The organism is Roseomonas sp. OT10, assembly GCF_020991085.1.
GTDB classification, from domain to species: domain Bacteria; phylum Pseudomonadota; class Alphaproteobacteria; order Acetobacterales; family Acetobacteraceae; genus Roseomonas; species Roseomonas cutis.
This window is the reverse complement of the sequence record NZ_CP087719.1, coordinates 897,601-952,268: the sequence shown is the minus strand read 5'-3', so window position 1 is coordinate 952,268 and position 54,668 is coordinate 897,601. Positions and strand designations below refer to the sequence as shown.

Sequence of the window (54,668 nt, the reverse complement as noted above, 5' to 3'; positions counted from 1 at the left end):
GCGAAGAGGGGTGATCATCACGACGTCTCCCGGCGCACCCGTGCGGGCGCTGATGCATGTTCGGTGGCCGCCCGCGAGGGACGGCACCCTCCCCTCAGCCCGTCGGCGCCGTTCCTGTCAAGCAGCCCGCAGCCCCGCGCACCGCCGCCGCGTTGTCCCGTCCTGCCGGCAGGGGAGGCACGCTTGGCCCGAGCGACGCATGCGGAAGGCCCGGCCGCGCCGCCCGGTGCCCCCGCCCTGCTGCTGGAGGTGCAGGCGCGCCTCTGCGCCCTCTACCGCTGCCCGATCGGCTACTTCCACGCGCTGGAGCCGCTGGACGAGCTGGTTTCCTCCCTGCTCTCCCACCGCACCCGCAACGCCGACAGCGCCCGCGCCTTCCGCAACCTCCGCGAGGGATTCGCGGACTGGGCGGCGGTGCGCGACGCGCCGGTGGCGGCGGTGGAGGCGGCGCTCGCCCCCTGCACCTGGCCGGAGGCGAAGGCCCCGGCATTGCAACGGACGCTGCGCGTCATCACGGAACGGCAGGGCCGGCTGAGCCTGGACCACCTGGCGGAGCTGTCGGTCCCCGAGGCGCGGGCCTGGCTGGAGGCCCTGCCGGGCGTCGGGCCCAAGACCAGCGCGGCGGTGCTGTCCTTCAGCGTGCTGCGCCGGCGCGCCCTGCCGGTGGACAGCCATCACCATCGCGTGGCGGCACGGCTGGGCCTGATCCCGCCGGGCCTGGCGGTGGGACCGGCGCACCGGGTGCTGGAGGCCATGCTGCCCCCGGAATGGGACGCGCAGCAGGTCTACGACAACCACGAGGTGCTGATGCTGCACGGGCAGCGCGTTTGCTTCTTCCGCAACCCCGCCTGCGGGCGGTGCACCCTGCTGGACCTGTGCCCGACCGGACGGGAGCGGCACCCGGCGGCGGCGCGCCCGGACCCGGCCGGCGGCGCGGCGGAACAGCCGCCCGCTTGATACGGACGGCGGGATGCGTTGATCCATGGCGGCGCGGGGTGCGCCCGTGGCCCGGGGGCAAGGCGCTGCCTCGCCCCCGTACCCCCACTCCGCCAGGACCCTGCGAGCCCTGGACCCGATCAGCGCTGCCGCGCAGATGACTGCGACGGGGTCACAGCGCCGAGGAGCCATGCTCCTCGGCGGGTACGGCCTCAGCCCTCGCTGACGCCTTCAAAGCTATTCTGGAGTCCCGCCTGTCCGCGCCCCGTCAGGGTTCAGCCCGCAGGCTGGCGGCAGCCGCCAACACCAGACTCCCAGCGGGGACCGGGGCCCGCTTGTGGCCCCGGCAGGGGAGGGTCTGGGAGGGGACAGCGTCCCCTCCCGGTCCGCCGCCCGAACACGACGGGTCAGGTCATCCCACCGTTGGTATGAGCCGGACGGTCCGGGAAGGCCGCCGGGACCGCGGGCCGCCGGGGTCGCCCGATCGGAGGACGCGGCGGCGTGGGCGGCTGGCCTTGTCTTGGCTCACCCTTCCTGCCGTGAGCCAAGCCCATGCACATCCTGGTCGTGCCTGTGGAGTTGGCCCTGCCGTACCTGCTGGTGATGGCCACGCCCGGGCCCAACCTTCTCCTCATTCTGCGCGCCAGCCTCGAACCCTCCGCCCGGGCGGCCGTGGCCGCGGCGCTCTGCATCGCCTGCGAGGCGTCGCTCGCCGCGGCCGTCGCCATCCTGGGCGGGACGCTGCTGCTCGGCCTGCAGGGCGTCGAGCTGGCGGGGCGGATCGTCTTCGCCGCGCTCCTGGCGCGGGCGGGGTGGCGGAGCCTGCGGCGCGCCGGCCAGATCCGGGCGGAGTCGCCGGGGCCGGCACGGACGGCCGGGCATTTCCGCCTCGGCCTGCTCAGCGCCATGTCCAACCCGCTCACCGTGCCCTTCTTCGCCGGCTTCTTCCTGGGGCGTATCCCGCCGGGGGACGCGGTGGCGGCGACGGTGGCCTGCGGCTCGGTCTTCCTGCTGGCCGGAAGCTGGTTCCTGCTGCTGGGGCGGGTCCTGTCCCTGCCCTGCTGGCGCGCCTTGTACCTCCGCGCCGGGCACCGCATGGAGACGGCGGTCGGCCTGGCCCTGCTGGGCTGCGTGGGGATGGCGCTCTGGCCTCTGCTGCGGGCCTGAGCACGGGCCGGGGCCGGCCTTCCGGTGAGGCGGGGGGCGTGCTACCGCGCCCCGGCCCTTCCCGAACCAGACGCAGGTCCCTGTCATGTCCGATCCGATCGCGCCCGCCGGTAACGTCCCCAATGGCGAGGCCGCCCCGCAGGGCCCGCTGGTGGTGAACCTGCAATACGTGAAGGACCTGTCCTTCGAGGTCCCCGGCGCGCCGGAGGTCTTCACCCAGCTCCGCGAGCAGCCGCGCATCGACATCGCGCTCGACGTCCAGGCGCGGCCGCTGCAGCAGAACGGCAACGTCTTCGAGGTGGCGCTGCAGATCCGCTGCGACGCCAAGTCGGGCGACACCACCGCCTTCATCGCCGAGCTGGTCTATTGCGGCATCTTCACCGTGAACGTGCCGCAGGAGAGCCTAGAGCCAGTGCTGCTGGTGGAATGCCCGCGCCTGCTCTTCCCCTTCGCGCGCAACGTGCTGGCCGATGCCACGCGCGAGGGCGGCTTCATGCCCGTGCTGCTGACGCCGATCGACTTCGTGGCGCTGTGGCAGTCCCGCCGGGCGCAGGCCGGCGTCATGCCGCCGGTGGCGAACGCCTGACGCGCCCCCGGGCGGAGGCGAGCGGCCTCCGCCCACGGATGGCGGGGCTTCGCCCCGCGGCCGGATCAGCCGACCAGGAAGCGGGCGCGCTGCCCATGGGCGCGGCGTTCCAGCAGGCCGAGCCCGCCGACCAGCATGGAGCAGGCGGCCAGCGCGCTGAGCGCGATCGGCAGGGCATCGAGTTGCTGCGTCGCCAGCCCGCCGAGCAGCCGGGCGGTCAGCGTCAGGATGGTGCCGAAGCCGAGGACAACGAGGAGAAGGGCGAAGCGGAACATGGTGGCCTCCCGGGGCCGGGGTGAAGGGCCGTGTCGCGGCCGAGGGGAAGGACACGCCCCGCTCGCGGCGCCGCGAGGTCCGCTTTGTGGCAGGAATGCGGCCGGTCCCGGGCCGGCCGCATGGCTCCCCTTCGCCGGCCTCGCCTCTCCCGCCCCCAGGGCCGGTGTCCGGGGATGCAGGCTTTCCGGCGTGCGGGGGCTGGCCGTCGCACGCTTCTTGCTGCCAGCCTGACCCGACCCGGCCGCGGCATCCGCCCCGTCCGGACAAGGCCCCGACCGCCGGAGAACCCGCGATGCGTCCCTTCCTTCCCCTGACCCTGCTACTGGCCGGGCTGTCCCTCGGCGCCGGGACCGCGACCCTGGCGCAGGGCACGGGCGGCGCCCAGCCGCCGCTGCGCACCGCCGTCGACGGGACCTTCGCCCCGCATGCCTTCCCCAAGCTCGATGGCGGGGTGCAGGGCTTCAACGTGGACCTGTTCCAGGAGGTGGCGCGCCGCATGGGGCGCGACGTGACCATCGACAGCGCCTCCTTCTCCGGCCTGGTGCCGGCGCTGAACGCCGGCCGGTACGACTTCCTCGCCGCGCCGGTGACGGTGACGAAGGAGCGCGCGGAGGCGCTGCTCTTCACCGAAGGCTACCTCTACACCGCCTTCCAGTTCGGCATCCGCCGCGGCAACGCGCCCATCACCTCGCTCGACGACCTGCGCGGCAAGGTGATCGCGGTGAACAAGGGCAGCGCCTACGACGCCTGGGCGCAGGCGAACGCGCAGCGGCTGGGCTTCACCTACCAGACCTTCGACACCAACCCCGACGCGGTGCAGGCGGTGGTCGCCAACCGGGCCTATGCCGTGCTCGCCGGCAACACCGTGGTCCGCTACGCCGCGCAGCAGGTGCGGCTGCTGGTGCCGGACTTCACCATCCGCGAGACCCGCGCCCACTGGGCCGCGCCCTTCCGCAAGGACAACGTGGAGCTGCGCAACGCGGTGGAGCGGGTGCTGGAGTGCATGAAGAAGGACGGCAGCCTGGCCGCCCTGTCGGAGAAGTGGTTCGGCACCAAGCCCGCCGCCGACGATGCCGAGAACGTCGCCTTCCCCGGCTACGGCGTGCCCGACCTGCCGGGCTACGACCCGACGCCGCACGAGGTGACCTGCGGCTAGGCCCGTTCCGCTTGAGCGGCTGGGAGAACTTCGCCTTCACCTTCCTGAACGGGGCGGTGATGGCGACCTACCTGCCCGCCATCGCCGCCGGCTTCGTGGTGACGGTGGAGCTGGCGGCGCTGGTGGTGACGTGCGGCTTGGCGCTGGGCCTGGCGCTGGCGGTGCTGCGCGCCCTGCTGACGGACCGGCGCGGCGGGCGCTGGATGGCGCTGCCCATCCTCTTCCTCGTCGACCTGTTCCGCGCCGTGCCGCCGCTGGTGCTGGTGGTGCTGTTCTTCTTCGGCCTGCCGGCGGCGGGGGCGGAGCTGTCCGGCTTCGCCGCCACCTGGCTGGCGCTGACGCTGGTCCTGATGGCCTTCGCCGAGGAGATCTTCTGGGCGGGCATCACCGCTGTCCCGCGCGGCCAGCCGGAGGCAGCGGCGGCGCTCGGCCTGCGCCCCGTCCCGGTGCTGTTCCTCGTGGTGCTGCCGCAGGCGGTGCGGATGGTCATCCCGCCGCTGACCAACCGCACCATCGCCATCACCAAGAACACCGCCCTGGGCAGCGTCGCCGGCGTGTCGGAGATCCTTGGCGCCTCGCAATCCGCCGTGGCCTTCGCCGCCAACCCCTCGCCGCTGATCCTCGGCGCGGCGGCCTATCTGCTGCTGTTCATCCCGGTCGTCTGCCTCGGCCGCTGGATCGAGGCGCGCTACGCGGTGCGCACGCGGTGACGGCCCCGGTCCGATGATGACCCTCGAGGATTTCCGCGCCGCCTTCCTGGACCTCGGCATCGTCCGGCAGGCGATGCCCATCCTGTGGATGGGGCTGCAGCAGACCCTGCTGCTTTCGCTGCTGGTGGTGCCGCTCGGCCTCCTCGCCGGGCTGGCGCTGGCGCTGCTGTCGCGGGCGGAAAGCCGCTGGGTGCGCTGGCCGCTCGCCGCCTGGGTGGACCTGTTCCGCGCCCTGCCGCCGCTGGTGCTGCTGGTGCTGGTCTATGCCGGCCTGCCCTTCGCCGGGCTGGAGGTCAGCGCCTGGGCGGCCGTCGCCATCGCCTTCCTGCTCAACACCGGCGCCTATTTCGGCGAGGTGCTGCGCGCCGGCCTGGATTCCGTGCCCAGAGGCCAGTCCGAGGCCGCCCGCGCCCTCGGCCTGCGCCCCTGGCAGGGCATGGCCCTGGTCGTGCTGCCGCAGGCAGCGCGCAACGTGCTGCCCGACCTGCTGGGCAACGTGCTGGAGGTGGTGAAGCTCACCTCCATCGCCTCGGTGGTGGCGCTGCCGGAGCTGCTGTTCCAGGCCCGGCAGGCCCAGAGCGTGACCTACAACGCCTCGCCCATCGTGGCGGCCGCCGTCGCGTACTTCCTGCTGCTCTGGCCGCTGGTGCGCGTGCTGTCGCGGCTGGAGAACAGGCGCGCCGGAGCGCGCTGAGCGCCACGCCGCCCGCGCCCCCTGTCATACGGACGGCGGGATGCGTTGATCCGTGGCGGCATAGGGTGCGCCCGTTCCCCGGGGGCAAGGCTCTGCCTCGCCCCCGTACCCCCACTCCGCCAGGACCCTGCGGGCCCTGGACCCGAGAGGCGCTGCCGCGGGACAGCCTGCGACGGGGTCGAGACGCCGAGGAGCATGGCTCCTCGGCGGGTACGGTGTCCGCCCGCGCTGACGCCTGTGATGCTTTTTCAGAGTCCCGCCTGTCCGTGTTCCGTCAGGGTTCAGCCCGCAGGCTGACGCCCACCGCTTAGAACCAACTCTCAGCGGGGACCGGGGCCCGCTTGTGGCCCCGGCAGGGGAGGGTCTGGGAGGGGACGGCGTCCCCTCCCAGTGCCGCCGCCCGACCACGACAGCACAACACGGGTCAGATCATCCCGACGCCGGTATCAGAGCAGCGCGGCGAAGGGCAGGACGGTGACGGCCTCGCCCGGTTCCACCGACTCCCGGTCCTCTGCCAGCTCGGCGAAGGCGTCCGCGCGGGTCAGGGAGGAGAGCAGCCCCGCCCCGTCGCGCGCCTCCTTGCGGGCCAGCGGCACCGTCCCGCCGGGGACCAGGGAGACGCGCAGGTATTCCCGCCGGCCGGGCTTCTTGCGGTGGGCGAAATCCGCCACGGCCGGGAAGCGCGGCAGCGGCGCGGGGGCGGCGCCCGCCAGCCGCAGGATCAGCGGCCGGGCCAGGTGCAGGAAGGTGACGATGGCGGCCACCGGGTTGCCCGGCAGGCCGAGGACGGGCGTGCCGCCGACCACCCCCATCGCCGCCGCCTTGCCCGGCTTGATGGCCAGCCGCCAGAAGGCCAGCGACCCCGCTGCCTCGATCGCGGCGCGGGTGTGGTCCTCCTCGCCGACGCTCACCCCGCCCGAGGTGATCAGCAGGTCGTGGGAGGCGGCCGCCGCGGCGATGGCGCCGGCCAGCTCCCCCGGCCGGTCGCGCAGGATGCCGAGATCCACCGCCTCCACCGGCAGCCCGTCCAGCAGGGCCAGCAGGGCGAAGCGGTTGCTGTCGAAGATGCGGGCGCCCCCCAGCGTCCTCCCGGGCGAGACCAACTCGTTGCCCGTGCTGAACACGCCCACCCGCGGGCGCGGCGTCACCGACAGGCCGGCGAGGCCCAGCGCGGCGGCCAGCCCGATCTCCGCCGGGCCGAGGCGGCGCCCCTTCGGCAGGGCGATGGCCCCGCGCGCCACGTCCTCCCCGGCCGGGCGGCAATTGGCGCCGCGCGGCAGGCCGGGGGGCAGGCGCAGCGTGCCGCCGTCCAGCGCCGCATCCTCCTGCATTATCACCGTGTCCGCCCCCACCGGCATGGGGGCGCCGGTCATCACCCGCAGCGCCTGCCCCCGCGCCAGGGCGGGGGCGGCCTGCCCGGCCACCGCCCGCCCGGCGAGGCGCAGCCAGGCGCCGTCGGGGCGCAGGTCGGCATGGGCGAAGGCATAGCCGTCCACGGCGCTGTTGAAGAAGGGCGGCAGGTGCTGCCCGGCGATGAGGTTGCGCGCCAGCACGCGGCCGCGCGCCGCGCGCAGCGCCACCCGCTCCTCCCCCGGCAACGGCAGGACGCCGGCGGCGACCCGGGCCGCGGCCTCCTCCACCCCCAGGACCGCCTCGCCCCCGGCGAAGCAGTCGTCCCTCAGTTGGGCCATGGCCGGGCATGCTCCAGCACGAGGTCGGCCACCCGCTCCACCGCGTCCAGCGGCACCCAGGGCGGGGCACCGGACGGGGGCGGCGCGTCGGCGGCGAGGGCGACGATGGCGGGGTCCTCCGGGTGCAGCCAGGGCTTGCCGTTGGCGGCGCGGTGGACCTCGATCTTCGGATGGCCGTCGCGCTTGAACCCTTCCACCAGCACCAGGTCGGCCGGCGACAGGCGGGCGAGCAGGAAGGCGAGGTCCGGCTCCGGCGCCCCGCGCAGCTCGGTCATCAGCGCCCAGCGCGTGGCGGAGGCGACCAGCACCTGCTCCGCCCCGGCCTCACGGTGGCGGTGGCTGTCCTTGCCGGGCTGGTCCAGGTCGAACCGGTGATGCGCGTGCTTGACGGTGGACACCGTGAACCCCCGCCCGCGCAGGCAGGGGATCAGCCGCGTCAGCAGCGTCGTCTTGCCCGCCCCGCTCCAGCCGGCCAGGCCGAGGACGCGCGGAGGGGGTGCTTGCCTCGTCAGGACCATCGCCCGCGCATATATGACCGGCAGGGCCGCCGCAAACCGGGCCATGCGGGCGCGGCGGCGCGGCGGCGCGGCGGTCCGGGACCTTCCGGGCGATCGGTCGGAGCGAGGCGGCATGAACGAGACCAACCTGCAGATCCGCCTGGCCCGCCGGCCGGAAGGGGCGCCGCAGCCGGGCGACTTCAGCCTCGTGGAGACGGCGCCGCCGGACATGGCTCCGGGCGAGGTGCTGGTGCGGCACCGCTACCTCTCGCTCGACCCCTACATGCGTGGGCGGATGGACGACGCGAAGTCCTACGCCGCCGCGGTCGGACTGGGCGAGGTGATGCAGGGGCAGAGCGTCGGGCAGGTCGTCGCCTCCACCGTGCCGGGCTTCGCCCCCGGCGACTGGGTGCTGGGCGGCCAGGGCTGGCAGCGCCTCTCCGCCGTGCCGGCGGGCGGGCTGCTGAAGCTGGACCCGGAGGCCGCGCCGCTGACCGCCTGGCTGGGCGTGCTGGGCATGCCGGGCACCACCGCCTGGGTCGGCACCACCCGCATCGCCGTGCCGAGGCCGGGCGAGACCTTCGTCGTCTCGGCGGCCTCCGGCGCGGTGGGCTCGGTCGCGGGCCAGATCGCGAAGCGGATGGGCGCGCGGGTGGTGGGCATCGCCGGCGGGCCGGAGAAATGCGCCTTCGTGACGGACACGCTGGGCTTCGACGACGGCGTGGACCATCGGGCGGAGGACTTCCCCGCCCGCCTGGCCGCCGCCTGCCCGGAGGGGATCGACGTCTATTTCGAGAATGTCGGCGGGGCGGTGCAGCACGCCGTCTGGCCGCTGCTGCGTGACTTCGGCCGCGTCGCCTTCTGCGGCATGGTGGCGGAGTACAACACTCGCCCGCCCGCGCCGGGGCCGAGCCTGATGCAGGTGGTGCGCAAGCGCCTGTCGCTGCGCGGCTTCATCGTGATGGACCACCCGGACGCCTTCGCCGAATGGCGGCGCACCGGGGCGCGCTGGCTGCGCGAGGGCGCGCTGCAGTACCGCGAGGATGTCGTCCAGGGGCTGGAGAAGGCGCCGGACGCCTTCCTCGGCCTGCTGGGCGGGAAGAACTTCGGCAAGCTGATCGTGGCGATCGACTGACGGAGGAAAGGCACCGCCGGGTGGACCGGCGGCGGAAAGGGATCATGGACAGCATCACCCGCAACGACCCGCTCGAACTCGACCGCCTCTCGGCGGAGGTGGAGGCGCTGAGCCCCGACTACGTCGCGATGAGCGACCGTATCTGGGGCCATGCCGAGCTGCGCTTCCTGGAGCACGAATCCGTCGAGGAGCAGATCGCGCAGATGGAGGCCGCCGGCTTCCGGGTGACGCGCGACGTCGCCGGCATCCCCACCGCCTTCGTGGCGGAGAGCGGCGAGGGCGGGCCGGTGATCGGCTTCCTGGGCGAGTTCGACGCGCTGGCCGGGCTGAGCCAGGAGGCGGGCGTGGCCGAGCCGCGCACCGCCACCCCGGGCGCCACCGGCCATGGCTGCGGCCACAACCTGCTGGGCGCGGGCGCGATGCTGGCCGCCGTCGCCGCGCGCGACGCCCTGCGCGCCAGCGGGGCGAAGGGCACGGTGCGCTACTACGGCTGCCCCGGCGAGGAGGGCGGCTCGGGCAAGACCTTCATGGCGCGGGAGGGGGTGTTCGACGACCTCGACGCCGCGATCTGCTGGCACCCCGGCGTGGTCAGCAGCGTGATGTCCAGCGCGTCGATGGCCAATTTCCAGGTCTATTTCCGCTTCCGCGGCCGCGCCTCGCACGCCGCCGGCTCGCCCTGGCTGGGGCGGTCCGCGCTGGACGCAGTCGAGCTGATGAACGTCGGCGTCAACTACCTGCGCGAGCACATGCCGCTGGATTGCCGCGTCCACTACGCCATCACCAACAGCGGCGGGAACTCGCCCAACGTGGTGCAGGCGGAAGCGGAGGTGCTCTACCTGATCCGCGGCCCGAAGGTGGCCCAGGCCCAGGCGCTGTTCGAGCGGGTGAAGGCCTGCGCCGAGGGCGCGGCCATCATGACCGGCACGCGCTGGGAGATGGAGGTGGACAAGGCCTGCTCCGAGACCGTGCCCAACACGGTGCTGGAGATGCGCATGCACCAGAACCTCCAGCACCTCGGCGCCCCCGCCTTCGACGCCGCCGACCGCGCCTTCGCCGAAGCCATCCGCGCGACGCTGAGCGAGGAGGACATCGCCAGCAGCACCGCCACCGTCGGCGCCGCGCCGGAGGTGGGGGCGCAGCCGCTGCACGAGGGCGTGCTGCCCTTCGACGGCACCACCCTGCCCGGCAGCGGCTCCACCGATGTCGGCGATGTCAGCCAGATCGTGCCGGTGGTGCAGTGCTGGGGGGCGACCTGGGCGATCGGCACGCCCTTCCACACCTGGCAGGCGGTGGCGCAGGGCAAGAGCCCGGCCGCCCACAAGGGCATGGTCCAGGCGGCCAAGGCGATGGCCGCCACGGCGCTGGACGCCTTCCGCGAGTCGGAGCTGCTGGAGCGCGCCAAGGCGGAGCTGAAGCATCGCACGGGCGGGCGGGCCTATGCCTGCCCGATCCCGAAGGACGTCGTCGCCCCGCCGCTGCGCGGCAAGCAGGCGTGACGCGGGCGGGGTAGGCGGCCGCGGCCCGTCCTGCAGCCGCGGCGTCCCTGGGCCCCGGGGGCCGGTTCAGGCCCCCGGAGACGCCCTCAGCGGCACATCAGCACCGGCAGCTCCGCGTTCTCCAGCACGTGCCGCGTCACGCCGCCCAGGATCAGCTGGCGCAGGCGGGAGTGGCTGTAGGCGCCCATGCAGAGCAGGTCGGCGCCGAAGTCGCGCGCGCCGCCCAGCAGGCCGGCGCCCACCTCCTTCGTCACCGGCTTGAACTCGCGCGCCTCGGCCGTGATGTTGTGCCAGCGCAGATAGGCGAGGATGCCGTTGAAGGCCGGGCCGCGCCGCTGGTAGTCGCCGGAATACAGCACCTGCACCGCCTCGGCATGGTGCAGCCAGGGCAGCGCCGCGGCAATGGCGGCGGCGCTCTCGGCCGAGCCGTTCCAGGCGCAGCAGACACGGATGCCGATGGTCTTCGGCGCCTCGCGCGGCGCGATCAGCACCGGGCGGCCGCTGTCGAACAGCACCGCGTGCAGCGCGTCGCTGCTGGACACGTCCTCGCCCGCCTCGGGGTGCGGCACCACGGCCATGTCGTAGAGCCGCGAGCGCTGGGCGACGAGATCCTCCTCGCGGCCCGCCACGCTCTCGAAGGACATGGTGGCCTGCGCCTCGGACTTGTTCGCGGTCTCGGCGTTGTCGGCGATGACCACGTCCTTGCCGTCGACGAAGCGGTCGAACAGCGCGCGGACGCGGGCGGCGCGGTCGCCGCTCTCGCGCTCCGTCGCCGCCATCATCTCCTCGATCATCGCGCCCGACAGGCCCTCGCCCGCCAGCGGCGCGACATCGCGCGCATCGACCCGGACGTGCAGGCAGTGGACGTGGCTGTGCCAGATGCGCGCGATCATCAGCGCGGTGGCGAGGGCCGCTTCCCCGGCGGAGGTGCCGGTGAGCGGCAACAGGATACGGCGATAGGCCATGGTCGGCTCCTTGTGCCCGACGATGGCAGGAGACTAGCACACAGGTGCGGCCAGGAGCGCAAGCGCGGCGGGACGCGGATCAGCCGAGGCGTCCAGGCATGCCCAGTCCACCGGCCCCGGATCGCGCTGAGCCGCCTGCTCCATGACCGCGGCATCGGCGTCCGAGGCATCGCCGCGGCGCTCCGCCAGCCGCGCGCGCAGCACCTCCGCCGGGGCCTGCAGCCAGATCCCCTGGAAGGGCACGCCGGAGTCGCGCGCCAGCGCGGCGAGCGCCGCCCGCGCCGCCGGTTCGCGGAAGGTGGCGTCGGCCATCACGGAATGCCCCAGCGCCAGCGACTCGCGCGCCAGCCGCAGCAGTTCCGCCTGCACCGCCGCGCCGGCCTCCGGCGTGTAGGCCTCGGGCGGCAGGCGGGTTTCCGGCGCGACGCCGGCGAGGCGCTTGCGGATCTCGTCGCTGCGCAGGTGCAGCGCGCCCGGGGCGGCGCCGATCCCCGGCGCCAGGGCGCGGGCGAGCCAGGTCTTGCCGGTGCCCTGCAACCCGCCCACGGCGACGAGGCGCGGTCGCACCGGGCGGAGATAGCCTTCCGAGGCATCGAGCCAGGGCAGCCCGTCCTGCCCGGTGCGGGCGCGGATATGCGCCCGCACCAGCGCGCGCAGCGAGAGCCACAGCGGCAGCCCGCCGACCAGCGCGGCATCGCCGTTGCGCGCGACGGTGCGTCCCAGCACGCGGTTCGCCGCGGCGCGGCCGGGGCCCCGGTCCAGCTCCATCAGCAGGAAGGCGAGGTCGTAGCCGGTGTCGATGGTCGCCATCGACTCGTCGAACTCCAACGCGTCGAAGGCGAGCGGCGCGCCGCGCCACAGCACGATGTTCCCCGGATGCAGGTCGCCATGGCAACGGCGCACGAAGTCCGCCGCGCCGCGCGCCGCGAGCCAGGGCGCATGCGCGTCGATCCAGCCGTGCTGCGCCGCCGCCAGCGCGCGCATCCGCGACTCCGGCAGGCCGGCCGAGAGGGCGGAGCGCAGGTCGCCCTCCACCCGCCCGTGCAGGGAGGCCGGCACGTCCACGCCCGATGCCACCGGCTGGGCCGCGTGCAGCGCCGCCACCATGTCGCCCAGCGCGTCGAGCAGCGCCGGGCCGCCGCCGCCGCCGGCCAGCACGCCGCCGAGGAAGCCGTCCTGCGGCAGGGGGGCCATCTCCAGCACCCAGTCCACCGGCTCGCCGGCGCCATCGAGGGCGAGCGTGCCGTCGGCGCCGCGGGTGACGGCATGGACGGTGCGGTAGACCTCCGGCGCGGCGGGGGTGTTGATCTCCAGCTCGCGGCGGCAGAAGCGCTCGCGCGCCGCCAGGGTGGTGAAGTCCAGGAAGCCGAGATCGACCGCCTTCTTCAGCTTCAGCACGCGGTCCGGCCCGACGAAGACGGCGGAGTTATGCGTCTCCACCGGCTGCGCCGCCCCGGTCAGCCGGGCGCAGAGCGCCGCGGCCTCCCGCTGGCCGGCGGGGATGCCGGGGAAGGCGGCGGCCGAGGCGCCCCCCGCAGGGCCCGCCGTCAAGGATAGAGGCGCTGGATGGCCCAGCCGTGCGGCCCGGCGGCCTCGCCCGGCGCGGGCCGCCGGTAGACCAGCCGGTCGTGCAGGCGGAAGGGCATGTTCTGCCAGAACTCGATGCGGTCCGGCAGCAGGCGGAAGCCCCCCCAGTGGGGCGGGCGGGGGATCGCCTCGCCGGGGAAGCGGGCCTGGGCCTCCTCCAGCCGGCGGACCAGCGCGGCCCGCTCCGGCAGGGGCCGCGACTGTTGCGAGGCCCAGGCGCCGAGGCGCGACAGGCGCGGGCGGGTGGCGAAGTAGGCGTCGGATTCCGCCGCCCCCTCATGCTCCACCCGGCCTTCGACCCGCACCTGGCGGCCCAGGGTCTTCCAGTGGAAGCAGAGCGCGGCGAAGGGGTTGGCGGTCAGCTCCGTCCCCTTCCGCCCGTCATAGTGCGAGTGGAAGACGAAGCCGCGCGCATCCAGCCCCTTCAGCAGCACGATGCGGGCGGCCGGGCGGCCCTCCGGCGTCGCGGTGGCCAGGCACATGGCATTGGGATCGCTGGGCTCGCTGACCGCGGCCTCGGCCATCCAGGCCTCGAAGAGCCGGATCGGCTCCTCCCGCCCGTCCAGGCCGGGGCCGGCGTCGGCGGGGTCGGGAATCGCCTTCGGGTGGCCGGGAGCGTCGGTGGTATCCAGGGGTGCCTCCCTCTTGCCGGGGCGGAAGGCATGTGCCACCCCTGCCCCGCCGCCGCAACGTATCCGCCGTTCCCCCAGGGAGACCCCGGGGGGAAGGGTGCAACGGGAGACCCCGAAGGGGGTTCCACGCCATGCCCGACAGCCATGCCCGCACCGAGAACGAACCCGCCACCGGCACCCTGATGGCCGGCAAGCGCGGCCTGGTCATGGGCGTGGCGAACGACCGCTCCATCGCCTGGGCCATCGCCCGCGCCGTCGCCGCCCAGGGGGCGGAGCTGGCCTTCACCTACCAGGGCGAGGCGCTGGAGAAGCGCGTCCGCCCGCTCGCCGCCAGCGTCGGCAGCGACATGGTGATGCCCTGCGACGTGGCCGACGACGCCTCGATGGACGCGGCCTTCGAGGCGGTGCGCGAGCGCTGGGGGCGGCTGGACTTCCTGGTCCATGCCATCGGCTTCGCCGACAAGAACTTCCTCCGCGGGCGGTACCTCGACACCCCGCGCGAGGCCTTCCTGCAGGCGCTCGACATCTCCTGCTACTCCTTCGTCGCGGTGGGGCGGCGGGCGGCGGCGCTGATGGACAAGGGCGGCTCGCTGCTGACCCTGACCTATCTGGGCGCGGAGCGGGTGATGCCGCACTACAACGTCATGGGCGTGGCCAAGGCGGCGCTGGAGGCCTCCGTGCGATACATGGCGGCCGACCTGGGCACGGATGGCGTGCGGGTGAACGCGATCAGCGCCGGGCCGATCAAGACGCTCGCCGCCAGCGGCATCGGCGACTTCCGCTACATCCTGAAGTGGAACCAGTACAACGCGCCGATGCGGCGCAACGTCGGGCTGGACGAGGTGGGCGGCGCCGGGCTGTACATGCTCTCCGACCTGTCGGGCGGCGTGACCGGCGAGGTCCACCACGTCGATTGCGGCTACCACGTCGTCGGCATGAAGCATCCCGACGCGCCCGACATCACCGTCGAGAAGCACTGAGCCGCGCCGCCCGGCGCGCGGACCCCTCATGTCCCACAACAGCTTCGGCCACCTCTTCCGCGTCACAACCTGGGGCGAGAGCCACGGCCCGGCCATCGGCTGCGTCGTGGACGGCTGCCCCCCCGGCATCGCGCTGTCCGAGGCGGACATCCAGCCCTGGCTGGACCGCCGTCGCCCCGGCCAGTCGAAGCTGGTGACCCAGCGCCAGGAGCCGGACGAGGTCCGCATCCTCTCCGGCGTGTTCGAGGGGCTGACCACGGGCACCCCGATCGCGCTGGAGATCGCCAACCAGGACCAGCGCTCGCGCGACTACGGCGAGATCGCCGAGCGCTTCCGCCCCGGCCATGCCGACCTCGCCTATCACCTGAAATACGGGGTGCGGGACTATCGCGGCGGCGGCCGCTCCTCGGCGCGGGAGACGGCGATGCGCGTCGCCGCCGGGGCGGTGGCGCGCAAGGTACTTGGCGAGGGCGTGACCATCCGCGGCGCCATGGTCTCGCTGGGCGCCGACGGCATCGACCGCGCCGCCTGGGACTGGGAGGAGGTCGGGCGCAACGACCTGTTCTGCCCCGACCCGACCAGCGTCGCGCGCTGGACGGACCGCCTCATGGCCATCCGCAAGGCCGGCAGCAGCATCGGCGCGGTGCTGGAGGTGGTGGCGGACGGCGTCCCCCCCGGCCTCGGCGCGCCGATCTACGGCAAGCTCGATGCGGACATCGCGGGCGCGCTGATGTCCGTCAACGCCGTCAAGGCGGTGGAGATCGGCGAGGGCTTCGCCGCCGCCGCCCTGTCGGGCGAGGAGAACGCGGACGAGATGCGCATGGAGCCGGACGGCACGGTGCGCTTCCTGTCCAACCACGCGGGCGGCATCCTGGGCGGCATCTCCACCGGCCAGCCGGTGGTGGCGCGCTTCGTGGTGAAGCCCACCTCCTCCATCCTCTCGCCCCGCCGCGCCGTGGACCGGCACGGGCAGGAGGTGGAGCTGGTGACCAAGGGCCGGCACGACCCCTGCGTCGGGCTGCGCGCCGTGCCGGTGGGCGAGGCGATGCTGGCCTGCGTCCTGGCCGACCACCTGCTGCGCCACCGCGCGCAGAACCCGCACGCCCCGGACCGCGCCCGCCTGCCGCGGAACTGATGGCGGCGCTCACGACAACGTTGCGTTGACCGAGCCTGACGCTCGGAATTAGGACAAGAAGCGTAACATACCGTCGAGAGGTCCACGGATGCCCGTCGCCGAGCCAGGGGTGGATGCGGCGGCGGTACGCGACTTCCTCGACCTCGTCGGCCGGCCGCTCTGGAACCGGCGCCTGCGCGACCTCGGCCAGGCCATCACCCCCCGCACCCTCGGCGCCCGTGCCGCGCAGCAGCGCCACATGGCCGAGCTGGCCCTGGCGCGCCTCGGCACCCCCGGTGCCCTGGCCGGCGCCACCGCGGCCGAGCGGCGCTTCGTCGCCCTGGCGCAGGAGGCGGTGACCCTGGCCCGCGCGCTGCCCCGCCCCGCCGGCGAGCGGCTGCGGGAGCGCCTCGCCGCCGGGCTGACGGGCCCGGCCTGCCTCATGCCGCTGCTCCACCTGCTGCGCGTCGCCGCGCTGCAACGCGCCCGCGGCTTCACGGTGCATCATGCCGGGCTGATCGACGGCGCGTCCTACGACCTGCTCTGCACCCGGGAGGGCGAGGCGCTGGAGATCGCCTGCGAGACCGTCTCGGCCGAGGATGGCCGGCACATGCCGCGCACCGACTGGTGCGCGCTGGTGGACCGGGTGAACCCCGACCTGCACACCTGGCTGTCCGCCCATCCCGGCCGCTACGTGCTGAAGGTGACGCTGCCCGAGGGGCTGCGCGAGGCGCAGCAGGTCGCGGAACTGCACCGGCGGATCATGGCCCTCCTGGCCGCGCAGCGCCGGCAGGATGCCGATCAGGCGGCGATCCTGAAGCTCGACCCGCTGTTGGTGGCCGGCGCCCAGGCCGCGTTGCCGGGCAGCCTGCGCGCGCAGTTCGGGCCGGAGGCGCATCTGGCCGTGGCGGGCGATCCTTCCGGCGGCAGCGTCTTCGTCATCGCCGCGCGCTCGGGGCGGGAGAACGACATCTCCGCCGCGGTCTGCCGCCGCCTGGCCGCCGCGGCCGCCGGCCGCCTCAGCGGGACGCGGCCGGCGCTGCTGGCCATCTTCCTGGACGACCTGGAGCGCGGCGAGTGGCGGGGCCTGCGCGAGCGGCTGGAGCTGGAGGGCGCGGTGCGCCGCTTCCTGACACGGCCGGAGGCGCGCCCGCTGGTCGCCGTCTCCTGCGCCTCGCGGGCGGAGATGCTGGACCTGCCCGTGCCGGACGCCGCGCCGGATGGCGAGCTGCGCTTCCGCAACCCGTCCCACCCCCAGGCGAGGCTGCCGGCGCTGCTGCCCGCCATCGCCTCCTCCGTGTAGGCGGGCGCCCAACCGGCACGGTACCCCGGCGTTACGGTGCGATGACTTTCGAAATCCTTGGCAATACGGGACACAGTACCATATGCTGCATAGCAGCAAAATTGGCGAGGAGGTTCCTCCCCCGATGACCGAGACGGAGCTGGAGCAGCGCCTTCTGGAACTCGAACGCCTCCTGAACGACCCGGAGACGCGGATGGACCCGGACCGCGTCTGGACCCTCCTGGACGAGGTGTCGCCCTGCGTGCCGCCGGAGATCCCCGCGTTGCCGGCTACGGTCGCGCTGCCGCCCTCCGCCTGACCGCCCGCCGCCCCTGCGCCGGGCGGCGGCTCAGCCGCGCATGGCGGCGATCAGGAACTCGCGGTTCCCCTCCGGCCCGGTGATCGGGCTTTCCGTCACCCCCAGCACCGTCCAGCCCGGCAGCGCCGACCACCAGCGCCGGATCGTCTCGCAGACCGCGCGATGGACGTTCGGGTCGCGCACCACGCCCCCCTTCCCCACCTGCCCCGGCCCTGCCTCGAACTGCGGCTTGATCAGGGCGGCCGCCCAGGCGCCCGGCTCCGCCAGCGCCAGCGCCGCCGGGAGGACGGTGCGCAGGCCGATGAAGGAGGCGTCGCAGACGACGGCGCCCACCGGCTCCGGCACCTGCGTCGCGTCCAGCCAGCGGGCGTTGGTGCGTTCCAGCACGACCACGCGCGGGTCCTGGCGCAGGCTCCAGGCGAGCTGCCCGTGGCCGACATCCACGGCGTAGACCTTCGCCGCGCCGGATTGCAGCAGCACGTCGGTGAAGCCGCCGGTCGAGGCGCCGACATCGACCGCCACGCGCGCCTTCGGGTCCAGCCCGAAATGCGCCAGGGCGTGGGCCAGCTTGATGCCGCCGCGCGAGACCCAGGGATGGTCCTGGCCGCGCACCTCCAGCGGCGTGTCCGGCTTCAGCACCTGGCCGGGCTTGTCCACCCGCGCCTCGCCCGAGAAGACCTTGCCCGCCAGGATCAGCGCCTGCGCGCGGGTGCGGCTCTCCGCCAGGCCGCGATCCACCAGCATCTGGTCGGCCCGCTGCTTCGCGGGCTTCGGGGCGGCGGCCGCGGCCGGGCCGGCTAGGGATTGCGGCACGGCATCCTCCCTCGGGTCGGATCGCAGCATGTCGGATCGCAGCATAGCGCCGGCCGCCCGGCGCGGGGGGCGATCCCCGGTGCCGGCCGGCCGCTCACGCGCGGGCGGGCCGCGCCCCGCTGTCCCGGCCCAGCGCATCGCGCGCCGCCTGGGCGATCTGGGCGGCGCTCAGCCCCGCCTCCTCGTACTGCCGCTTCGGGGCGTTGTGGTCGATGTAGCGGTCCGGCAGCGTCATCGGCCGGAAGCGCAGCCCGCTGTCCAGCAGCCCGGCCCAGGCGAGGTGGTGCGCCACCATGCTGCCGAAGCCGCCGGTCGCCCCTTCCTCCACGGTCAGCAGCACGGCGTGGTGCCGCGCGAGCTGCTCCACCAACGCGGTATCGAGCGGCTTGGCGAATCGGGCATCGGCCACGGTGCAGGACAGGCCCTGCGTCGCCAGCTCCTCGGCGGCCAGCAGGGCCTCGGCGAGCCGGGTGCCATAGGAGAGGATGGCCACCGCCGTCCCCTCGCGCAGGATGCGGCCCTTGCCGATCGGCAGCACCTCGCCCCGCGCCGGCAGGGCGAGGCCGGTGCCCTCGCCGCGCGGGTAGCGGAAGGCGATGGGGCCGGCATCGTGGGCGGCGGCGGTGGCGGTCATGTGGACCAGCTCCACCTCGTCGGCCGGCGCCATCAGCACCATGTTCGGCAGGCAGCCGAGATAGGCGATGTCGTAGGCGCCCGCATGCGTCGCGCCATCGGCGCCCACCAGACCGGCGCGGTCGAGCGCGAAGCGGACGGGCAGGTTCTGCAGCGCCACGTCGTGCATCACCTGGTCGTAGGCGCGCTGGAGGAAGGTCGAGTAGATCGCGCAGAAGGGCCGCATCCCTTCCGTCGCCATGCCGGCGGCGAAGGTGACGGCGTGCTGCTCGGCGATGCCCACGTCGAAGGTGCGGTCGGGGAAGCGCTTGCCGAAGGCATCGAGCCCCGTGCCGGAGGGCATGGCGGCGGTGACGGCCACGATGCGCGGGTCGTGCTCCGCCTCGGCGATCAGGGCGTTCGCGAAGACCTTGGTATAGGCGGGCGGGCCGGGCGGGGCCTTCTGCTGCTCGCCCGTGACGACGTTGAACTTCTGCACGCCGTGGTACTTGTCGGCCGAGGCCTCGGCGGGCGCGTAGCCCTTGCCCTTCTGCGTCACGACGTGGAGCAGGACGGGATGCGCCTCCTCCGCATCGCGCAGGTTGCGCAGCACGGGTAGCAGGTGGTCGAGGTCGTGCCCGTCGATGGGGCCGACGTAGTAGAAGCCCAGCTCCTCGAACAGCGTGCCGCCGGTCAGCATGCCGCGGGCATACTCGTCCGCGCGCTCCGCCGCCTTGGCCAGCGGCGCGGGGAAGCGCTTGGCGACCCGCGCCATCACCTCGCGCACGGAGAGGAAGGGGCGCGAGGAGATGGTGCGCGAGAGATAGGCGGAGAGCGCGCCCACGGGCGGGGCGATCGACATGTCGTTGTCGTTCAGCACGACGATCAGGCGGGACTTCATCGCGCCCGCGTTGTTCATCGCCTCATAGGCCATGCCGGCGCTCATCGCGCCGTCGCCGATGACGGCGATCACCTGGCGGTCGTCGCCCTTCAGGTCGCGCGCCACCGCCATGCCCAGCCCGGCCGAGATGGAGGTCGAGGAATGCGCCGCGCCGAAGGGGTCGTACTCGCTCTCCGACCGTCGGGTGAAGCCGGACAGCCCGCCCGGCTGGCGCAGGGTGCGGATGCGGTCGCGCCGGCCGGTGAGGATCTTGTGCGGATAGGCCTGGTGCCCGACATCCCAGATCAGCCGGTCGCGCGGCGTGTCGAAGACGGCGTGGAGGGCCACCGTCAGCTCCACCACGCCGAGGCTGGCGCCCAGATGCCCACCCGTGGTGCTGACCGCGTCGATCGTCTCCGCCCGCAGCTCGTCGGCGACCTGCCGCAGCTGCTCGCCCGAGAAGTTGCGCAGGTCGGAAGGCACCCGGACACGGTCGAGCAGCGGGGTGCGGGGTCGTGGCATCAGATCATTCTCCGACCGGACCGGGGGCAGCACCCCGGCCTCTGCTTCCTGGCCCGGCGATGCGGCGCCGGTCCGACGGGGCGGGACCAGGCCGCGGCGGACCCTCCACGGGGCGGGCCCCCGCTCCGGGCGCCACCGCCTTCCGGCCTCGGCTCAGGCGCGCCTCGCGATCACGAAATCCGCCAGGGCGCGCAGCAGCCCGGCCTCCCCGCCCATCCCGTCGAGATGCGCCTTGGCCTGCTCCACCAGCCGCTCCGCCTGGGCGGCGGCACGCCCGGCGCCCAGCAGCCCGACCAGCGTCGCCTTGCCCGCCCCGGCATCCTTGCCGGTGCGCTTGCCCGCCTCCGCCTCCGTCGCCGTGGCGTCCAGCAGGTCGTCGGCGATCTGGAAGGCGGCGCCGATGTCGTGGCCATAGGCGGCCAGCGCCACCCGCTGCGGATGCGGCGCCTTGCCCAGGATGGCCCCGGCCTCGGCCGAGAACTCGATCAGCTTGCCGGTCTTCAGCAGTTGCAGCCGGGCCACGGCGGCTTCGCCCAGCGGCTCCGTCGCCGCCTCGGCCAGCATGTCCAGCATCTGCCCGCCGCACATGCCGCGCGCCCCGGCCGCCTGGGCCAGGCGCAGGCAGAGCTCGGCCCGCACCGCCGGGTCGGAATGCGTGTCCGGCGCCGCCAGCACGGCGAAGGCCTGGGTCTGCAGGGCATCGCCGGCCAGGATCGCGGTCGCCTCGTCCCACTGCTTGTGCACCGTCGGCCGGCCGCGGCGCAGGTCGTCGTCGTCCATCGCCGGCAGGTCGTCATGCACCAGGGAATAGGCGTGCAGCATCTCGATCGCCGCGGCGACCCGCAGGGCGGAGGCGCGGGCGACCCGGAACTGCCGCGCGCCTTCCAGCACCAGGAAGCCGCGCAGCCGCTTGCCCCCGCCCATGGCGGCATGGCGCATGGCCGCCAGCAGCGGCGCCTCCGGCCCCTCCGCGGGCGGCAGCAGGGTGTCCAGCGCCTCCTCGATCTCCGCCTGCGCCTCGGCCAGGGCGGCCGCCAGGGCCTCGCTCATGCCCGTCCGGTCCATGCCCGTCCGGTCCGTGCCCGTCCGGTCCGTGCCCGTCCGGTCCGTGCCCCCCGGGCCTGTCTCCGCGTCGCTCACTCGTCCATCTCGCGCAGGGCGGGGCCGGCGGCGCCGGGGACGATGGCCTGCACCCGCTGCTCCGCCTCGCTCAGCTTGCGCTCGCAATGGGCGCGCAGCGCGGTGCCGCGGGTATAGGCGCCGATCGCCTCCTCCAGCGGGGCCTCGCCCCGTTCCAGCCCGCGCACGATGCCCTCCAGCTCGCGCAGCGCCTCCTCGAAGCTCAGGCTCTCCACGGGCGGGGCGTCGGTCGTCATGCTCTGCTCATCCGGCATGCCCCGGACCATACAGGCGACGGCGTGCCGGTCCAGAGGCGGGGTAGCAGCCTACCGGCGCCCCTCCGGCGGCGGGCCGGGCCGGGCGGCCGCCTCACGCCATCGTGCGGGCCGTGCGCAGGGGCCGGAATCGAGGGCCGCGCCGCCTCACGCCTCCATCAGGGCGCGGACATGGACGGCGGTGGAGCGGGCCAGGGCCTGGACGTCGTAGCCCCCCTCCAGCATCGAGACGACGCGGCCGCCGCAGACCCGCTGCGCCACGTTGCAGATGGCGCGCGTCACCCAGTCGAAATCCGCTTCCTGGAGGCGGAGCTGGGCGAGGGGGTCGCGGGCATGGGCGTCGAAGCCGGCCGAGACCAGGATCAGCCCGGGGGCGAAGGCCTCCAGCGCCGGCAGCACGATGTCGCGCCAGACGGCGCGGAACTCCTCGCCCTTGGTGCCGGGCACCAGCGGGGCGTTGACGATGTTGCCCGCCACCCCGCGCTCCCGGGCCGAGCCGGTGCCGGGGTAGAGCGGCATCTGGTGCGAGGAGGCGAAGAACAGGTCCGGCGCATCCCAGAACGCCGCCTGGGTGCCGTTGCCGTGGTGGACGTCGAAATCCACCACCGCGACGCGCGCGACGCCGTGCGCGGCCTGGGCATGGCGGGCGGCGACGGCGATGTTGGAGAACAGGCAGAAGCCCATGGCACGGTCCGGCTCGGCATGGTGGCCGGGCGGGCGGACGGCACAGAAGGCCCGGCGGAACTCGCCGCGCAGCACCGCGTCCACCGCGGCGATGCCGGCCCCGGCGGCGCGCAACGCCGCCTCGGCGCTGCCCGCGCTCATCAGCGTGTCGCCGTCCAGCGGCACGCGTTCCTCCCCTGTGGGGCGGATGGCGAGCACCGCCTCCACATGGGCGGCCGGATGGACGCGGCAGAGCTGCTCCACCGTCGCCAGCGGCGCCTCCTCCCGCACCAGGGTCGAGAAGGCCTGCGCCTCCAGCGCCTGCATCACCGCCCGCAGGCGCTCCGGGCATTCGGGGTGGTCCGGCCCCATGTCGTGCGACAGGCAGGCGCGATGGGTGAGGAGGAGCAGGCTCATGGCGCGGGTTTCGGCGCGGCCGCCGCCTCGGCCGAGGGCGCGTCCTCCCGCTTGCGCAGGGTGAAGCGGTAGAGGCCCTGGCCCTCGCTGAAGCCGACCAGCGCATGGCCCGTCTCCCGCGCATAGGCCTGGAAGTCCTTCACGCTGGCGGGGTCGGTGGCGAGCACCGTCAGGCGCGCCCCGGGCGGCAGGCCGCGCAGCGCCTTGTTGGCCTTGAGCACCGGCAGCGGGCAGGTCAGGCCCTGTACGTCGAGCACCGTCTCGCTCATCCCGCGCGCCTCTCCATGGCCTCCCGCGCGAGTCCATCACCCGGCCGGGGCGCTGTCCAGCGCCGGCCACGCCCCGCCCGGCGCCGGTCCTTTCCCGCCATGGGCCGATCGGGCACATCTGGCCGCGGATGGGAGGGGGCGCGGCATGCGGATCCGGCTGGGCATCGATCTGGGCGGCACCAAGACGGAGATCGTCGCCCTGGACGGGGCGGGGAAGGTCGTGCTGCGCCGCCGCCGGCCCACCCCCGGCCCCTATGCCGGCATCGTCGACGCCATGGCGGCGCTGGTGGAGGAGGCGGAGCGGGAGCTGGGCGCGCGGGGCACGGTCGGCGTCGGCATCCCCGGCAGCATCAGCCCCGCCACCGGGCTGGTCCGCAACGCCAACACCCAGGCCCTGAACGGGCAGGCGCTGGACCGCGACCTGGCGGCCGCGCTGGGGCGGGAGGTGCGGGTGATGAACGACGCCAACTGCCTGGCGATGAGCGAGGCGGCGGATGGCGCCGGCGCGGGCTTCCCGGTGGTCTTCGCGGTCATCCTGGGCACCGGCTGCGGCGGCGGCATCATCGTGCACGGCCGGCCGCTGGACGGGCTGAACCGCGTGGCGGGCGAATGGGGCCATACCCCCCTGCCCTGGATGCGGCCGGAGGAGCTGCCGGGCACCACCTGCTGGTGCGGCCGGCCCAACTGCCTGGAGACCTACCTCTCCGGCCCCGGCCTCGCCTGCGACACGGACGGGCCGGGCCACCGGGACGCCTCCCGGCTGGAGGACCGCGCCGCCACCGGCGACGCCGCCGCCCGCGCCGGGCTGGAACGCCATGCCGACCGGCTGGCCCGCGCCCTGGCGAGCCTGGTGAACGTGCTGGACCCGGACGTGATCGTGCTGGGCGGCGGCGTGTCCAACCTGCCCCGCCTCTACGAGCAGGTGCCCAGGCTGATGGCGCCCTGGATCTTCGGCGATGCCAAGGCGGTGAACCTGCGCCGGGCGCGGCACGGCGACAGCTCCGGCGTCTTCGGCGCCGCCCGGCTCTGGGACCACGGCTGACCCCGCCCGGCTCCCGCCCCGTGCTGCCCGGGCGCGGGACCGGGGACGCCGCCGGGGCGGCGCATCGGCGCGGCCGGCCACGCGCCAGGATGCTGGCGGGACTCCGGGCCGCCGGCCTATGACGCGGCGATGCCCGCGCTCTGCCGCGACTGCCTGGCCCGGACGGAGGGCGCCGCCCTGCGCTGCGCCGGCTGCGGCGGGCGGCGGCTGGTCGCGCATCCGGAGCTGTTCGACCTCACCGTCGCGCATATCGACTGCGACGCCTTCTTCGCCAGCGTCGAGAAGCGCGACCGGCCGGAGCTACGGGCGCGGCCGGTGATCGTCGGCGGCGGGAAGCGCGGCGTCGTCTCCGCCGCCTGCTACGTCGCGCGCACCCGCGGCGTGCGCTCCGCCATGCCGATGTTCAAGGCGCTGGCCGCCTGTCCCGACGCGGTGGTGGTGAAGCCGGATTTCGCGAAGTACGTCGCCGCCTCCCGCCAGGTGCGCGGGCTGATGGAATCCCTCACGCCCCTGGTCCAGCCGCTCTCCATCGACGAGGCGGTGCTGGACCTGCGCGGCACGGAGGCCCTGCACCGCGCCCCCGCCGCCGCCACCCTGGCGCGCTTCGCCCTGGCGGTGGAGCGGGAGGTGGGGGTGACGGTCTCCGTCGGCCTCGCCGCCAACCGGCTGCTCGCCAAGATCGCGGTGGAGCGCGACAAGCCGCGCGGCTTCGCCGTGATCGGAGCGGCGGAGGCGCCGGCGCTGCTGGCGGGGGAGCCGGTGACGCTGCTGCCCGGCGTCGGGCCGGCGCTGGCGCGCCGGCTGTCCGCCGCCGGCTTCGCCACGCTGGGGCAGTTGCAGGCGCTCTCCCCGCGCGAGGCACTGCGGCGGCTGGGCGAGGACGGGCCAGCCCTGGTCGCCCGCGCCCGGGGCGAGGATTCGCGGCCCGTGCAGCCGGGGCGCGACACCAAGTCGGTCAGCGCCGAGACCACCTTCGAGACGGACCTCGTGCGCGCCGATTCGCTGGAGCCGGCGCTGTGGCGGCTGTGCGAGAAGGTCGCCCGCCGCCTGGCGGAGAAGCGGCTGGCCGCGGGCGGGGTGGTGCTGAAGCTGAAGACGGCGAACTTCGCGCTGCGCACGCGCAACGCGCGCCTCGCCTCGCCCTCGCTGGTGCCGGAGACGCTCTTCGCCGCCGCCCGGCCGCTGCTGGCGCGGGAGGCGGACGGGACGGCCTTCCGCCTGATCGGCATCGGCGCGCAGCCGGTGGTGGATGCGGCGGAGGCCGATCGCGGCGACCTCGCCGATCCGGACGCGCCGAAGCGGGCGGCGCGCTGGCAGGCGATGGAGGCCCTGCGCGCCCGCTTCGGGGAGGATGCGGTGCGCGCAGGGCGGTCGATCAGGCGATCGGGTTAGGGTTCGCCGGCCCCGGCGGCGGCAGGACGGCGGCCACGGGCGGACGGCCCTTCAGCTCGTCGCGGATCTCCATCAGCAGCGTCTCCGTCAGGGTCGGCTCGGGCGGCCCCTTCGGCTCCTCCTTGGCCTTGGTCAGCCCGGCGCGGGCCAGGACCTTCAGCAGCCAGAAGATCGCCATGGCGACGATCAGGAACTTGATCACCGCGTTGATGAACTGGCCGATGGCGATCACCGCGGCGCCGCTGTCGCGCGTGGCCTGCAGGGACGGGGCGCGCTCGCCGCGCAGGACGATGAACAGGTTGGAGAAGTCGATTCCGCCGACCAGCAGGCCGATGACCGGGTTGATGATGTCCTCGACGAGGCTGCCGACGATGGTGGTGAAGGCCGCGCCGATCACCACGCCGACGGCGAGATCGAGGACGTTGCCGCGGGTGATGAACGCCTTGAACTCCCGGAGCCAGGCGGGCTCCCGCAGGGAAATGGGGGGCTGCATGGTGGTTCTCCTCGTCACTTTGACCGATTCGCCGGCCCATGCGGCCACACTGCACCGCATCGCGCCAGCATCCCGGCGTCCAGGGCCGGCGTCCAGGGCTGGAGGCCGGGCAGGGCGGCAACCTCGCGCGCGGCGCCACGTTGCCGTCGCAGCCGCCCGCCACCCCCGGCAGCGGCGGCAACAGCAGGAGTCCCGATGTTCCGCACCGCCACCGCCGCTGCCCTGGCCCTCGCGCTCGGCAGCTGGGCTGTGTCCGCCGAAGCGCAGACGATGCAGCCGACCGGCCGGGACAGCCATGTCTCCACCACCATGCCCGGCATGGGCGCCTCGCCCGCCGATCAGAGCAACAGCGCCTCCGCCCGCACCACCGGCGGCGGCATGGGCGCCACCCGGACCTCCCGCCCTGGCATGGGCGCCTCGCCCACCGACCAGAGCAACAGCGCCTCGGCACGCGCCACGCCGCGGGTGCGGGTCAACCGGAACGTGCCGGTCCATGGCGGGCCGGCGATCAACAGCAGCAACAGCGTCTCGGCCGCGGGCGGGCCGGGCACCGGTCCGGTCGCGACGCGCAGCCAGCGTCGCGGAACGCGCGCCACGGCCAGTGCCGATGGCGTGTACATGGGCGGCGGCGGCGTGTTCCAGCGCGGCCCGGATGGCCGCCTCCAGCCAGTCAACTGACGGACGGGGGCACGCTCGGCGAAGACGGGCCTCTCCGGGCCCGGCTTTGCCGTGCGGCACCGCAATGCAGCACCAGCCTCCATGCTGCCCCTTGTGGCAACACGGGCGGTATCGCCAGGATCATAGTCCAGAGACGGCGAATCGATTTGCCGCAGCGACATCCGGGCCATGGAACCGTCCGGAAGCCCGACCATCCGGGGACATGCAGCGCAGCAGGGGCGTGACGGTCATGATCCGCCGCCTTGCAGTTGCAGGAAGCCGGATCATACTGTCCCGGCAATAAGGCCGTCCTGTTTTTGGGAGAGACCACGATGAGTAAGCGTACCACCTACGGCAGCGCCACAGCGGCGGCCCTGGTTCTGGCTCTCGCCAGCTGGGGCGCGGCGGCGCAGCAGCCGACTCCGCCGATCCAGCCGCCGGGCGCGGACACGCGCGTGCCGACGGCGCTGCCCGGCGTCGGCGCCAGCCCGATGGACCAGAGCAACAGCGCCTCGGCGCGGAGCACGGGTCGTGGGCTCGGCACGGTGCCGACGACGCAGAACACGCCGGGCGCCAGCCCGATGGACCAGAGCCGCAGCGCCTCGGCCAGCGGCAACCCGCGCGTCCGGGTGAACCGCGGCGCGGGCGGCTTCGGCAGCGGCGGCCCGCAGGTCAATGACGGCAACAGCGTCTCCGCCACCGGCGGCCCCGGCACGGGCCAGTTCGTGCCGCGCTCCCGCCGCCGCGGCGTCGCGCCGGAGCCGGCGCCCGCAGCGGCCCCGGCCGCCCCCGCGCCGACCTACGGCAGCATGCCCGCCCATACGGGCAGCATGAACTCCGCCTTCATGGGCGGCGGCGGCGTCTTCGAGCGCGGCCCGGACGGCACGCTCCGCCCGGTGAACTGACACCGGACGGGCCGGCCCCGGCCGGCCCGGAACCGGCGATGCGGGACGCCGTCCCCGGCAGCAGCCGGGGGCGGCGTTTCCTTTTTCGCCGCCCCGTTTTCGCCGCCCCGTTTCACCCCCGCGATTCAGCGCGACAGCAGCACGTCCGGCAGCCAGGTGACGAGCACGGGGAAGACGGTGCAGATCGCCACCGTCAGCACCAGCATCAGGAAGAAGGGCAGCGAGGCCCAGGCGACGTCCGTCTGCTCCCGCCCCGTCATGGTCTGCATGACGAACAGGTTGAAGCCGACCGGCGGCGTGATTTCGGCGATCTCGACCAGCAGCACGATGAAGATGCCGAACCAGACCAAGTCGAAGCCGGCATGCTGGACCATCGGCACGACGATCGAGGTGGTGAGCACGATCATCGACACGCCGTCCAGCGCCGTGCCCAGGACCACGTAGACCACCGTCAGCAGGGCGATGATGCCGTAGGGGCCGAGGTCGAGCGCCGCCACCGCCTGGGCCAGCGCGGCCGGGATGCCCGTCAGCGCCATGGCCTTGGTGAGGAAGGCAGCGCCGGCCAGGATGAACATGATCATGCAGGAGAGCCGCGTCGCGCCGGCCAGGCTGTCGAGGAAGGAGCGCCAGCTCAACATCCCCGTCACCGCCGCCAGGACCAGGCTGCCCAGCACGCCGAAGGCCGCGGCCTCCGTCGCCGTCGCCCAGCCGACGAACATGGTGCCGATCACGGCGACGATCAGCAGCGCGCAGGGGATGAGCTGGGCGGAGGCGCGCAGCTTCTCGCCCAGCCCCATGCGCGGCTCCGGCGGCGGCTGCTTGGCCGGATTCAGCAGCGCCCAGACGATGATGTAGGCGCTGAACAGCCCCATCACGATGGCACCGGGGATCATGCCGGCGAGGAAGACGCGCACGATCGAGACCTCCGCCGCCACGGCGTAGACGACCATGATGATCGAGGGCGGGATCAGGATGCCCAGCGTGCCGGAGGTGGCGAGGCTGCCGATCGCCGTGTCCTCGTCATAGCCGCGCCGCCTCAGCTCCGGCAGCGCGATCTTGGAGACGGTGGCGCAGGTCGCGGCGGAGGAGCCGGAGACGCTGCCGAAGATGCCGCAGGCCAGGATGTTGACGTGCAGCAGCCGGCCGGGGATGCGCCGCACCCAGGGCGAGAGGCCGTTGAACAGCTCCTCGCTCAACTTCGTGCGGAACAGGATCTCGCCCATCCAGACGAACATCGGCAGAGCGGCGAGCGTCCAGGAGCCGGTGCTCTCCCACATCGCGGCGGCGAGGAAGGTGCCGGGCTGCGGATGGACCAGGGCGGTCGCGACCCAGCCCACCCCGGTCAGGGCGAGGGCGATCCACAGCCCGGCGCCCAGCAGCAGGCAGAGCAGGAAGAGCAGCAGCAGCGAGAGGGTCAGCAGGTCCAAGGCGCCTCACACCTCCGCGGAGAAGTCGCCGGCCGCCGCGCGTTCCGCGGCGGCGGCGACGTAGGAGGGGATGCGGCCGCGCAGCACGTCCACGAACTCCTCCAGGATGGCCAGCAGCAGGATGCCCGCGCCGAGCGGCATGGCGAGCTTGGGAATCCACAGGGGGATCGGCACCGTGCCCTGGGCGACCTCCTCGATCTCCCAGGAGAACATCGCGTCCAGCCCGGTGTGCCAGGCGATGGCGCCCACCAGCAGCGCCGCCAGCGCCAGCGCCACCAGCTCCGCGATCCGCCGCGGCCCGGGGGAGAGGCGCTCCAGCAACAGCCCCACGCGGATCAGCTCGCCGCGCCGGAAGGTATGGGCGAGGGCGAAGAAGGTGGTGGCGACGCAGAGATAGGCGGAGATGTCGTCGGCCGCCGGAAGCTGCCGCCCCAGCTCCCGCAGCGCGACCTGCCCCATCATCACCAGGAAGATGCCCAGGAGCGACAGCGCGGCGAGGCCGGCGCTGGCGCGGTAGAGCGCGTCCAGCGCGCGGCGGAGCACGCCTCAGCCGCCCTGGCGATAGGCGGCGATCAGGGCCTTGCCGTCCTCGCCCGAGCGGGTCAGCCATTCGTCGACCATCGTCTGGCTGACCTTGGCCATGCCGTCGAGCAGGGCCGGCGTCGGCTGGTTCACCGTCATGCCCTTGCCTGCCAGCGTCGCCTGGGCACTGGTGGCGGCCTCCTCGGACAGCGTCCAGCCATTCGCCTCGGCCGTCGCGGCGGCGGCGCGCACCGCCTGCTGCACCTCGGCCGGCAGCGCCTCGAAGGCGCGGCGGGACATGAAGACGGCGTTGCGCGTCAGGGTGAAGCCGACGGGGGTGAAGATCTTGGCGTAGTCCCAGGCGGAGCTGTCCACCCCGGTCGCGGCGCTGGTGACCATGGTGTTCACCACCCCCGTCGCGAAGGCCTGGGGAATCTCGGCCGCCTGCACCAGGGTGGGCGCGGCGCCGACCAGGGTGGCGAAGCGGTTGGTCATGACGTTGAAGGTGCGCATGCGGGTGCCGCGCAGCGCCTCGATCGTCTCGATCGGCGTGTTGCTGTAGAAGCCCGAGGGCGGCCAGGGCACCATGAACAGCAGCGACAGGCCCTGGCGCTGGAAGCGCGCCTCGATCTTGGGCTTCGCCAGCTCCATCAGCCGCTTCGCCTGGGCATAGTCGGCGACGAGCTGCGGGATGCCGTCCACCTCGAAGAACGGGTCCTCGTTGCCGTAGGCGGAGAGCAGGATCTCGCCCAGCTCCACCTGCCCCTGCTGCACGCCGCGCTTGATCTGCGGCATGGGCAGCAGCGCGCCGTTGGTGTGGAGCTGGATCGCGAGCTTCCCGCCCGAGGCCTGCTGCACCGCCTCGACGAAGGCGCGGATGTTGCGCGTGTGGAAGTTGCCGTCCGGATAGGGGGTGGCGAACTGCCACTTCGTCTGCGCCTGCGCCGCGCGCCCCAGCAGCGGGGCGGCAGCGAGGCCGGCCAAGGGGGCGGCCAAGGCGGCAGCCAGGGTACGACGGGTGACAGGCATGCGGCGGGTCCCTCTCCGGCAGGGGATGACGCGAACCCGCAAACTATCGGGGCCACGCCTTCCGCTCCGCAAGGGCCCTCGCGGGCCGGCCCGCCGCCAGCCGGCCGACGCCTGCCCCGCCGGGAGGCAGCGCCGCCGCCACGACAGGCAGGCTGCGCCGCGCCGGCCGACCGCCTCAGCCGCCGGTGGCGACGTAGGTCCGCAGCGATTCCGCCTCGTACTCCACCTCGCCGATGCGGGCCTTCACCAGGTCGCCGATGGAGACCATGCCAGCCAGCCGTTCCTCCACCATCACCGGCAGGTGGCGGATGCGCCGGTCCGTCATGGTCCCCAGCGCCTCCAGGACGGCGGTGCAGGGCGTGACGGTGGTGAGGTTGCGGGTCATCAGGGCCTCGGCCGTCATGCGGGGCAGCTCCTCGCCATGCGAGGCGAAGGCGCGGACGATGTCACGCTCGCTGACGATGCCCAGCACCTCGCCGCCGCTGCCGCGCACCAGGACGGCACCGATCCGGTACTGGGCCAGCGTCCGGGCGATGGACGCCGCATTGTCCCCCGGCGAGACCGAGACCACCTGGTCGCCCTTGCCCTTCAGAATCTCGGCAATCGTCATGGTACAGCCTCCCGTTGCGGTCGGCCCGGCGCCACGCTGTGCCGCAGCGGCGCCGGCACGCCGTTGTGGACGGAAGATGCTGCCACCGCTGATTGCAGCAGCGCAAGAAGAACGGGATGGCCGCCCCTCACCCCTGCGCGACCGGCGCCGGCCCCGCCGCGGGATCGGGCCCGGGCGTTCAGCCCACCGGGGCGGGGACGCGCGGCTGCGCCGCCGCCGTGCCGGCGAGCTGGGTGCGGACCAGCTCGGCGAAGCGGCCGCCGAGGGCCACCAGCTCGTCGAAGTTGCCGCGCTCGGCGATCAGCCCGGCCTCGAAGACCAGGATCTCGTCGGCGTCGCGCACGGTGGAGAGGCGGTGGGCGATGATGAAGGTGGTCCGCCCGGCCATCAACGCGGCCAGCGCCTTCTGCACCCGCGCCTCCGTCGCCGTGTCCAGCGCACTCGTCGCCTCGTCCAGGATCAGCACCGGCGGGTCCTTCAGCAGCGCGCGGGCGATGGAGAGGCGCTGCTTCTGCCCGCCGGAGAGCGTGCTGCCGCGCTCGCCGATCATCGTGTCGTAGCCGTTGGGCTGGCGCTGGATGAAGTCGTGCGCCTCCGCCATGCGGCAGGCGTGCTCGATCTGCTCCTGCGTCGCATCGGGGCGGCCGACCAGCAGGTTCTCGCGGATGGTGCGGTTGAACAGCATCGAATCCTGGAACACCACGCCGATGTTGCTGCGCAGGCTGTCCAGGCTGATGTCGCGCAGGTCGTGCCCGTCCAGCAGCACCCGCCCCTCCACCGGATCCCACAGGCGCTGGAGCAGCGACATGGCGGTGGACTTGCCCGCCCCCGTCTGGCCGACCAGCGCCAGGGTGCGGCCGGGCTCCGCGGTGAAGGAGACGTCCTTCAGGATGCGCGGGCCGCCGGGATAGCCGAAGGCCACGTTCTCGAACCGCACCTCGCCGCGCGCGCGGCCCAGCTCGATCGCCCCCGGCTTCTCCGGCACGGTGGAGCGGGCGTCCAGCACCTCGAACATCTCCTCCAGCGCCGGGCGCTGCAGCACGAGGCGGGAGGCGAAGCCGACCGCGCCCTCCATCCGGGCGATCAGCATGTTGGCGAAGCCCATGAAGGAGACGATCTCGCCCACCGTCGCCTGCCCGCGCATGTGCAGGACGGTGCCCAGCAGGAAGATGGCGATGACGCAGATGGTGGAGGCCCCGCGCGTCAGCACGGACACCACCGCCCACCAGTTCAGCACGGGGAACTGGTGGTCCAGCACCTGCCGGATGATGTCGCCGAACATCCGGCTCTCGGCATTCATCCGGGTGAAGGCCTGCACCACCACCACGTTGGACAGGGCATCCTGCACGTTGCCGGCGAGCTGCGTCTGCAGCCCTTCCACATGCTCCTGCGCCTCCTGGGTGTTGCGGATCACCCAGGTGGAGACGGCGACGAAGACCACCACCAGCACGATCAGCAGCAGCGACAGCCGCCAGTTCAGCATCACCGTCAGCGGCAGCAGCACCAGCGCGGAGATGAAGGTGACCAGGTGCTCGCGGAAGAAGGACAGCCAGACGGAGAAAAGGTGGTCGGTGCCGACCAGCATCACCTTGATCACCCGGCCCGACTGCGTGTCCCCGTGGAAGGAGAGCGGCAGGGCCAGGACATGCTGGAAGTAGCGGTGCATCGCGGTCAGGCGGTTGCGGTGCGCCATGCGGTCGGCGAGCAGGGAGGTGGCGACGTTCGCGGCGATGCCCGTCAGCCCGACCGCGCCCCAGACCACCAGCAGGGCGACGGCCTGGCGCCAGACCTCGTCGGCGGGCAGCCGGTCGGTGGAGGACAGCACGTCCACCACCCGGCCGAACAGCACCGGCTCGAGGAACTGCAGCCCGGCCAGGGCGAGCGCGGACAGGGCCAGGCCGATCGCCACCCATCGGTCGGGCGCGAGGACCCCCAGCACCCGGGCATAGAGGCGTACGAATCCCATCCGGCTGCATCCTCCGTCCGCGCCCAGTACCGGCCAGGACGGGAAACCTTGCAAGAGCGGCGTCAGCTGCGGCAGGACAGGTGCCGAAGCCGGCACCGGGCGGAATCCACAACGCCCCGACGAGAGGCCGGCACAGGAGGAAGCATGACCCATCCGACCCGCCGCCGGCTGTCCGCCGTCCCTCTCGGATTGCTCGCCGCGAGCCTCGTTCCGCGCCGCTCCTTCTCCCAGGCCCCGGCAAACTGGCCAACACGCGCCGTCCGGCTGGTGGTTCCCTTCCCGCCGGCCGGCACGACCGACCTCGTAGCGCGCATCCTGGCGGAGCGGTTGCAGCAGCGCCTGGGCCAGCCCTTCCCCATCGAGAACCGCGCCGGCGCGGGCGGCAACATCGGCTCCGACCTCGTCGCGAAGGGCGAGGCGGATGGCTACACGATCCTGATGCAGACGATCAGCAGCGGCGCCATCAACTACGCGCTCTACGGCACCCGCATGCCCTACCGGCCCGAGGACCTGACCGCCGTCGGCCTCGCGGTGAAGGTGCCCAACGTCATCTTCGTGACCAACGAGATGCCGGTGCAGACCCTGCGCGAGCTGGTGGCCTATGCGAAGGCGAATCCGGGCAAGGTGAACTATGGCTCCTCCGGTGCCGGCACCTCCCTGCACATGACGGGAGAGCTGCTGAAGGTGGAGGCGGGGATCGACATGATCCACGTCCCCTTCCGCGGCGCCGGGCCCATGCTGGCCGAGGTGATCGCCGGCCGCGTGCAGGCCGGGGTGGACAACCTTCCCTCCGCCATCGGCCATACCCGGGACGGCCGGCTGCGCGCGCTGGCGGTGACGACGGCCCAGCGCACCCCCGCCCTACCCGCCGTGCCGACCACGGCCGAGGAAGGGCTGCCGGGTGTGGAGGCCACGGCCTGGTTCGGCATCCAGGCCCCCGCCCGCACCCCCCGCCCTATCGTAGAGAAGCTGGGCGCGGAGATCGACGCGGTCGTGCGGGAGCCCGAGACGGCCGCGAGGCTGGCCGACCTGGGCGGCATGCCCCCCGGCCTGACGCCCCAGGGCGGCACCAGCCCGGCGACCTTCGAGGCGTTCGTCCAGGGCGAGGTGAAACGCTGGGCAGAGATCGTCCGCCGCTCCGGCGCGACGGTCGAGTGATACCGCGTGCCGTGGTGTTCGGGCGGGGGACCGGGAGGGGACGCCGTCCCCTCCCAGGCCCTCCCCTGCCGGGGCCACAAGCGGGCCCCGGTCCCCGCTGGGAATTGGCTCTACAGGGCTGCCGTCAGCCTGCGGGCTCAACCCTGACGGCGCGCGGACAGGCGGGACTCCAATAAAGCTTCAAAGGCGTCTGCAAGTGCGGACACCGTACCCGCCGAGGAGCATGGCTCCTCGGCGCCTCGACCCCGTCGCAGACTGTCCCGCGGCAGCGCCCCTCGGGTCCAGGGCCCGCAGGGTCCTGGCGGAGTGGGGGTACGGGGGCGAGGCAGCGCCTTGCCCCCGGGCCACGGGCGCACCCCACGCCGGCACGGATCGAGGCCTCACGCCGCGCGTATGACGCGGCCGCCCGGACCGGCACGGCGCCCGCGGCCGTTCGCCGGAGCGCGTTTCAGCCTTCCGGCAGCCCGCCCCGGCGCAGCCCCTCGGCGTAGAGCGCGCGGTCCGCCTCGCGCAGCGGGGCACGGCGCAGGGCGGCACGGATGGTCAGTCCCGGTTCCAGCGCCAGCAGCCGGGTCCGCACCTCCGCCGCCTCCGGCCGGTCCAGCCAGCCCAGCGACGCCAGCCAGGGGCGCAGCGGGAAGGAGAAGGCGGGGTGCAGGGCCACGACGGCCCGCGCCGCCTCGATCACCGCCTCGTGCCGGCCCAGCAGCATCAGCGGCACCAGTTGCGCCGCGTCGAAGAAGAAGGCCAGCGGGTGCAGCGGCGCGAGGCGGGCGTAGCGGGCGAGCCGGTCCAGTGCGGCCTCGTGCCGCCCGCAATAGCTGTGGGCCAGGCCGGAGAAGACCCAGGCCATGGCGAGGTTCGGGTTCAGCGCCAGCGCGCGCTCGTGCAGGGCGCAGCCTTCCTCCGGCCGGTGGTGCAGATAGGCCAGGACATGGCCGCGCACGGTCAGCGCCAACGCGTCGGCCGGGTCCAGCGCGGTGGCGCGGGCGGCCAGCGCCTCCGCCCGGGCCAGGGCCGCCTCGTGATCCGGGGCCCAGCCCTGGCCCACCTGCAGGATGTGCCAGCAGGCCGCCCAGGCATGCGCCGCGGCATAGTCGGGGTCGCGCCGGATCGCCTCCTCCAGCGAACGGCCCGCCTCCTCGAAGGCGTTGCGCTCCAGCGCGTGCAGCGCGGGGATCGCCCGCAGCAGCAGGTCGTGCGCCGAGGCATCGGCGGGCGGCCGGGACAGCGCACGGCGGCCCTCCATCAGCAGCAGCTCCGGGTCGAGCCGGGCGACCACGGCCGCGGCGATCTCGTCCTGCAGCGTGAAGCGGTCCTCGCCCTCGCGGTCGAAGCGGGCGGACCACAGCACGGCGCGCTGCATCGGCCCGGCCGCGCCGGCCGGCAGGTCGCCCGATTCCGGCTCGACCAGGCGAAGTGCCACCCGCACCCGCGCCCCGTCCCGCTGCACGGAGCCGAGCAGCACGGCATCCAGCCCCATGCGGCCGGCCATGGCGACCGGGTCGGGGCTGGCGGCGAGGGTGGCGGGATCGGCCAGGAAGAGCCAGCGGAAGCGCGCCAGCCCGGCGGTGATCTCCTCGGCCAGCGCCGCCGCCAGATGCGCGTCCTCCGTCCCGCCGGAGACGGCCAGCGGTGGCACGCCCAGGCGGATGCCGCGGCGCGGGGCGGCGGGGCGGGACGGCGGCCCTTGCGGCACGCCGCCCGGGACGACCGCCAACGCCGGCTCCAGGCGACGCAGGCAGGCGGCAGCGGCGGCCTGCGCGGCGGGAGGGCCGGCCTGGAGGATCCGGCCGGCCAGGGCCCTGGCCTGCGCCTGCAGGCGGGACCGCTCGTCGGCCAGCCACGAATCGAGCGCGGGGGAGAGCCCGTCCAGGTCGGGCAGCAGCGGCGCCCCCAGCAGCTCCAGCGCCTCCGGCCGATCGGGGGTCGCGCGCAGCCCTTCCAGCGCATCCACCCAGGCCTGGGACGCGTCCAGCGTGACAGCATCCCGCCCGGCGCTCAGCAGCCCGGGCCCGGCCGGTGCCAGGGCGCTGGCCAGCTCATGCAGCGCCTGGCGCAGGCTGCCGCGGGCCTGCTCGACCGCGCTGCGGGACCAGAGGAGCGAAGCCAGGCGCAGCCGGGAGACCGGCTGGCCGTTCGCCAGGGCCAGGATCGCCAGCAGCGCCCGCGTCTTGCGGCCGCGGGGCAGGACCCGTTCGCTGGTCAGGCTCCAGGCATCGGTGGCGCCGAGCAGGGTGAGGCGCAACCGCAGGGAAGGAACGAACACGCACATGCGCGGCGCAGCCTAGCGCAGCGCCGCCGCCAAGGAAGACGGTCCCTGTATTGTTCCGCCCGGCGCCCAACCCGGTCGCGCGGCAGCGGCCGCGCCGACCGGCGGTGGCCGCGCCCGTTCCGGGGGCGGCGCGCCGGACCCCGGCGCCTCAGCCGCTCATGGCTTGCACCGGCCGGGTCTTCGGGAGCAGCCCGCCCAGGGAGCGGGCGCTGGTGATCGCCTCCGCGGCCTCCACCGCCTCGCGCAGGTCGCGCGCCGCGTCGTGCAGGTCGAAGAGGAGGAAGTCGCGGTCGATGGCCTCGGCCAGGCAGCCGGCGGCTCGCGCGCCGGAATCCAGGCGCGACTGCAAGGCCAGCAGCCGGCGGGCGGCGACCAGCACCTCCATCAGCAACGTGTCGTGATCGTCGGAGATCGGGCCGGCCATCGCGGAGGTTTCCCTGTCGGTGGCCACAGCTTCGTCCCGGCGCCGTGAATCCGCGCGTGAGAAGGGATGCGCCGCGCGTGAAAACGCCGTCAAGGACAAAAGGCGGATTAATAGGTCAATATTCCCGTTGACGGCTCTAAATTCCTAGGATTATCGTCCCGTCATCGGCCGCTCCCCGGCGTCCGATACCACGGGCGGCACCCCCCGGGCCGCTCCTGACATGGAGATTCCGATGACCTTCCCGCTCGCCTCCCTCCCCGCCATCGCCGACCAGGGCCGGGTCCGCGTCGGCGCCGGTCTGCGCCGCCCCGCCACCCCGGCCGCCGTGGCCGACAGCGGCAAGGTCCGCGTGGGTGCCGGGCTGAAGCTGCGCCCCGCCGCCGTGGCGGATGCGGGCAAGGTCCGCGTCGGCGCCGGGCTGCGCCGCGGCTGAGCCCGGGCCGGGCGCGGGGCCCCCTCCCGCGCCCGGCCACCCCGCGATCGGTGAGAGACACGGACACGATGACGGCCATGACCGAAAGCCCCACCATCCGCTTCCGCGCCGTGATCCCCGGCATGCCCCTGCCCGAGCGGGCCGGGCGCGACGCGCTGGGCATGCTGCCGGTGCGCGCCGCCCGCTGGTGCGACGCAGTGACGACCGCCACGGGGTTCGGCTGGTGGCTCTCCCCGCCGACGGATTTCGACCTGCTCTTCGACGGCGAGCGGGTCTGGTGGGCCTGCGCGGAGGCCTTCGAGGGCTGGCTGCCGCTGGAGGCGGCGCAGTTCCCCCACTTCGCCGCGGCCTTCGACGCGGCGGCGCCCGAGGCGGCGCAGGGCTACTCGCCCCCCTTCCTCACCGCCCTGCCGGAAGCGGGCATGGTGCAGGTCTGGACGGGGCTGCTCGCCCGCACCGCCCCGGGCTGGAGCCTGTGGCTGCGCGCGCCCGCGAACATGCCCGGCGTGGCGGGGGCGGTGGCCTTCGAGGGGGTGGTGGAGACCGATCTCTGGGCCGGTCCGCTCTTCGCCAACTTCCGGATCGCCCGCACCGGGGAGCCGGTGAGCTTCCGGCGGGGGATGCCCTTCCTCCAGGCCGTGCCGGTGCCCCAGGCGGCCTATGCCGAGCCGGTGCTGGACCGGTCGGAGACCACGGCGGGGCTGGCGGCCCTGACGGCGGAGGAATGGGAGGGCTGGATGCGCGACGTGGTCGCCCCCAGCCAGGAGGCGGAGCACCGCCCCGGCCGCTACGCCGCCACCGTGCGCAAGCGTCGCAAGTCCGGCGGCTGCCCCTTCCACGCCCTGCTGCGGCTGGGCCGGGGCGAGGCCGTTGCCTGAAGACGGAGCCTGAAGACGACGGCACCGGGTCCCGGCGGTGGCCGGGCCCGGCACGGGCGTCGCGCAGGCGGGGCGGCCGTTACTTCGGCGCCAGCACCATGACCATCTGGCGGTTCTCCAGCCGGGGCATGGATTCCACCTTCACGATCTCGCTCAGCTCGGTGCGGATGCGCTCCAGCACCTTGGCGCCGAGATCCTGGTGCGCCATCTCGCGGCCGCGGAAGCGAAGGGTGACCTTCACCTTGTCGCCCTCCTCGATGAAAGACTTCGCGGCCCGCATCTTCACCTCGTAGTCGTGGTCGTCGATGTTCGGACGGACCTTGATCTCCTTGATCTCGACGACCTTCTGCTTCTTGCGGGCCTCGTTGGCCTTCTTCTGCTGCTCGTACTTGAACTTCCCGAAATCCGTGATCTTGCACACCGGCGGGACCGCGTTCGGGCTGATCTCCAGAAGGTCCATGCCGGCGTCATAGGCGCGCAGGAGGGCGTCGCGGGCGCTCATGACGCCCAGCATCTCGCCGTCCTGGTCGATCAGGCGGACCTGCGGGACGCGGATCTCCTCGTTCACGCGAGGGCCGTCGCGGGTGGGAAGCTGGTTCGGGATAGGGCCTCGGGCCAGGGTCTGCTCCTGTTTTGGTTTCGATCGTTTTGCGTTTTATGGTGCGCGGCTCAGGCCGCTGCAACCACCTTCTGCGGCTGCCCCGGCGCCGCCGCGCGGGGTAGCAGGTCCGGGGGCGTCGCCTCCTCCGCCAGCCGGAGCACCGCCTCGGCCAGCGGGACGGTCTCCTGCTCGCGGCCCGGCAGCCGGCGCAGCACCACCGCGCCCTCCTCGGCCTCGCGCCGGCCGATCACCGCCAGCACCGGGACGCGCCCGGCGATGTGGTCGGCGACCTTGCGGTTGATCTTCTCGTTGCGCAGGTCGAGCTCCGCCCGGATGCCCTGGGCGCGCAGGGCCTCGACCGCCTGGCGGGCGAAGCCGTCCGCGTCGCTGACGATGGTCGCCACCACCACCTGCACCGGCGCCAGCCAGAGCGGGAAGCGTCCGGCATGCTGCTCGATCAGGATGCCCAGGAAGCGCTCGAAGCTGCCCAGGATCGCGCGGTGCAGCATGACCGGGCGCTTCCGCGACCCGTCCTCGGCCACGTACTCCGCCTCCAGCCGCTCCGGCAGGACGAAGTCCACCTGCAGGGTGCCGCACTGCCAGTCGCGGCCGATGGCGTCGCGCAGGACGAACTCCAGCTTGGGGCCGTAGAAGGCGCCCTCCCCCGGGTTCAGCTCGTACTCGACGCCCGCGCTCATGCAGGCGTCGCGCAGCGCGCCCTCCGCCTGGTCCCAGGTCGCGTCCGTGCCGGCGCGGTTCTCCGGCCGGTCGGAGAACTTCACCCGGAAGCTGTCGAAGCCCAGGTCGCGGTAGATGGAGGAGAGCAGGTCGACGAAGCGGACGGTCTCGCCCGCGATCTGCTCCTCGGTGCAGAAGATATGGGCGTCGTCCTGGGTGAAGGAGCGCACTCGCATGATGCCGTGCAGGGCGCCCGAGGGCTCGTAGCGGTGGCAGGCGCCGAACTCCGCCATGCGCAACGGCAGCTCGCGGTAGCTGCGCAGGCCCTGGTTGAAGATCTGCACGTGGCAGGGGCAGTTCATCGGCTTCAGCGCGAGCACGCGGTCCTTCTCGGACTCGTCCTCGACGGTGGCGATGAACATGCTCTCGCGGAACTTCTCCCAGTGGCCCGAGGCCACCCAGAGCTTGCGGTCCACGAGCTGCGGGGTCCGCACCTCCTGGTAGTCCGCCGCATCCAACCGGCGGCGCATGAAGTCCTCCAGCACCCGGTAGAGCTTCCAGCCCTTGGGATGCCAGAAGATGGAGCCGACCGCCTCCTCCTGGAGGTGGAACAGGTCCATCTCCTTGCCGATCTTCCGGTGGTCGCGGCGCTCCGCCTCCTCCAGCCGGAGGAGGTAGGCGTCCAGCTCCTTCTGGTCGCGCCAGGCGGTGGCGTAGAGGCGCGAGAGCATGGCGTTGCGGTGGTCGCCGCGCCAATAGGCCCCGGCCACCTTCATCAGCTTGAAGGCGGAGCCGATGTCGCCGGTCGAGCGCATGTGCGGCCCGCGGCAGAGGTCGAGCCACTCGCCCTGGCGGTAGATGCTGATCGGCACGTCCTCGGGCAGGTCGCGGATCAGCTCCGCCTTGTAGCGCTCGCCCTTCGCCTCGAAGAAGTCGATGGCGACCTGGCGCGGCCAGACCTCGCGCACGAAGCCGGCGTTGCGCGCGACGATCTCGCGCATCTTCGCCTCGATCGCCGGGAAGTCCTCCGGGGTGAAGGGCTCGTTGCGGGCGAAGTCGTAGTAGAAGCCGTCCTCGATCGCCGGGCCGATGGTGACCTGGGTGCCGGGGAACAGCTCCTGCACCGCCTCGGCCAGCACGTGCGCCGCGTCGTGCCGGATCAGCTCCAGCGCCTCCGGGTCCTTGCGGGTGACGAAGCGCACCGCCGCATCGGCCTCAATCGGGGTGGCGAGGTCCACCACCTTCCCGTCCAGCACCATGGCGAGCGCCGCCTTGGCGAGGCCCGGCCCGATATCGGCCGCGACCTGCGTGCCCGTCACCGCCCCGTCGAACGACCGGGAGGATCCGTCAGGCAGGGTGATCACGGGCATCGGAAAAGGCCAGTCCTCTGGTACAGGGGTAAAGGGGCGCGACCTTTGCGGCGCGCGTCGCCATGCGTCAAGCGAGGCGCGCGCGCGGCAGCGTCCCACTGCCACGGGCCGCACCAGCGCGTCCGTTCCGCGCCGGCCCCCGGGGCAGTGAACGGTAGATGGTCACGCACCCCCCGTGGATCGAGGGGCGCTCATGCCAACGGCGGGATGACCTGGCCTGTCGTGCCGTCATGTTCCGGCGTCGGACCGGGAGGGGACGCCGTCCCCTCCTAGACCCTCCCCTGCCGGGGCCACAAGCGGGCCCCGGTCCCCGCTGGGAGTCTGGTGCTTCCGGTGGGCGTCAGCCTCTGGGCTGAACCCTGACGGAGCGCGGACAGGCGGGACTCTGAAAAGGCTTCAGAAGGCGTCAGCGCGGGCTGCGGCCGTACTCGCCGAGGAGCATGGCTCCTCGGCGCCGTGACCCCATGTCCGGCTGTCCCGCGGCAGCGCTGATCGGGTCCAGGGCCCGCAGGGTCCTGGCGGATGGGGGGTACGGGGGGAAGGCAGAGCCTTGCCCCCGGGCCACGGACGCACCCCACGCCGGCACGGATCGGGGCATCCTGCCGTCCGTATCAGACGGAGCCTGGCAGGGGCGGCATCCCCCCGGCCTCTCCGCCCTCTGCCAGCGCTCCCATTGCTTGCAGCGCCGCGACCACCGCCTCCGGCTCCAGCGCCTCGAGCGGCAGGCGTCGCAGCACGGCCGCGCGCGGCCCCCGGGGCGCCGAGAGCGCCGGGTCGCTGTCGGCGCCGAACAGGGCCAGCGTCGGGCAGCCCACCGCCGCGGCCACATGGGTTGGGCCGGTGTCGTTGCCCACCGCCAGGGCGGCGCGGCGGGCCAGCGCGCCCAGCTCGAAAAGCGAGGTCTTCCCCGTCAGGTCCAGCGCATCGGGGCGGGCGGCGCGGATCGCCTCGGCCAGCGGCGCCTCCGCCGGTCCGCCGGCCACGGCGACGGGCAGCGGCAGCCGGGCGGCGAGCGCCGGGAAGTGCGGCCAGCGCTTGGCCGGGCGGCCGGGGCTGGCGCCGGGGACCAGCAGGGCGAAGCGGTCCGGCAGGCCCAGGCGTGACAGGTCGGCGGCGAGCCAGGAGAGGTCCGGCTCCGGGAAGTCGCGCAGCCCCGCCATCTCCAGCTGCTCGCGCTGGCGCTCCAGCGTGTGCATCGTGTCCCGCGCCGGGTTGGCATGCGGGTGGCTGGCGCCGCGGGCGATGCCCGACCATTCCGCCCGGCCCCCGACCAGCCAGCGATAGCGCGAGGACCGCCCGGAGGTCTGGAGGTCGTAGACCCGGTCGAAGCGCCCGGCCCGCAGCCGCCGCGCCAGCCGCCACAGCGCCCGCCAGTCCCCCGCGGGCGGGCGGCCCTCCGTCCAGACCTCGTCGAACCAGGGCGAGCGGCGGGCCAGCTCGGCGAAGGGCGGGGTGGTCAGCAGGGTGATGCGCGCCCCGGGATGGTGGGCGCGGATGGCCGCGAAGGGACCGAAGGCCTGCACCATGTCGCCCAGCGCGGCCAGCTTGATGACGAGGATCTGCCCGGCGTCGCTCACAGCAGCTCCCGGTACACGTTCAGCGTCGCGGCCTGCATCGCGGCGGTGGTGTAGCGCGCCAGCACGGCGGCCCGGGCGCGGATGCCCAGGGCGGCGCGGGCCTCGGGCGGCAGGGCCAGGGCGCGGCGGATGGCCGCCGCCAGCGCCTCCGGGTCGTCCGGCGGGACGCGCCAGCCGGTTACCCCCTCCTCCACCGTCTCGCGCGGGGCGCCCAGATCGGCGGCGATGACGGGCCGGCGCATCGCCTGGGCCTCGACCACGGTGCGGCCGAAGGGCTCGGCCGCGGTGCTGGCATGGACCACCAGATCCGCCAGCAGCAGCGCCGCCGGCATGTCCCGCGTCAGCCCCGGCAGGGCGACGTGGCCGGCGAGGCCGAGCCGGCGCGCCTCCGCCTCCAGTTCGGCGCGCATCCCCCCCTCGCCCACCAGCAGCCCGAAGGGCGGGTCGGGCAGCAGCCGTGCCAGGGCGCGCAGCAGCACCGCCTGCCCCTTCCAGCGGGTGAGACGGCCGGGCAGCAGGACCACCGGCCGCCCCTCCGGCACGGCCCAGGCCGCGCGCAGGGCGGCGACCCGGTCCGAGGGGACCGCCGCGGGGTCGAAGCGGGTCACGTCCGCCCCGCGCGGGATGATGCGCAGACGGTCGGGACCGGTGCCGTAGCGGGCGTGGATGATGCCGGCGACGTGCTCGCTGATCGCGATCACCCGGTCGCCGCGCACCATGACGGAGTTGTAGAGCCGCTTGCCCGGGAAGCTCTCGCTGTAGACGCCGTGGAAGGTGGTGACGAAGCGCGCGCCCGTGCGTCGTGCCGCCGCCAGCGCCGACCAGGCGGGGAAGCGGGAGCGGGCATGGACGATGTCCACCCCCTCCGCCCGGATCAGCCGTTCCAGCGCGCGGGCATTGGCGGCGAGGGCCAGGGGAGACTTGCGGTCCAGCGGCAGGGTGGCGTGGCGGGCGCCCACTGCCTCCAGCTCCGCCACCAGCGGCCCGCCGGCCGAGGCGACCAGGGCGCGGAAGCCGGCGCCGGCCAGGGCCTCGGCGATCTCCACGGTGCCGCGCTCGACGCCGCCGGAGACGAGGGCGGGCAGCACCTGGAGCACGGTGGGGGGCTGGGACATGCGCCGGCCGGAATAGGCCGGATCGCCCGGCAGGTGAACCGGGGCCGGCTACATCCCGGCCGGGGCGCGCCCCGGGGCATTGCGGTGGGCATAGGTCGCGTCCAGCCGTTCCCGCAGGTAGTCGGCCCCGGTCGTCGGCGGCCAGCGCGGCGCCTCCCCGGCCGGGACGCAGGGCGGCAGCGCCACGACCGGCGCCTCCGGATTGGGGTCGAGGAAGAAGGCGGCCGAGAAGCGCTCCCGTTCCGGCACCCGGACGCGGTGCGGGGTGGAGAGGTAGGTGCCGTTCGACCAGCGCATCAGGCAGTCGCCGATATTGCAGACGAAGGCGCCCGGCATGGCGGGCGGCGCGATCCACTCGCCGGCCCGGGTGCGGACCTCCAGCCCGGGCGTGCCGTCGGTGGCGAGGATGGTGACGTTGCCGTAGTCGGTATGTTCCCCGGCACCGGGCGCGGCGGCATCGCCACCCTCCGGGCCGCCCCCGGGGTAGCGGAGCAGGCGCAGGGTCGCGATCGGGCGGTCCAGCTTGTCCTCGAAGAAATCCTCCGCCACGCCCAGGTCCAGGGCGAAGCCCCGGTGCAGCAACCGGCCGAGCCGCCAGCATTCCCGGAAATGCGCGAGGAGGGTCTGGCGGAAGCCGGGCAGGTCGGGCCAGAGGTTCACCCCCCGGAAGGGGATTCCCGCCACGATCTCGGGATCGTCCGGGGGCAGGTCGAGGCCGATGTTGAAGGCCTCCTTGCGGTCCGGCGCGGCATCCGCCTGCAACCGCTCCTCCGACAGGGCGACATAGCCCCGGTTGTGGGGGGAGCGCCGGATCGACACGGCGTCCTTGGCCGCCGGCGGCAGGGCGAAGAACGCCCGGGCGGCAGGGAACAGGCCTGCCGCCGGATCGCGCACCCCATGGCCGGTCACCAGGAAGAAACCCGTGTCCCGGCAGGCGGCACCCAGCGCCGCCACGGTGGCCGGGCGCGCGGCGGGGTCGCGCAGGCCGCCGACATCGATGATGGGGATGGTCATGCGTCCTGCGTCCCTGGCATCCGAGGCGGCATAGTGCCGAACCGGCCAGGTCTGGAGAACAGGCCGCGCCGACCGGGCGGGGGAGTGCCCTCCCCCGCCCGCGCCGGGATCAGCCGCCCTTCACGCCGCCGGCGGTCAGCCCCTCGACGATCTGCTTCTGCGCCAGCAGCGTCAGCACCAGCACCGGCAGCGTGACCAGCAGCGCCGCGGCCGCGAGCGGGCCCCAGGAGACCTGCTCGAAGGTCAGCATGTTGTTCACCGCCACCGGCAGGGTGCGGGTCTCGCGCCCCGCCAGCACCATGGCGAAGACGAAGTTGTTCCAGGAGAAGATGAAGGACAGGATCACCGCGACCGTGATCCCAGGCTTGGCCAGCGGGAAGGCAACGTGGCGGAAGGCCTGCCAGATGGTCGCGCCGTCCACCAGCGCCGCCTCCTCCAGCTCGCCCGGCAGCCCCTCGAAGAAGCCGATCATCACCCAGACGACGATGGGCACGGTGATGACCAGGTGGGTGACGATGATCGGCGTCAGCGTCCCCGTCAGCCCCAGCCACTGGAACAGCAGGAAGAGCGGGATCAGGTAGGACAGGCCCGGCGTGATGCGCGCCAGCAGGATCAGCGCCGCCATCCGCGTCGCCTTCATCTTGGCGATGCCGTAGCCCGCCGGCACGCCGATCAGGATGGCGAGGCCGGTGGCGGCGAAGGACACGACGATGCTGTTCCAGGTGTAGAGCAGGAAGTCGTTGCGCTCGAAGACGGAGCGGAAGTTGTCCAACGTCGGCGGGTCGGGGATGAAGACCGGCGGGAAGGCGGTGTTGTCCAGCTCGTTCTTCAGCGAGAGCGAGAGCATCCACAGGAAGACCAGCAGCGCCGGGCTGATCAGCATCAGCACGGCGAAGCCGAAGCCGATGCGCTCCAGGAGGCGGGAGAGGCGGTGGTTCATGTCAGAGCGCCTTCGCCCGCTGCCGGGTCCAGAGCAGGCCCATGGCGAGCAGGACGATCATGGAGAAGAAGACCACCACCACCGCCGAGGCGAAGCCCATGTTGTAGTAGGCGAAGCCTTGCAGGTAGAGGAAGATGTTGATCGTCTCGCTCGACGTGCCCGGCCCGCCCTGGGTGATGACGTAGATGGTATCGAACGCCTTCAGCGCGTCGATGGTGCGGATGATCAGCGCCACGACGACGAAGGGGAACAGCAGCGGCCAGGTGATGTGGCGGAAGCTCTGCCAGGCCGTCGCCCCGTCGATCTTCGCCGCCTCGTAGGGGTCCTGCGGCAGGGAGGCGAGGCCGCCCAGCGTGATCAGCATCACCAGCGGCGTCCAGTGCCAGACCTCCACGATCACCAGCGTCGGGATCACCGTCTTGGCGTCGTAGATCCACAGCGAGGGCGGCAGGCCCAGGCTGGTCAGCAGCCAGTTCAGCACGCCGAGCTGGGGGTGGAACATCATCGTCCAGACCAGCGCGACGGCCACGGGGGTCGCCATCATCGGCAGGATGAAGATGGTCCGCGCCAGCCCGCGCAGGGGGAACTTCCGGTTGAAGGCCATGGCCGCCAGCACGCCCAGCACCATGGGCAGGATGACGGCCAGCGCCGTGAAGTAGAGCGTGCGCAGGATGGCCCAGAGGAAGCGCTCGTCGGTGAAGAGCTTGCGGTAGTTGTCCAGCCCCACGAAGGTCTGGCCGCCGCCGATCTTCCAGTCATGCGCCGACATGTAGAGGGTGAAGATCCAGGGGAAGAGGATCACCCCGATCACCACCACCGCGGCCGGCACGATGAACCAGCCGTAGTGGCGCGCGTAGTTGCGGCGCCGGGCGACCGGGGCGGTAGCGATGGGGCCGGTGGCCACGACGCCGCTCATCGGTCAGGTCCCCTTCTCGGACTGTTCCAGCACCGGGCGGAAGGCGTCGGTGGCGCGCTTCAGCTCCGCCGCCACGTCCGCGCCGCCGATGGTGTTGGTCAGCGCCGTGCCGATGGTGTCGCGGAACTCCGTCACCGGCAGCATCTCCGGCAGGCCCGGGCGGGCGAGGCGGATGCTCTCGACCAGCGTGTCGAAGTACTGCGCCGGGAAACGGCTGCCCTTGCGCGCCTCCTCGCTCTGGTAGGAGGAGATGCGCGGCGGGGCGCCGGCGCCGGTGTTGAGCGTCTGGATCAGCTTGGGCTTGCTCGTCGCCCACTGCACCCAGAGCCAGGCCGGCCCCTTCTTGCGCGACGCCTCGGCGATGCCGAGCCCCGAGCAGAAGAAGGAGGAATGCTGGTGCGCCGGCCCGGCCGGCACCACGGCATAGCCCAGCTTGCCCGCGAGGCGGGAGCGCTGCGGGTCCTCCAGCGGCGCAGCATAGCCGACGCCGTCGATCCAGAAGGCCGCACGCCCCTGCATGAAGGTCGTCTGGCACTCGTTCCAATTGAAGCCGACCACGCCGGGCGGGGCGCATTCGCGCAGCAGCTTCTGGTACATCTGCCCGGCCCAGACCGCGTCCGGCGAATCCGTCGCCAGCTTGCCGTTCGCGTCCAGCGCGCCATGCTGCGCCGTGGTGAGCAGGATGTTCATCCACAGCACGACATTGGCGTTGCGCAGGCCCCGGCCGACGAAGCCATATTGCTGCTTCGCCGGGTCGGTCAGTGCCTTGGCCGCCGTGTACAGCTCGTCGAAGGTCTTCGGCACGGCGATGTTGCGCTGCGCCAGCAGGTCCTTGTTGTAGTACAGGATGAAGTGATCCACGTCGAAGGGCAGCGAATCCATCCGCCCGTCCGGCTGGGTGGCATAGGCCAGCGCACCCTGGCTGAAGTCGGCGAGGTCCAGCTCCGGCGAGGTGATCTGCGCGTCCGCGATCATCGGCCGCAGGTCGGCGCACCACTTCGCCCGCCCCATCTGCAGCTTGTTCACGTGCAGGCTGGCCAGGACCACGTCGAAGGAGGGGCGGCCGGAGGCGAACTCGATCGCGAACTTCTGGCGCTGCTGCTGCTCCGGCACCTGCTCCACGGCGGCGCGGATGCCGGTGAGGTCCTCGAACTCCTTCATGCCGGCGATCATCTGCGCGGCATGCGGGTTGGTGACGAGGTTGACCTCGATCTTCTCGCCCTTGAACTGCTTCCAGTCGAAGCGGGACTGGGCGTTGGCGCGCTCCACCAGGGGCGGGGCCGCCAGCAGCGAGGCGCCGGCCCCCAGCACCATGCGGCGAGACACTTGCTTCATCGTTCTGCCTTCTCTCGGACAAGCCTCGCGGCGCGGGGTGCCGTCCCCGCGCCGCCACGTCAACCCGGCGCGCTCAGCTCGCCCTCTCGGACTGCTCCAGCACCGGGCGGAAGGCCTCGGTGGCGCGCTTCAGCTCCGCCGCCACGTCCGCGCCGCCGATCGTGTTGGTCAGCGCCGTGCCGATGGTGTCGCGGAACTCCGTCACCGGCACGATCTCCGGCAGGCCGGGGCGGGCGATCTTGCCGCTCTCGATCAGGGTGGTGAAGAAGTCGCGCGGGAAACGGCTGGTGGCGATCGCCTCCTCGTTGCGATAGGCCGAGCTGCGGGCCGGGGCGCCCGCCCCGGAGGTGAGGAAGCGGAGCTGGTTCTGCTTGTTCAGCGCCCATTGCACGTAGAGCCAGGAGGGCTCCTTCTTGCTGGACATCTCGCTGATGCCCATGCCCGTGCCGAACAGGGCGCAATGGTGGTGCGCCGGCCCGGCCGGGACGACGGCATAGCCCACCTTGCCCGCCACGCGGGAACGCTGCCTGTCCTCCAGCGGCGCGGCGAAGCCCACGCCGTCCAGCCAGAAGGCGGCGCGGCCCTGCATGAAGCTCGTCTGGCTCTCGTTCCAGTTGAAGCCCACCACCCCGGGGGGCGCGCATTCGCGCAGCAGCTTCTGGTACATCTGCCCGGCCCAGATGGCATCGGGCGTGTCCGTCATCAGCCTCATCGTCGCCGGGTCGACGGAATCGCGCTGCTGCGTGCCCAGCAGGAAGGAGGCATAGACAGGCACGTTGGCGTTGCGCAGCCCGCGGCCGACGAAGCCGTACTGCTGCTTCGACGGATCGGTCAGCGCCTTGGCCGCCGTGTAGAACTCGTCCCAGGTCTTCGGCATGGCGAGGCCGCGCTGGGCGAGCATCTCCTTGTTGTAGTAGATGATCCACAGGTCGTTGTCGTGCGGCATGGTGTCCAGCCGCCCGTCCGACTGGGTGCTGTAGGCCACGGCGCCCGCGCTGAAATCGGCGAAGTCGAACTCCGGCGAGGTCAGGCTGGCATCCTGGAGCAGGGGCCGCAGGTCCATGCACCACTTCGCGCGCCCGACCTGGCGCTTGTTCACATGCAGGCTGATCGTCACCACGTCGAAGGAGGGCCGGCCGGAGGCGAACTCGATCGCGAATTTCTGCCGGTGCTGCTGCTCGGGGATCTGCTCGACGCCGACCCTGATGCCGGTGAGGTCCTCGAACTCCTTGTTGTATTGTGCCAGGATCTGCGAGCGCGGCGTCGCCGTCAGGCTCACCTCGATCCGCTCGCCGGAGAAACGCTTCCAGTTGAAGGCCCCCCGGTTGGCGGCCCCCCGGTCGGCAGCCCCCTGGGCATGGCCCTGCCGGACCAGGGCCGGCGCCGCCAGCAGGGCCGCCCCCGCCCCCAGCGCCACGCGCCGCGTGACCTTGGACATCGTCCTACCCCCGATTGGCTTTCCCGGCTTCCGGCCGGGCTTATGGCCCGGATGCTCGACCGGGCCGGGGCGGATGGCAAGCGCCAATGCGGGCGGCTACACAGGGGGTGCCCCGCCCCCGGCGCCGCCGGGGCCGCGGCCAAGCCAAGGGCCGCAGCGGCCCGCAACGGTGGGAGTACGCCGCATGACATCGCGCCTGCCCGACGACTGGACCCGCGGCAGCTTCGCCGCCCGCCTGGACACGCCGGAAGGCCCCGTGGTGCTGGGCGTGCAGGGGGGCGAGGCCCACGACCTCACCCACGCCTTCGGCACCGCCAGCGCGTGGCTGGATTCCCCCGACCCGGTGGCGGCGATCCGCGGGCGGGGACGCCGCCTGGATTTCGACCTGGCGGCCGCGCTGGCGCAGGGGCGGCTGCTGGCGCCGATCGACCTGCAGGCGATCAAGGCCTGCGGCGTGACCTACGTCCGCTCCATGCTGGAACGGGTGATCGAGGAGCGCTGCCGGGGCGACGCCTCCCAGGCGGAGACGATCCGGGCGGAGGTGCGCGGCATCCTCGGCGACGACCTGACCAACCTGCGCCCCGGCAGCCCGGAGGCGATGGCGGTCAAGCGCTCGCTGGTGGAGAAGGGCTGGTGGAGCCAGTACCTGGAGGTCGGCATCGGCCCGGATGCGGAGGTCTTCACCAAGGCGCAGCCGATGAGCGCGGTCGGGCCCGGCGCCCGCATCGGCGTCCACCCCGCCTCGGACTGGTCCAACCCGGAGCCGGAGGCGGTGTTGGCGGTGAACTCACGCGGCGCGATCGTGGGCGCCATGCTGGGCAACGACGTGAACCTGCGCGACGTCGAGGGACGCTCGGCCCTGCTGCTCGGCCGCGCCAAGGACAACAACGCCGCCTGCGCCCTGGGCCCCGTGCTGCGGCTGTTCGACGAAGGCTTCACGCTGGAGGACGTGCGGCAGGCGGAGGTCCGGCTGACCATTTCGGGGGAGGACGGCTTCACCCTGGACGAGCGCGGCCGGGTGGACGCGATCAGCCGCGACCCCGCCGACCTCGTGGCGCAGGCCAGCAACGCCCACCACCAGTACCCGGACGGCCTGGTGCTGTTCCTGGGCACGCCCTTCTCGCCCAGCAAGGACCGCGGCGCCCCCGGCATGGGCTTCACCCACAGGCCCGGCGACGTGGTCACCATCTCCTCCCCCCGCCTCGGCGCGCTGAGCAACACGGTGGCGCGCACGGACGAGTGCCCGCCCTGGCGCTTCGGCACGGGCGCGCTGTTCCGCAGCCTGGCCGCGCGCGGGCTGCCGCTGGCCGATGCATGAGGGAGCGCCCATGAGGGAGCACCGGGGAACCCTGGAGCGCGAGGGCACCCCCCTCGCCTGGGCGGCGCTGGAGGGCGACGGGCCGACCGTGGTCTTCCTCGGCGGCTTCCGCTCCGACATGGAAGGCGGCAAGGCGCTCTTCCTGCGCGACCGCTGCGGCGAGCGCGGGCGCGCCTTCCTCCGCCTGGACTATGCCGGCCACGGCATCAGCGGCGGGCTGTTCGAGGACGGCACCATCGGCGGGTGGCTGGAGGATGCCGCGGCCGTCATCGACGACCGCGCCCCCGGGCCGGTCGTGCTGGCCGGGTCCTCCATGGGCGGCTGGATCGCCCTGCTCCTCGCCCGGCGCTGGGGGGCGGAGCGGGTGCGGGCGGTGCTGGGCATCGCCGCCGCCCCGGACTTCACCGAAGACCTCATCCCCGCCGAGCTGACGGCGGAGGAGCGGGAGACCCTGGCCCGCGACGGCATCGTCCGTCGCCCCTCCGCCTATGGCGAGCCGCTGCCGATCACCGCCCAGCTGCTGGAGGAAGGGCGCCACCACCTGATCCTGGGCGGGCCGCTGGACTATGCCGGGCCGGTGCGGCTGGTCCAGGGCATGCGGGATGCCGAGGTGCCCTGGCAGCACGCGCTGCGCATCGCCGACGCGCTGGCCGGCGACGACGTGGCGGTGACCCTGGTGAAGGACGGCGACCATCGCCTGTCGCGCGATTCCGACCTGAAGCGGCTCTGGCAGACGCTGGACACCCTGCTGCCCCCCATCGCCTGAGCGGCAAAGGACGGGCGCGCCCGGCCGCGTTCCCCAGCCTCCGTGAAAGGAGAAAGGGCAGCGCCCGCCCCCTCGGGCCAGGAGCGTGACGTCCCCGGCTGATACCCAGGGCGGGCTGACCTGATCCGTCGTGCTGTGGTGGTCCTGCGGCGGACCGGGAGGGGACGGCGTCCCCTCCCAGACCCTCCCCTGCCGGGGCCACAAGCGGGCCCCGGTTCCCGCTGGGAGTTTGGTGCTTTCGGGGGGTGTCAGCCTCCGGTCTGAACCCTGACAGCGCGCGGACAGGCGGGACTCCAGAATAGGTTTGAAGGCGTCAGCGAATGCTGCGGCCATACCCGCCGAGGAGCCATGCTCCTCGGCGCCTCGACCCCGTCGCAGGCTGTCCCGCGGCAGCGCCCATCGGGTCCAGGGCCCGCAGGGTCCTGGCGGAGTGGGGGTACGGGGGCGAGGCGGAGCCTTGCCCCCGGGCCACGGGCGCACCTCGTGCCGGCACGGATCAGCGCATCCCGCCGTCCGTATCAGTTCTTCTCCACCCCCCAGAAGACTGGCACGGTGGTCGGGCGGATGCCGGTGATGTTGGAGCGCCAAGCGGCGTTGGTGCGGAACTGCCCGGCATTGATGTAGGGCAGCACCTCGTAGGCGCGCGCATGCACCTGGTCGAGCAGGGCGCGCCGCTTGGCGGGGTCGGATTCCTCCCACCAGGACCGGCGCAGCCGCTCCAGCTCCGCGTCGCAGGGCCAGCCGGCCAGGCCACCCTCGCAGGGGCTGGCGAGGTAGAGGTTGGAGAGCGGGTTCTCCGCGTCGAAGGCGTTGGCGATGGTGACGAACAGGTTCCAGCCGCCCTCCGCCTGCGGCTCGCGCCGGTTGCGCCGCTGCGTCAGCGTGCCCCAGTCCATCGAGGGCACGTCCATGACCAGCCCGCCCTTGCCGAAGGCCTCCGCCATGACCAGCGTGGCGGCATTGTTCAACGGGTTGTCGGTGGCGTTCAGGAAGACGACCTTGCGCCCGTCATACCCCGCCTCCTGCAGCAGCCGCCGCGCCTGGGCGACGTCCGGCTGGCGCAGGCCGCGCGCGCCGGCCGCCGTCTCCAGCGGCGTGCCGCACATGAAGAAGGCGGGGCAGTAGGGCACCTGCTCCGCGGCGCGCACGCCCATCCCCTCCAGCACCTCCTGCTGGTTCAGCAGATGCAGCAGCGCCTGCCGCGCGCGGGGGTCGTTGAAGGGTGCCTGGGCGTGGTTGATCCGCAGCCAGACCATGTAGCCGATGGGGTTGATCGGGGCGACGCGCAGTTGCCGGTTGCGCTCCAGCTGCGGGACCAGGTCGGGCGGCGGCTGCTCGATGAAGTCGATCTCCCCCGTGGTCAGCGCGTTCACCGCCACGGCGGCATCGGGCATGGCCAGCCATTCCACCCGGTCCAGCGTCACCACCTTGCCGCCGGCGAGCCCGTCCGGCGCCTCGGGACGCGGCCGGTAGGTCGGGTTGCGCTGGTAGACGGCGCGGTCGCCGATGCGCCAGCGGTCGCGCGGGAAGACGAAGGGGCCGGAGCCGGTGGTGTCGGTGATGGCCGTGGTGGCGGGGGTCTGCGCCACCCGCTCGGGCATGACGAACAGCGCGCTGCCGGTGGGGCGCGCCAGCGCCTCCAGCACCAGGGCGAAGGGGCGGGAGAGCTTCAGCTCGAAGGTCTTGTCGTCCACCGCCTCCAGCGAGGCGGTCGCCGCGGCCAGGGCCCGCCCGACCACGTCGCGCTGCGCCCAGCGCCGGATCGAGGCCACGGCATCCGCCGCCCGCACCGGCGCGCCGTCATGGAAGGCGAGCCCGTCGCGCAGCGTGAAGCGCCAGGTCATGCGGTCGTCGGACACGCTGTGGCTGCCCACCATCTGGGGCTGTGCCACGCCCTTGCTGTCGAGCGCGAAGAGCTGGTCGTAGATGAAGAAGCCGTGGTTGCGCACGAAGGCGGCGGTGGAGACCACGGGGTCGATGCTGGTCAGCTCGTTGATCAGCACCGCGCGCAGCACCGTCTCGGCCGGGGCCGGGGCGGCGCCGAGGCCGAGGGCCAGGCCCGCCGCGGCGAGGGTGGAGCAGAGCGAGAGGCGGCGCATGGAGGATCTCCCGGGAACGGAACGGATGTCTTCGCAGGATGCGGGCCAGGACGGAAGCCCGGCCGGCCGGGCAGGCGCCGGGCGCCCCCTGGCACGGAATGCGCATGGCGCGGCATCCTCCCTCCCCGTCCCGCGCCGGGCGCCACGCCCGCGCCCCTGCCCGCTCCCGGAGTTCCGATGACCGACAAGCGCTTCCACCTCGGCTGGTTCCTGCAGGGCTCCAGCATCCAGTCCTGGGGCGAGGAATGGACCGGCAACGTGGCCGAGACCTGGATGCGGCCGGAGTTCTTCGTCGAGATGACGCGCAACCTGGAGCGCGCCGGCTTCGACTACGTGCTGCTCGAGGATTCCTCCTATGTCGGGGAAAGCTACGGCTCCTCCCGCGACGTGTACCTGGAGAACGGCATCGCCGTGCCGCGCCAGGACCCGGCGGTGGTGGCCGGGCTGCTGGCGCGGGAGACCTCGCGCATCGGCATCGTTCCCACGCTGGGCACCTTTGCCTACCCGCCCTACCTGCTCGCACGGCTGATCGGCACGCTGGACCAGGTCTCGGCCGGGCGGATCGGCTGGAACGCCGTCACCGGCTCCTCCGACTATGCCGCGCAGAACTTCGGCCTGCCGGGGATGCCGGAGCACGACCTGCGCTACGAGATGGCGGAGGAGTACATGGACCTCGTCCGCCAGCTCTGGGGTTCCTGGGAACCCGGCGCCATCACCGGCGGCATCGAGGGCGGCGCGCTGATCGACCCGAGCAAGGTGCATGCGGTGAACTTCGAGGGCCGCTGGTTCCGCTGCCGCGGCCCGCTGAACTCCGGCCCCTGCCCCCAGGGCCAGCCGGTGATCGCCCAGGCGGGCGGCTCGCCCGCCGGCCGCGCCTTCGCCGCGAAATGGGCGGACACCATCGTCGCCAGCACCAAGGGGGCGAAGGCGATGAAGGCGTATCGCGACGACGTGCGCGAGCGCATGGCGCGGTTCGGCCGCAATCCCGACCATTGCAAGGTGCTGTTCCTCGTCTCGCCCATCCTCGGCGCGACCGAGGAGGAGGCGCTGGCCCGGCAGCGCCGCAACGCCGAGTTCCACGCGGACAACCCGCACATCCGCCTCGCCCACCTGAGCAAGGTGACGAACATCGACTTCGCGGAGTTCGACCTGGACCGGCCGCTGGGCGAGCTGCGGACCAACGGCCACCAGCAGAGCCTGGAGCAGTTCATCGGCAAGAACCGCGGCCGCACCCTGCGCGAGCTGCTGGTGGACTATGCCCGCACCGGCTCCATCGAGCTGGTCGGCACCCCGGACCAGGTGGCGGAGCGGATGGGCGCGGCGATGGAGGAGGTCGGCGGCGACGGCTTCCTGCTCACCCTGGCCGACACCACCCGCCGCAGCGTGGCGGAGATCACCGACGGGCTGGTGCCCGCCCTGCAACGCCGCGGCCTGGCCCGTCGCCACTACGCCCACGACCAGTTCCGCGACAATCTGCTGGCCTTCTGACCCGACCCC

At 73.5% G+C, this 54,668-nt stretch carries 53 protein-coding genes (1 of these 53 running past the window's edge); 22 read left to right on the top strand and 31 right to left on the bottom strand.

Annotated features, from left to right (window positions below):
• On the bottom strand, positions 1-18 hold the 5' end (the start) of the coding sequence (locus tag LPC08_RS04395; protein WP_230451524.1) for a tripartite tricarboxylate transporter substrate binding protein. Its footprint begins 963 nt before the window's first position; the window shows 18 of its 981 coding nt (coding positions 1-18); its start codon is at positions 16-18; its stop codon lies off the left edge, out of view.
• Between the two features lie 165 nt (positions 19-183).
• Between LPC08_RS04395 and LPC08_RS04390 the strand changes: the two genes are divergently transcribed.
• The 3 genes from LPC08_RS04390 (at position 184) to secB (ending at position 2,689) form a co-directional block, all read left to right on the top strand.
• Positions 184-957: an endonuclease III domain-containing protein gene (locus LPC08_RS04390; RefSeq protein ID WP_230451523.1), complete on the top strand. Its 774-nt coding sequence runs from the start codon at positions 184-186 to the stop codon at positions 955-957.
• Between the two features lie 531 nt (positions 958-1,488).
• The gene (locus tag LPC08_RS04385; RefSeq protein WP_230451522.1) at positions 1,489-2,103 is read left to right on the top strand and encodes a LysE family transporter; all 615 of its coding nucleotides are present in this window, start codon (positions 1,489-1,491) and stop codon (positions 2,101-2,103) included.
• 85 nt (positions 2,104-2,188) lie between these two features.
• Positions 2,189-2,689 (top strand): protein-export chaperone SecB, encoded by a 501-nt coding sequence (secB, locus tag LPC08_RS04380; protein WP_230451521.1) that lies wholly within the window; start codon positions 2,189-2,191, stop codon positions 2,687-2,689.
• 65 nt (positions 2,690-2,754) lie between these two features.
• On the opposite strand, the gene LPC08_RS04375 is transcribed toward secB, so the two are convergent.
• Positions 2,755-2,964 carry a hypothetical protein gene (locus LPC08_RS04375; RefSeq protein ID WP_230451520.1) on the bottom strand — a complete coding sequence of 70 codons (210 nt, stop codon included), beginning with the start codon at positions 2,962-2,964 and terminating at the stop codon, positions 2,755-2,757.
• A 293-nt stretch (positions 2,965-3,257) separates the two neighbouring features.
• Between LPC08_RS04375 and LPC08_RS04370 the strand changes: the two genes are divergently transcribed.
• The 3 genes from LPC08_RS04370 to LPC08_RS04360 are packed head-to-tail and all read left to right on the top strand — an operon-like array spanning position 3,258 to position 5,525.
• On the top strand, positions 3,258-4,121 hold the full coding sequence (locus tag LPC08_RS04370; protein ID WP_230451519.1) for a transporter substrate-binding domain-containing protein: 864 nt from the start codon (positions 3,258-3,260) through the stop codon (positions 4,119-4,121).
• An 11-nt stretch (positions 4,122-4,132) separates the two neighbouring features.
• Positions 4,133-4,831, top strand: coding sequence for an amino acid ABC transporter permease (locus LPC08_RS04365; protein ID WP_230451518.1), 699 nt, complete (start codon positions 4,133-4,135; stop codon positions 4,829-4,831).
• A 13-nt stretch (positions 4,832-4,844) separates the two neighbouring features.
• Positions 4,845-5,525, top strand: a complete 681-nt coding sequence (locus LPC08_RS04360; RefSeq protein WP_230451517.1) for an amino acid ABC transporter permease — start codon at positions 4,845-4,847, stop codon at positions 5,523-5,525.
• A gap of 446 nt (positions 5,526-5,971) precedes the next feature.
• Here LPC08_RS04360 and LPC08_RS04355 read toward each other — a convergent pair whose 3' ends face one another.
• Both LPC08_RS04355 and mobB read right to left on the bottom strand, forming a co-directional pair.
• On the bottom strand, positions 5,972-7,216 hold the full coding sequence (locus LPC08_RS04355) for a molybdopterin molybdotransferase MoeA (RefSeq protein WP_230451516.1): 1,245 nt from the start codon (positions 7,214-7,216) through the stop codon (positions 5,972-5,974).
• On the bottom strand, positions 7,204-7,734 hold the full coding sequence (gene mobB / locus LPC08_RS04350) for a molybdopterin-guanine dinucleotide biosynthesis protein B (RefSeq protein ID WP_230451515.1): 531 nt from the start codon (positions 7,732-7,734) through the stop codon (positions 7,204-7,206). Before mobB ends, LPC08_RS04355 begins: the two co-directional genes overlap by 13 nt.
• 112 nt (positions 7,735-7,846) lie before the next feature.
• Here mobB and LPC08_RS04345 point away from each other — a divergent pair, with 112 nt between their 5' ends.
• Together LPC08_RS04345 and LPC08_RS04340 are read left to right on the top strand one after the other, a co-directional pair.
• Entirely contained in the window at positions 7,847-8,848 is a 1,002-nt protein-coding gene (locus LPC08_RS04345) for an NADP-dependent oxidoreductase (RefSeq protein WP_230451514.1), read from the top strand.
• Between the two features lie 44 nt (positions 8,849-8,892).
• Positions 8,893-10,344, top strand: a complete 1,452-nt coding sequence (locus LPC08_RS04340) for an amidohydrolase (protein WP_230451513.1) — start codon at positions 8,893-8,895, stop codon at positions 10,342-10,344.
• Between the two features lie 86 nt (positions 10,345-10,430).
• On the opposite strand, the gene LPC08_RS04335 is transcribed toward LPC08_RS04340, so the two are convergent.
• Genes LPC08_RS04335 through pdxH form a run of 3 tightly spaced genes read right to left on the bottom strand, consistent with a single transcriptional unit; the run spans position 10,431 to position 13,420 of the window.
• The gene (locus tag LPC08_RS04335; RefSeq protein WP_230451512.1) at positions 10,431-11,309 is read right to left on the bottom strand and encodes a universal stress protein; all 879 of its coding nucleotides are present in this window, start codon (positions 11,307-11,309) and stop codon (positions 10,431-10,433) included.
• A 33-nt stretch (positions 11,310-11,342) separates the two neighbouring features.
• On the bottom strand, positions 11,343-12,860 hold the full coding sequence (locus LPC08_RS04330) for a bifunctional aminoglycoside phosphotransferase/ATP-binding protein (protein ID WP_230451511.1): 1,518 nt from the start codon (positions 12,858-12,860) through the stop codon (positions 11,343-11,345).
• Positions 12,857-13,420 carry a pyridoxamine 5'-phosphate oxidase gene (gene pdxH, locus LPC08_RS04325; protein ID WP_230452980.1) on the bottom strand — a complete coding sequence of 188 codons (564 nt, stop codon included), beginning with the start codon at positions 13,418-13,420 and terminating at the stop codon, positions 12,857-12,859. The genes LPC08_RS04330 and pdxH overlap by 4 nt, the downstream gene beginning before the upstream one ends.
• A gap of 239 nt (positions 13,421-13,659) precedes the next feature.
• On the opposite strand from pdxH, the gene fabI reads away from it, so the two are divergent.
• The 4 genes from fabI (at position 13,660) to LPC08_RS04305 (ending at position 17,223) form a co-directional block, all read left to right on the top strand.
• On the top strand, positions 13,660-14,508 hold the full coding sequence (fabI, locus tag LPC08_RS04320; protein ID WP_230451510.1) for an enoyl-ACP reductase FabI: 849 nt from the start codon (positions 13,660-13,662) through the stop codon (positions 14,506-14,508).
• A gap of 28 nt (positions 14,509-14,536) precedes the next feature.
• On the top strand, positions 14,537-15,643 hold the full coding sequence (aroC, locus tag LPC08_RS04315) for a chorismate synthase (RefSeq protein WP_230451509.1): 1,107 nt from the start codon (positions 14,537-14,539) through the stop codon (positions 15,641-15,643).
• 88 nt (positions 15,644-15,731) lie between these two features.
• Positions 15,732-16,925: a hypothetical protein gene (locus LPC08_RS04310; protein WP_230451508.1), complete on the top strand. Its 1,194-nt coding sequence runs from the start codon at positions 15,732-15,734 to the stop codon at positions 16,923-16,925.
• Positions 16,926-17,049: 124 nt separating this feature from the next.
• Positions 17,050-17,223, top strand: a complete 174-nt coding sequence (locus tag LPC08_RS04305) for a peptide chain release factor 1 (protein WP_230451507.1) — start codon at positions 17,050-17,052, stop codon at positions 17,221-17,223.
• Between the two features lie 30 nt (positions 17,224-17,253).
• Here the strand turns inward: LPC08_RS04305 and LPC08_RS04300 are convergent, their stop codons facing one another.
• The 6 genes from LPC08_RS04300 to LPC08_RS04275 all read right to left on the bottom strand — a co-directional run bounded on the left by LPC08_RS04300 (position 17,254) and on the right by LPC08_RS04275 (position 22,793).
• Positions 17,254-18,066: a TlyA family RNA methyltransferase gene (locus LPC08_RS04300; RefSeq protein ID WP_441295829.1), complete on the bottom strand. Its 813-nt coding sequence runs from the start codon at positions 18,064-18,066 to the stop codon at positions 17,254-17,256.
• Positions 18,067-18,130: 64 nt separating this feature from the next.
• Positions 18,131-20,050 (bottom strand): 1-deoxy-D-xylulose-5-phosphate synthase, encoded by a 1,920-nt coding sequence (gene dxs / locus LPC08_RS04295; RefSeq protein WP_230451506.1) that lies wholly within the window; start codon positions 20,048-20,050, stop codon positions 18,131-18,133.
• A gap of 153 nt (positions 20,051-20,203) precedes the next feature.
• On the bottom strand, positions 20,204-21,115 hold the full coding sequence (locus LPC08_RS04290) for a polyprenyl synthetase family protein (protein ID WP_441295828.1): 912 nt from the start codon (positions 21,113-21,115) through the stop codon (positions 20,204-20,206).
• Positions 21,116-21,186: 71 nt separating this feature from the next.
• Positions 21,187-21,426 carry an exodeoxyribonuclease VII small subunit gene (locus LPC08_RS04285; RefSeq protein ID WP_230451504.1) on the bottom strand — a complete coding sequence of 80 codons (240 nt, stop codon included), beginning with the start codon at positions 21,424-21,426 and terminating at the stop codon, positions 21,187-21,189.
• A gap of 165 nt (positions 21,427-21,591) precedes the next feature.
• Positions 21,592-22,524 (bottom strand): histone deacetylase family protein, encoded by a 933-nt coding sequence (locus tag LPC08_RS04280; protein ID WP_230451503.1) that lies wholly within the window; start codon positions 22,522-22,524, stop codon positions 21,592-21,594.
• Positions 22,521-22,793 (bottom strand): sulfurtransferase TusA family protein, encoded by a 273-nt coding sequence (locus tag LPC08_RS04275; RefSeq protein WP_230451502.1) that lies wholly within the window; start codon positions 22,791-22,793, stop codon positions 22,521-22,523. Before LPC08_RS04275 ends, LPC08_RS04280 begins: the two co-directional genes overlap by 4 nt.
• 145 nt (positions 22,794-22,938) lie before the next feature.
• On the opposite strand from LPC08_RS04275, the gene LPC08_RS04270 reads away from it, so the two are divergent.
• Positions 22,939-23,835: an ROK family protein gene (locus LPC08_RS04270; RefSeq protein ID WP_230451501.1), complete on the top strand. Its 897-nt coding sequence runs from the start codon at positions 22,939-22,941 to the stop codon at positions 23,833-23,835.
• Between the two features lie 129 nt (positions 23,836-23,964).
• Positions 23,965-25,227, top strand: a complete 1,263-nt coding sequence (locus LPC08_RS04265) for a DNA polymerase IV (RefSeq protein ID WP_230451500.1) — start codon at positions 23,965-23,967, stop codon at positions 25,225-25,227.
• On the opposite strand, the gene mscL is transcribed toward LPC08_RS04265, so the two are convergent.
• Positions 25,211-25,720, bottom strand: a complete 510-nt coding sequence (gene mscL, locus LPC08_RS04260; protein ID WP_230451499.1) for a large conductance mechanosensitive channel protein MscL — start codon at positions 25,718-25,720, stop codon at positions 25,211-25,213. The two genes, LPC08_RS04265 and mscL, sit on opposite strands and share 17 nt — an antisense overlap.
• A 195-nt stretch (positions 25,721-25,915) precedes the next feature.
• Here mscL and LPC08_RS04255 point away from each other — a divergent pair, with 195 nt between their 5' ends.
• Both LPC08_RS04255 and LPC08_RS04250 read left to right on the top strand, forming a co-directional pair.
• A complete protein-coding gene (locus tag LPC08_RS04255; RefSeq protein WP_230451498.1) occupies positions 25,916-26,398 on the top strand; it encodes a hypothetical protein in 483 nt (160 codons plus the stop codon).
• A gap of 311 nt (positions 26,399-26,709) precedes the next feature.
• Positions 26,710-27,282, top strand: coding sequence for a hypothetical protein (locus LPC08_RS04250; RefSeq protein ID WP_230451497.1), 573 nt, complete (start codon positions 26,710-26,712; stop codon positions 27,280-27,282).
• A gap of 125 nt (positions 27,283-27,407) precedes the next feature.
• Here the strand turns inward: LPC08_RS04250 and LPC08_RS04245 are convergent, their stop codons facing one another.
• From LPC08_RS04245 to LPC08_RS04225, 5 genes are all read right to left on the bottom strand, one after another.
• Positions 27,408-28,709: a TRAP transporter large permease gene (locus tag LPC08_RS04245; RefSeq protein WP_230451496.1), complete on the bottom strand. Its 1,302-nt coding sequence runs from the start codon at positions 28,707-28,709 to the stop codon at positions 27,408-27,410.
• A 6-nt stretch (positions 28,710-28,715) separates the two neighbouring features.
• Complete coding sequence (locus LPC08_RS04240) at positions 28,716-29,252, bottom strand: TRAP transporter small permease (RefSeq protein WP_230451495.1); 537 nt, start codon at positions 29,250-29,252, stop codon at positions 28,716-28,718.
• 3 nt (positions 29,253-29,255) lie between these two features.
• Positions 29,256-30,260, bottom strand: coding sequence for a TRAP transporter substrate-binding protein (locus LPC08_RS04235; RefSeq protein WP_230451494.1), 1,005 nt, complete (start codon positions 30,258-30,260; stop codon positions 29,256-29,258).
• A gap of 175 nt (positions 30,261-30,435) precedes the next feature.
• A complete protein-coding gene (locus tag LPC08_RS04230; RefSeq protein WP_230451493.1) occupies positions 30,436-30,870 on the bottom strand; it encodes a CBS domain-containing protein in 435 nt (144 codons plus the stop codon).
• Between the two features lie 178 nt (positions 30,871-31,048).
• Positions 31,049-32,836, bottom strand: coding sequence for a glucan ABC transporter ATP-binding protein/ permease (locus LPC08_RS04225; protein ID WP_230451492.1), 1,788 nt, complete (start codon positions 32,834-32,836; stop codon positions 31,049-31,051).
• 144 nt (positions 32,837-32,980) lie between these two features.
• Between LPC08_RS04225 and LPC08_RS04220 the strand changes: the two genes are divergently transcribed.
• Complete coding sequence (locus LPC08_RS04220; protein ID WP_230451491.1) at positions 32,981-33,994, top strand: Bug family tripartite tricarboxylate transporter substrate binding protein; 1,014 nt, start codon at positions 32,981-32,983, stop codon at positions 33,992-33,994.
• A gap of 448 nt (positions 33,995-34,442) precedes the next feature.
• Here the strand turns inward: LPC08_RS04220 and LPC08_RS04215 are convergent, their stop codons facing one another.
• Positions 34,443-36,269 (bottom strand): hypothetical protein, encoded by a 1,827-nt coding sequence (locus tag LPC08_RS04215; protein WP_230451490.1) that lies wholly within the window; start codon positions 36,267-36,269, stop codon positions 34,443-34,445.
• 148 nt (positions 36,270-36,417) lie between these two features.
• Positions 36,418-36,693 (bottom strand): hypothetical protein, encoded by a 276-nt coding sequence (locus tag LPC08_RS04210; protein ID WP_230451489.1) that lies wholly within the window; start codon positions 36,691-36,693, stop codon positions 36,418-36,420.
• Positions 36,694-36,925: 232 nt separating this feature from the next.
• On the opposite strand from LPC08_RS04210, the gene LPC08_RS04205 reads away from it, so the two are divergent.
• Both LPC08_RS04205 and LPC08_RS04200 read left to right on the top strand, forming a co-directional pair.
• Positions 36,926-37,126, top strand: a complete 201-nt coding sequence (locus tag LPC08_RS04205) for a hypothetical protein (RefSeq protein WP_230451488.1) — start codon at positions 36,926-36,928, stop codon at positions 37,124-37,126.
• Between the two features lie 77 nt (positions 37,127-37,203).
• Positions 37,204-38,004: a DUF6065 family protein gene (locus tag LPC08_RS04200; RefSeq protein ID WP_230451487.1), complete on the top strand. Its 801-nt coding sequence runs from the start codon at positions 37,204-37,206 to the stop codon at positions 38,002-38,004.
• A gap of 79 nt (positions 38,005-38,083) precedes the next feature.
• On the opposite strand, the gene infC is transcribed toward LPC08_RS04200, so the two are convergent.
• The 9 genes from infC to LPC08_RS04155 form a co-directional block, all read right to left on the bottom strand.
• Positions 38,084-38,608, bottom strand: a complete 525-nt coding sequence (gene infC, locus LPC08_RS04195) for a translation initiation factor IF-3 (protein ID WP_230452978.1) — start codon at positions 38,606-38,608, stop codon at positions 38,084-38,086.
• A 65-nt stretch (positions 38,609-38,673) separates the two neighbouring features.
• Positions 38,674-40,653 carry a threonine--tRNA ligase gene (gene thrS / locus LPC08_RS04190; RefSeq protein WP_230451486.1) on the bottom strand — a complete coding sequence of 660 codons (1,980 nt, stop codon included), beginning with the start codon at positions 40,651-40,653 and terminating at the stop codon, positions 38,674-38,676.
• A 611-nt stretch (positions 40,654-41,264) separates the two neighbouring features.
• Positions 41,265-42,179 carry a glycosyltransferase family 9 protein gene (locus LPC08_RS04185; RefSeq protein ID WP_230452977.1) on the bottom strand — a complete coding sequence of 305 codons (915 nt, stop codon included), beginning with the start codon at positions 42,177-42,179 and terminating at the stop codon, positions 41,265-41,267.
• A gap of 47 nt (positions 42,180-42,226) precedes the next feature.
• Complete coding sequence (locus LPC08_RS04180; RefSeq protein WP_230451485.1) at positions 42,227-43,345, bottom strand: glycosyltransferase family 4 protein; 1,119 nt, start codon at positions 43,343-43,345, stop codon at positions 42,227-42,229.
• A gap of 48 nt (positions 43,346-43,393) precedes the next feature.
• On the bottom strand, positions 43,394-44,359 hold the full coding sequence (locus LPC08_RS04175) for an isopenicillin N synthase family dioxygenase (protein WP_230451484.1): 966 nt from the start codon (positions 44,357-44,359) through the stop codon (positions 43,394-43,396).
• 109 nt (positions 44,360-44,468) lie between these two features.
• Positions 44,469-45,299 (bottom strand): carbohydrate ABC transporter permease, encoded by an 831-nt coding sequence (locus LPC08_RS04170; protein ID WP_230451483.1) that lies wholly within the window; start codon positions 45,297-45,299, stop codon positions 44,469-44,471.
• 1 nt (position 45,300) lies between these two features.
• On the bottom strand, positions 45,301-46,215 hold the full coding sequence (locus tag LPC08_RS04165; protein ID WP_230451482.1) for a carbohydrate ABC transporter permease: 915 nt from the start codon (positions 46,213-46,215) through the stop codon (positions 45,301-45,303).
• A 3-nt stretch (positions 46,216-46,218) separates the two neighbouring features.
• Positions 46,219-47,550, bottom strand: a complete 1,332-nt coding sequence (locus LPC08_RS04160) for an ABC transporter substrate-binding protein (RefSeq protein ID WP_230451481.1) — start codon at positions 47,548-47,550, stop codon at positions 46,219-46,221.
• Between the two features lie 73 nt (positions 47,551-47,623).
• Positions 47,624-48,988 carry an ABC transporter substrate-binding protein gene (locus LPC08_RS04155; RefSeq protein WP_304622060.1) on the bottom strand — a complete coding sequence of 455 codons (1,365 nt, stop codon included), beginning with the start codon at positions 48,986-48,988 and terminating at the stop codon, positions 47,624-47,626.
• A 184-nt stretch (positions 48,989-49,172) separates the two neighbouring features.
• On the opposite strand from LPC08_RS04155, the gene LPC08_RS04150 reads away from it, so the two are divergent.
• Both LPC08_RS04150 and LPC08_RS04145 read left to right on the top strand, forming a co-directional pair.
• Positions 49,173-50,306 (top strand): fumarylacetoacetate hydrolase family protein, encoded by a 1,134-nt coding sequence (locus LPC08_RS04150; RefSeq protein ID WP_230451480.1) that lies wholly within the window; start codon positions 49,173-49,175, stop codon positions 50,304-50,306.
• 10 nt (positions 50,307-50,316) lie between these two features.
• On the top strand, positions 50,317-51,072 hold the full coding sequence (locus LPC08_RS04145) for an alpha/beta hydrolase (RefSeq protein ID WP_230451479.1): 756 nt from the start codon (positions 50,317-50,319) through the stop codon (positions 51,070-51,072).
• Between the two features lie 518 nt (positions 51,073-51,590).
• Here the strand turns inward: LPC08_RS04145 and LPC08_RS04140 are convergent.
• Positions 51,591-53,171, bottom strand: a complete 1,581-nt coding sequence (locus LPC08_RS04140; RefSeq protein WP_230451478.1) for an ABC transporter substrate-binding protein — start codon at positions 53,169-53,171, stop codon at positions 51,591-51,593.
• A gap of 177 nt (positions 53,172-53,348) precedes the next feature.
• Here LPC08_RS04140 and LPC08_RS04135 point away from each other — a divergent pair, with 177 nt between their 5' ends.
• Positions 53,349-54,659: an NtaA/DmoA family FMN-dependent monooxygenase gene (locus LPC08_RS04135; RefSeq protein WP_230451477.1), complete on the top strand. Its 1,311-nt coding sequence runs from the start codon at positions 53,349-53,351 to the stop codon at positions 54,657-54,659.
• Positions 54,660-54,668 lie beyond the last annotated feature (9 nt).

Excerpts from the sequence above, each read along its gene's own strand:
- LPC08_RS04385 (WP_230451522.1), top strand. The coding sequence starts at position 1,489 with ATGCACATCCTGGTCGTGCCTGTGGAGTTGGCCCTGCCGTACCTGCTG.
- secB (WP_230451521.1), top strand. The coding sequence starts at position 2,189 with ATGTCCGATCCGATCGCGCCCGCCGGTAACGTCCCCAATGGCGAGGCC.
- LPC08_RS04375 (WP_230451520.1), bottom strand. The coding sequence starts at position 2,964 with ATGTTCCGCTTCGCCCTTCTCCTCGTTGTCCTCGGCTTCGGCACCATC.
- LPC08_RS04370 (WP_230451519.1), top strand. The coding sequence starts at position 3,258 with ATGCGTCCCTTCCTTCCCCTGACCCTGCTACTGGCCGGGCTGTCCCTC.
- LPC08_RS04360 (WP_230451517.1), top strand. The coding sequence starts at position 4,845 with ATGATGACCCTCGAGGATTTCCGCGCCGCCTTCCTGGACCTCGGCATC.
- LPC08_RS04355 (WP_230451516.1), bottom strand. The coding sequence starts at position 7,216 with ATGGCCCAACTGAGGGACGACTGCTTCGCCGGGGGCGAGGCGGTCCTG.
- mobB (WP_230451515.1), bottom strand. The coding sequence starts at position 7,734 with ATGGTCCTGACGAGGCAAGCACCCCCTCCGCGCGTCCTCGGCCTGGCC.
- LPC08_RS04345 (WP_230451514.1), top strand. The coding sequence starts at position 7,847 with ATGAACGAGACCAACCTGCAGATCCGCCTGGCCCGCCGGCCGGAAGGG.
- LPC08_RS04340 (WP_230451513.1), top strand. The coding sequence starts at position 8,893 with ATGGACAGCATCACCCGCAACGACCCGCTCGAACTCGACCGCCTCTCG.
- LPC08_RS04335 (WP_230451512.1), bottom strand. The coding sequence starts at position 11,309 with ATGGCCTATCGCCGTATCCTGTTGCCGCTCACCGGCACCTCCGCCGGG.
- pdxH (WP_230452980.1), bottom strand. The coding sequence starts at position 13,420 with ATGGCCGAGGCCGCGGTCAGCGAGCCCAGCGATCCCAATGCCATGTGC.
- fabI (WP_230451510.1), top strand. The coding sequence starts at position 13,660 with ATGCCCGACAGCCATGCCCGCACCGAGAACGAACCCGCCACCGGCACC.
- aroC (WP_230451509.1), top strand. The coding sequence starts at position 14,537 with ATGTCCCACAACAGCTTCGGCCACCTCTTCCGCGTCACAACCTGGGGC.
- LPC08_RS04310 (WP_230451508.1), top strand. The coding sequence starts at position 15,732 with ATGCCCGTCGCCGAGCCAGGGGTGGATGCGGCGGCGGTACGCGACTTC.
- LPC08_RS04305 (WP_230451507.1), top strand. The coding sequence starts at position 17,050 with ATGACCGAGACGGAGCTGGAGCAGCGCCTTCTGGAACTCGAACGCCTC.
- LPC08_RS04300 (WP_441295829.1), bottom strand. The coding sequence starts at position 18,066 with ATGCTGCGATCCGACCCGAGGGAGGATGCCGTGCCGCAATCCCTAGCC.
- dxs (WP_230451506.1), bottom strand. The coding sequence starts at position 20,050 with ATGCCACGACCCCGCACCCCGCTGCTCGACCGTGTCCGGGTGCCTTCC.
- LPC08_RS04290 (WP_441295828.1), bottom strand. The coding sequence starts at position 21,115 with ATGGACCGGACGGGCATGAGCGAGGCCCTGGCGGCCGCCCTGGCCGAG.
- LPC08_RS04285 (WP_230451504.1), bottom strand. The coding sequence starts at position 21,426 with ATGACGACCGACGCCCCGCCCGTGGAGAGCCTGAGCTTCGAGGAGGCG.
- LPC08_RS04280 (WP_230451503.1), bottom strand. The coding sequence starts at position 22,524 with ATGAGCCTGCTCCTCCTCACCCATCGCGCCTGCCTGTCGCACGACATG.
- LPC08_RS04275 (WP_230451502.1), bottom strand. The coding sequence starts at position 22,793 with ATGAGCGAGACGGTGCTCGACGTACAGGGCCTGACCTGCCCGCTGCCG.
- LPC08_RS04270 (WP_230451501.1), top strand. The coding sequence starts at position 22,939 with ATGCGGATCCGGCTGGGCATCGATCTGGGCGGCACCAAGACGGAGATC.
- LPC08_RS04265 (WP_230451500.1), top strand. The coding sequence starts at position 23,965 with ATGCCCGCGCTCTGCCGCGACTGCCTGGCCCGGACGGAGGGCGCCGCC.
- mscL (WP_230451499.1), bottom strand. The coding sequence starts at position 25,720 with ATGCAGCCCCCCATTTCCCTGCGGGAGCCCGCCTGGCTCCGGGAGTTC.
- LPC08_RS04255 (WP_230451498.1), top strand. The coding sequence starts at position 25,916 with ATGTTCCGCACCGCCACCGCCGCTGCCCTGGCCCTCGCGCTCGGCAGC.
- LPC08_RS04250 (WP_230451497.1), top strand. The coding sequence starts at position 26,710 with ATGAGTAAGCGTACCACCTACGGCAGCGCCACAGCGGCGGCCCTGGTT.
- LPC08_RS04235 (WP_230451494.1), bottom strand. The coding sequence starts at position 30,260 with ATGCCTGTCACCCGTCGTACCCTGGCTGCCGCCTTGGCCGCCCCCTTG.
- LPC08_RS04230 (WP_230451493.1), bottom strand. The coding sequence starts at position 30,870 with ATGACGATTGCCGAGATTCTGAAGGGCAAGGGCGACCAGGTGGTCTCG.
- LPC08_RS04225 (WP_230451492.1), bottom strand. The coding sequence starts at position 32,836 with ATGGGATTCGTACGCCTCTATGCCCGGGTGCTGGGGGTCCTCGCGCCC.
- LPC08_RS04220 (WP_230451491.1), top strand. The coding sequence starts at position 32,981 with ATGACCCATCCGACCCGCCGCCGGCTGTCCGCCGTCCCTCTCGGATTG.
- LPC08_RS04215 (WP_230451490.1), bottom strand. The coding sequence starts at position 36,269 with ATGTGCGTGTTCGTTCCTTCCCTGCGGTTGCGCCTCACCCTGCTCGGC.
- LPC08_RS04210 (WP_230451489.1), bottom strand. The coding sequence starts at position 36,693 with ATGGCCGGCCCGATCTCCGACGATCACGACACGTTGCTGATGGAGGTG.
- LPC08_RS04205 (WP_230451488.1), top strand. The coding sequence starts at position 36,926 with ATGACCTTCCCGCTCGCCTCCCTCCCCGCCATCGCCGACCAGGGCCGG.
- LPC08_RS04200 (WP_230451487.1), top strand. The coding sequence starts at position 37,204 with ATGACCGAAAGCCCCACCATCCGCTTCCGCGCCGTGATCCCCGGCATG.
- thrS (WP_230451486.1), bottom strand. The coding sequence starts at position 40,653 with ATGCCCGTGATCACCCTGCCTGACGGATCCTCCCGGTCGTTCGACGGG.
- LPC08_RS04185 (WP_230452977.1), bottom strand. The coding sequence starts at position 42,179 with ATGGTGCAGGCCTTCGGTCCCTTCGCGGCCATCCGCGCCCACCATCCC.
- LPC08_RS04180 (WP_230451485.1), bottom strand. The coding sequence starts at position 43,345 with ATGTCCCAGCCCCCCACCGTGCTCCAGGTGCTGCCCGCCCTCGTCTCC.
- LPC08_RS04175 (WP_230451484.1), bottom strand. The coding sequence starts at position 44,359 with ATGACCATCCCCATCATCGATGTCGGCGGCCTGCGCGACCCCGCCGCG.
- LPC08_RS04170 (WP_230451483.1), bottom strand. The coding sequence starts at position 45,299 with ATGAACCACCGCCTCTCCCGCCTCCTGGAGCGCATCGGCTTCGGCTTC.
- LPC08_RS04165 (WP_230451482.1), bottom strand. The coding sequence starts at position 46,215 with ATGAGCGGCGTCGTGGCCACCGGCCCCATCGCTACCGCCCCGGTCGCC.
- LPC08_RS04160 (WP_230451481.1), bottom strand. The coding sequence starts at position 47,550 with ATGAAGCAAGTGTCTCGCCGCATGGTGCTGGGGGCCGGCGCCTCGCTG.
- LPC08_RS04155 (WP_304622060.1), bottom strand. The coding sequence starts at position 48,988 with ATGTCCAAGGTCACGCGGCGCGTGGCGCTGGGGGCGGGGGCGGCCCTG.
- LPC08_RS04150 (WP_230451480.1), top strand. The coding sequence starts at position 49,173 with ATGACATCGCGCCTGCCCGACGACTGGACCCGCGGCAGCTTCGCCGCC.
- LPC08_RS04145 (WP_230451479.1), top strand. The coding sequence starts at position 50,317 with ATGAGGGAGCACCGGGGAACCCTGGAGCGCGAGGGCACCCCCCTCGCC.
- LPC08_RS04140 (WP_230451478.1), bottom strand. The coding sequence starts at position 53,171 with ATGCGCCGCCTCTCGCTCTGCTCCACCCTCGCCGCGGCGGGCCTGGCC.
- LPC08_RS04135 (WP_230451477.1), top strand. The coding sequence starts at position 53,349 with ATGACCGACAAGCGCTTCCACCTCGGCTGGTTCCTGCAGGGCTCCAGC.